We start from the raw sequence: 54,127 nt of genomic DNA, 5'->3' as shown, positions 1-54,127 counted from the left end.
GCACCGCAGGAGCACGGCGGCCACGTGTTCCGCGGCGCACTCTTAGCCGATTTTTGCCGCTCGCGCGCAATGGGGACGGCGTTGCGACGGCAGCGCCCGCGCGTTTCGGCAAATGCTGTCAGATTCCGCCAACGTCCCGCTTGCGGAGCCGACCGGCACCGGCTATAGCCGCGGCCTCGCAGGACGCCGGGGCCACCCGGAAGATCTGCCAGGGCGCGTAGCTCAGCGGGAGAGCACTACCTTGACATGGTAGGGGTCACAGGTTCGATCCCTGTCGCGCCCACCATCTCCGCCAAACGGGATGGACGATGAGACCAAGGCTCCGGAAACGGGGCCTTTTTCTTTGGCCGGATGATCCATCGGTTCGCGGGGCCGCCGCAACGTGTTGTGCCGATGCCGCCACGTGTGCCGCGGAGAGGAATGCTCCGCCGGATGAGGTCTTGTGCCCGAGCGGGCGTCGCCCCTTTTCAAAAAAGGAAAGCCCCGCCGTTTCCGGCGGGGCCCTCTCATTGCCCGGCATCCGATCCCGCAGGATCGGATGCGCCCGATCAGGCGTGGGCCAGCGCCGCGTTCGGCACCGCCGCGTTGTTGGAGAGGTGGTGCTGCTTCAGCATTGGCCGCAGCACGGCGATGGCGAGTGCCGCCGCGATCAGGTCCATCGTCGCCACCGTGTAGAGCACCGTCGACCAGGTGCCCGTCGCCTGCATGATCAGGTTCCCGACCGGCACGAACAGCGCGGCAAAGCCCTTGGCGCAGTAGAGGACGCCGTAGATCTTGCCGATATGCTTCGAGCCGAAGGTGTCGGCGGCCGTGGCGCTGAACAGCGAGTAGACCTCGCCCCAGGCCAGGAACACGATGCCCGACAGGATCACGAAGGCCCAGGGGTTCGAGCCGAAGTAGCCGAGCGCCACGATGCCGATGCCTTCCATCGCGAAGGCGATGAACATCGTCTTCTCACGGCCGATCCGGTCGGAGATGAAGCCGAAGAGCGGACGCGAGATGCCGTTCATGACGCGGTCCAGCATCAGGGCGAACGGCAGCGCTGCCATGGCGAAGAAGTACAGGTTCACCTGGAAGTTCTTCACGCCGAGGTCGGTCGCGATGACGCCGAGCTGAGCCACCGCCATCAGGCCGCCGGTCACCGTGCAGGTGAACATCAGCAGCATGACGTAGAAGACCGGCGTACGCAGCGCCTCACCGAGGGTGTAGTCGCGGCGGGTCTGCAGCACCTTGGTCGAGAACTTGACCTCGTCCTTGGCCGGCGAGCGCATGAAGATGGAGGCCAGGATGATGACGGTGCCCTGGATCAGGCCGAAGGTGAAGAACGCCTGGGCGTAGCTGCCGGCATCGATCATCTTGGCGATCGGGATGATCGTCAGCGCCGAGCCCGCGCCGTAGCCGCCCGCCGTGAGACCGACAGCGAGGCCGCGCTTGTCCGGAAACCACTTCAGGGCGTTGTTGATGCAGGTGGCGTAGACGCAGCCGACGCCGATGCCGCCGAGGATCGAGCCGATGTAGAAGCCGGTCAGCGAGGTCGCGTAGGAGTTCATCACCCAGGCCGCGCCGGTCATCAGGCCGCCGAACATCACGACACGGCTCGGGCCGTACTTGTCGATGAAGTAGCCTTCGATCGGTGTCAGCCAGGTCTGGACGACGACGAAGATCGTGAAGGCGACCTGAATCGCGGCGCGATCCCAGCCGAAGGTCTTCTGGATCTCAGGAACGAACAGGGTCCAGGCGTACTGAATGTTGGCCGCGGCCACCATGCAGATCACACCGAGGACGATTTGAAGCCATCGGTTCGACGATACGACCGGGCGATCCGGGGCAGTGGACGATAGTGCCATGAGCGTGCTCCCTCGTGCCTGCACAGACGTGAAGGCTTGTTGTGTAGAATTGGCGTGGTGCGCTTGAAAAGTCGTCAGTGCAGGGCGTTGCGATTCCTTCCTCTGCCTGTCGGATCCGAGGGCCCGTCTCCTCCAGAGCATTGGTATGCATTATTTGGTATGCCAGGCATGCAGGCAAGCGAAATAATGCGCAATCTGACACGAAAGTGGGAAAGCGGAAGGATGAAAACCCGGAACCCCACGGAAAACCGCCTCATCCGCCGGAGAACGCGTCGGGCTCCGGCATGGACGAAGGTGGGTTCGACACGACCGCGCCGATGAAACGATCGACGCCTCTATCCCAAGGGCGACAGGTCCGGTGGTACGCTCTGCGGCAACGTCTTCGGGCCGTCTTGCGCAGAGCTTTGTGAGTTGAGGAGGTCTCGGCGCCGTTACGCTGGCATCCCGGAAAGATAGCCAGATCTCGGGACGCTCCGCCCTCGCGAGCTTGGTCGCCGTCCCGGCCGGGCGCCGTTCTTGCTTGCGGGCGCGCAGCGGAAGCGGACGCTCGTTCGCCGCACAAGTCCACCTCGCAGGAAATCACCTCGACAGGTCGCTCGATCGTTGCATCCTGTCGGGCGAGGCCAAGGAGCCAATCGATGCCCTACCGCCACACCGTCGGTCCCCGAACCCACGTTTTCGCCGATCTGGCGACGCTGATGGCGAAGGCGACCCCGGTGCGCTCCGGCGACTGCCTCGCGGGGATTGCCGCCGAAACGGCCGAGGAGAACATGGCCGCGCGCTGGTGCCTGGCCGAGGTGCCGCTCAAGGAGATCCTGGCGCGTCCGCTGATCCCGTACGAGGAGGACGACGTCACCCGCCTGATTCTCGACGACCACGACGAGACGGCGTTTGCCGAGATCGCCGCTCTGACGGTCGGGGACTTTCGCGAGTTCCTGCTCACCGCCTCCTCCGAGACGCTGGCGCGAATCGCCCCCGGCGTGACACCGGAGATCGCCGCGGCGGTCAGCAAGATCATGCGCAACCAGGATCTGATTCTGGTCGCTCGGAAATGTCGCGTGGTCACGCGGTTTCGCAACACGATCGGCCTGCCCGGCACGCTCGCGGTGCGGCTCCAGCCCAACCATCCGACCGACGATCCGGCGGGCGTCACCGCCTCGATCCTCGACGGTCTCGCCTATGGCTGCGGCGATGCGGTGATCGGCATCAACCCGGTCTCCGATTCGATCCAGACGATGGGGACGCTGCTGCGCCTGTTCGACGGCATCATCGGCCGGCTCGAGATCCCGACGCAGGCCTGCGTGCTCACCCACGTCACCACCACGCTCGACGCGATGAACCGCGGCCTGCCGGTCGATCTCGTGTTCCAGTCGATCGCGGGGACGCAGCGGGCCAATGCGAGCTTCGGCGTCACGCTGCCGATCCTGCAGGAGGCCCACGAGGCGGCGCTCGCGCTCAAGCGCGGGACGCTCGGCGACAACGTGATGTATTTCGAGACCGGCCAGGGTTCAGCGCTCTCGGCGGATGCCCATCACGGCATCGACCAGCAGACCCTGGAGGCCCGCGCCTACGCCGTCGCCCGGCGCTACCGCCCGCTCCTCGTCAACACCGTTGTCGGCTTCATCGGGCCGGAATACCTCTACGACGGCAAGGAGATCATCCGTGCCGGGCTGGAGGATCATTTCTGCGGCAAGCTGATGGGCGTGCCGCTCGGGGTCGACGTCTGCTACACCAACCATGCCGAGGCCGATCAGGACGACATGGACACGCTGCTGACCCTGCTCGGGGCGGCCGGCTGCACCTACGTGATGGGCATTCCCGGCGCCGACGACGTGATGCTGAACTACCAGTCCACCTCGTTCCACGATCAGCTCTACATCCGCGAGGTGCTGGGCCTGAGGCGAGCGCCCGAATTCGAGGAATGGCTCGCCCGCATCGGCCTCACCGACGCGAGCGGCGCCCTCCTGCCCGGCGGGGCCGAGGCCCGGTTGCTCACCGCCGCGCCGGAGCTCGCCGCATGAGCACCGCGAGAGACGATCTCTGGCAGCGGCTCGCCCGCCTCACCCCCGCCCGGATCGGCCTCGGCCGCGCCGGGGCCGGTTTGCCGACCCGCGAGGTGCTGAAATTCGGCCTTGCCCACGCCCAGGCGCGGGACGCCGTGCATACGCCGATGGATGCCTCCGCGATCGCGGAGGCCATCGGGGCCCTGGACTTGCCGACCGTGACCGTGACCTCCGGTGCGGAGGATCGTGCGACCTATCTGCGCCGCCCCGATTACGGGCGCCGCCTCTCGCCGGAGAGTTTGAAGGCCCTCGCCGATTCCGCAGCCGAGCCCGTTGATCTCGCCCTCGTCGTGGCCGACGGCCTGTCGGCGCGCGCGGTGCACGAGGGCGCCGCCGCCCTGCTCGCCGCCTTCAAGCCCCATGCGGAGCGGGCCGGCTGGCGCCTCGCCCCGGTGGTGATCGCGACCCAAGCCCGGGTCGCGCTGGGGGATGCGGCCGGTGCGGCGCTGAGGGCCCGCGCAGTGGTGGTGGTGATCGGCGAGCGCCCCGGCCTGTCCTCGCCCGACAGCCTCGGCCTCTATGTCACCTTCGATCCCAAGCCCGGGCGCTCGGATGCGGAGCGGAACTGCATCTCGAATGTCCGGCCCGCCGGCCTCAGCTTCGAACTCGCCGCGTTCAAGCTGAACTGGCTCCTGACCCAGGCCTTCGCCCGCGGGCTGACGGGCGTGAACCTGAAGGATGAGAGCGACCGGCTGATCGAGGCGAGCGCACCCGATCTTGCGATCAGCGCGGGCTGAGCCTGTTCGACGAGGCTCGGCAGCGTCATCCCGAAAGGATGCGCCGCCTCGCGCAGCGCTGAAAGCTGGGGCACTTGGCTATCGTTGAGAGGGATCGCTGCGGATACTGATCTGCGGCGGTGCCCATGGCCGTTGGCCGCCAGCACATCTCGCATTTCGGGTGCAAGTACATCCGGAATTCGGACTGAAAAATCCGTCCTCCGCGGGACCGCGTGAGCCTCGATGCACGTTGACCGTGCGAAGTCTTCCCGGACTTGGCGTAAGCTCGGCTGTTGCGGCCCCGACACACCGCGAAAGCAACCAGACTTTGCCTTGAGCTGTGCCTTTGAGCGCCGCAATCCCACCATAAACCGGGACGACTTCCGGGGTCGCGGTAAACGCTGTCGCTCCAACGCTTTACCGCAGAGTTTCGAGGACGTCGAAGGACGTTTTCCCGCGCTGGACCGTAACGGGTCGGGTGGGCCTCGGGGGCGTAACGGGACCGGGGCACGAGAACAGCGATGGACGCGCGTCAGACCGACAAGTCGAAGCTGCCGAGCCGGCACGTGACGGAAGGGCCCGAGCGCGCACCCCACCGCTCGTACCTCTACGCCATGGGCCTGACCACCGAGCAGATCCATCAGCCGCTGGTCGGCGTCGCCTCGTGCTGGAACGAGGCCGCGCCCTGCAACATCTCGCTGATGCGCCAGGCGCAGGCCGTGAAGAAGGGCGTTGCCGCCGCCCGCGGCACCCCGCGCGAGTTCTGCACCATCACCGTCACCGACGGCATCGCCATGGGCCATGGCGGCATGCGCGCCTCGCTGCCGTCCCGCGAGGTCATCGCCGATTCGGTCGAGCTGACGATCCGCGGTCACTCTTACGATGCCCTCGTGGGGCTGGCCGGCTGCGACAAGTCCCTGCCCGGCATGATGATGGCCATGGTGCGCCTCAACGTGCCCTCGATCTTCATCTACGGCGGTTCGATCCTGCCCGGCTCGTTCCGCGGTCGGCCGGTCACCGTGCAGGATCTGTTCGAGGCCGTCGGCAAGGTCGCCGTCGGCGACATGAGCCTCGATGACCTCGACGAGCTGGAGCGGGTGGCCTGTCCCTCGGCCGGCGCCTGCGGCGCGCAGTTCACCGCCAACACCATGGCCACGGTCTCCGAGGCGATCGGCCTCGCGCTGCCCTACTCGGCCGGCGCCCCCGCGCCCTACGAGATCCGCGACCAATTCTGCGCTGCGGCCGGCGAGAAGGTGATGGAACTGATCGCCAAGAACATCCGTCCGCGCGACATCGTCACCCGCAAGGCGCTCGAGAACGCCGCCGCGACCGTGGCAGCCTCCGGCGGCTCGACCAACGCGGCCCTGCACCTGCCGGCGATCGCGCATGAATGCGGCATCGAGTTCACCCTGTTCGACGTCGCCGAGATCTTCCGCAAGACCCCTTACATCGCCGATCTCAAGCCCGGCGGGCGCTACGTGGCCAAGGACATGTTCGAGGTCGGTGGCATCCCGCTGCTGATGAAGACGCTGCTCGACCACGGCTACCTGCACGGCGACTGCCTCACCGTCACCGGCCGGACCATCGCGGAAAACCTCGCCAAGGTCGCTTGGAATCCAGATCAGGACGTGGTGCGCCCCGCCGATCAACCGATCACCGTCACTGGCGGCGTGGTCGGCCTCAAGGGCAACCTCGCCCCCGAGGGCGCCATCGTGAAGGTCGCCGGTATGCCGGCCGAGAAACAGGTGTTCACCGGCCCGGCCCGCGTCTTCGACGGCGAGGAGGCCTGTTTCGAGGCGGTGCAGAACCGCACCTACAAGCCCGGCGAAGTTCTGGTCATCCGCTACGAGGGCCCGAAGGGAGGCCCCGGCATGCGCGAGATGCTCTCGACCACCGCCGCCCTCTACGGTCAGGGCATGGGTGATAAGGTGGCGCTGATCACCGACGGGCGCTTCTCCGGCGCGACCCGCGGCTTCTGCGTCGGCCATGTCGGCCCCGAAGCCGCCATCGGCGGCCCGATCGGCCTGCTGCGCGACGGCGACATCATCACACTGGATGCAATCAAGGGCACGCTCGACGTGGCGCTCTCCGACGAGGAACTGGCCCAGCGCCGGGCCGCGTGGACGCCGCGGGGCAACTCCGCGACCTCCGGTTACCTCTGGAAATATGCGCAGACCGTCGGGCCTGCGGTGAACGGCGCCGTGACCCATCCGGGCGGCGCCAGGGAGACGCAGAGCTATGCCGACATCTAGGACCGTCCCTCTCCGGCCCACGCGGCCGGCCGGGGTCGATCTGGGTCGGCTCCGCGCGGGTCTGCTCGCTGGATTTCTGGGATTCTCGCTGGCGATCGCTGCCGTCGATCCCGGCACGGCGCTCGACGCCACCGCCCGCACGCCGGTGCCCGAGAAGGGGTACCGTTCGGGCCGCGACGCCCTGCGCTCGGGCGTGCGCGACTACAACGCGGGCGACAAGCAGGGCGCCGTGCGGGCGCTCGAATACGCCGCCGACCAGGGCCAGACCCTGGCGCTGTGGAAGCTCGGCCGCATGTACGCGGACGGCGACGGCGTGCCCCATGACGACCTCAAGGCGTTCGAGTACTTTTCGCGGATTGCCGACGACAACACCGACGACTCGCCCGACACGCCGAATTCCGGCGTGGTGGCGAGCGCCTTCAACGCGCTGGGCACCTACTTCCTGGAGGGGATCAAGGGCACCTACGTGCGCCCGAACGCCGAGCGTGCCTACGACATGTTCAACTACGCGGCGTCGTATTTCGGCGACCCCAACGCGCAGTACAACCTCGCCCGGCTCTATCTCGACGGCACCGGCGTCGAGCAGGATCCGCGCAAGGCCGCGCGCTGGTTCAACCTCGCCGCCGAGAAGGGGCATCGCCCGGCCCAGGCGCTGCTCGGCGACATGCTCGTCAACGGCACCGGCGTGCAGCGCCAGACCGTCAAGGGGCTGACCTGGCTCGCCATCGCCCGCACCGGCGCGCAGGGCGCGGCGGATGCCTGGATTGTCAGTCTCTACGACAAGGCCTGGGACTCGGCGAGCGAGGCCGACCGGGCCGACGCGATGGCACAGGCGCAATCGCTGTCCACGGGCTCGACCCGGCGGCGGCGGTGACGGAGCGCGTACTGTCGCAATCCGGGGTTCGTGCCAGAGACATGCCCGCACCCTGCGGACCCCGCCGAAGCCTCCTCCAGAGCCGTATCCGACCTGATGCAATCAGGTCGGATTTTGACGCGCTTTCTTCGACGAACCGGCATCCACTTCGTCGGAAAGCGCTCTAGCCAAAGTATTCGTAGGGATCCGTCGCAGCGCTTGCCGTTGCGAAAGATCTGTTCACGTTTTCGCGCGCGGGTCCCACAGCAGGATCTCCGCTCCAGCTTCGTAAGCCATGCCTTCAGGGTAGCTTATGATTTCTAGTTGCAGACCCCATGGTGTGCTAAAATAGAGTATGGCCTGCCCGGCTATCGGACCCTCGTTGATGACGATAGGTCCCATACGGGTCGCCACGCCCTGCGCATCGAGGAAGGCTTTCGCTGCTTCGATATCTCGGACGTAAAGCCCGAGATGGAATGCGCCGATATCGCTGTTGCGCGGCTTAAGATGTTCCTGATCCGGCGCGGAATATTCGAACAGTTCGATATTCGAGCCATGACCTGTGCGGATCATCGCAACGCGCTCGATGCGGGCTCTTGGATGCACGCCGAGAGCATCGGTCATAAAGGTTCCCTGATCGTCGGCAATCGGTCCAAACGCCAGGATCTTGGGGCAGCTGAGAACTTTAGCGAAAAAGTCGACGGCTTCGTCAAGATCGGGGACCGTCAATCCGATGTGATTGAGACCGACTAGACTTGGCAGGGTGGTGTCGGCCGTTCCACTCAACTTATTTCTCCTTCGACGCGGGACAGGTCCGTCTGCTTGCAGCCTGTGAGGACCGTTATCGGGCAGAGGACCAGCGTCAAGAAGAAGCCTTTTTCACGCGTGCGGCGCACGCGTTTTGCGGCACTGTGATGTCTGGTAAAGTCGATCTCAAACCAAGCCGCTATGGCGCCCTGGTTTGATCGAGATTTGGATAACGGTCGTAGAGCCAAGAGAAACGCTGCCAATTCAGGCGGTTAGATTTGATCTTGACTCGGTAGAGTTACAATCGGATGTTGTAATTGCTTTGCCCCGATCGGAGCATGAGAGAAAGGGCATCGTGAAAGACGTTATTCGTCGCTCAGCTCCACCGTCACCGGCACGTGGTCCGACGGCTTCTCCAGCCCGCGCAGGTGGCGCTGCACCGAAGCCGAGACGAGGCGGTCCGCGGCCTGGGGCGAGAGCAGCAGATGGTCGATGCGGATGCCCTGATTCCGTGGCCAGCAACCGGCCTGATAGTCCCAGAAGGTGTAGAGCCCGGCGCTCGGCTCGCAGGCCCGCAGGCCGTCGGTGAAACCCTCGGCCAGGAGCGCGCGGAAGGCGCGGCGGGTCTCGGGGAGGAACAGCGCGTCCTGCGTCCAGGCGGCCGGGTCGGCGGCGTCCTCGGGCTCCGGGATGACGTTGAAATCGCCCGCCAGGACCACCGCCTCCTCACTCGCCATCAGCCCGCGGGCATGGGTCCGCAGGCGGGCCATGAAGGCGAGCTTGTAGGCATATTTCGGCCCCGGCGCCGGGTTGCCGTTCGGCAGGTAGATCGAGGCGATCCGCACCGGCGCCACGCCCTCGCCGTGCACCAGCGCCTCGATGTAGCGCGCCTGCTCGTCCTCGGCGTCGCCCGGCAGGCCGCGCAGCAGCTGCGTGTACTGGAGCGGCGCGCGCACCAGCAGGGCGACGCCGTTATACGCCTTCTGCCCCAGCGTCTCGACCGCGTAGCCCGCCGCCTCGATCTCAGGCCGCGGGAAGGACGCGTCCTGGCATTTCAGCTCCTGCAGGCAGACGACGTCGGGCTTGGCCTCGTCGAGGAAGCTCAGCAGGTGGCCAACCCGCTGCTTGATCGAATTGACGTTCCAGGTGGTGATCCGCATGGGGCGCTGGGCTCGGCCGGAAGGGGGGTTCGTCATCGGGCCTTCGCGCGGTCCTGGCAAGGCGACCGCGGGGAGAGATCATCATGGACGCGTCGTGGTTCGAGCCGGTGCGGGCCTATTGCGAGCGCGGCGACGCCGGCTTCTGGGCCGAGCCGGTCAACGCGCTGACGAATGCCGCCTTCCTGATCGCGGCCGGGCTCGCGGCGCGGCGCGCCCGTGGCGACGGGCCGGTCCTGGTTCTGGCTGCCGTGACCTTCGTGGTGGGGATCGGCTCGTTCCTGTTCCATACCCTGGCGAACCGCTGGTCGATGCTGGCCGACGTGATCCCCATCGCCGTCTTCATCTACGGCTACTTCGCCCTTGCCATGGCCCGCTTCTTCGGCCTCCGGCCACCGGCGGCGACCGCCCTCACGCTGGCCTTTGCCGCCCTCAGCTTCGGCCTGACGCCGGCCCTCGATGCGCTGACCGGGCGTTCCGTCTCCGACCTCACCAACGGCTCGATCGATTATGCCCCGGCGATCCTGGCGCTCCTCGGCGTCGGCCTCGTGCTCCTGAAGCGGGCGCCCGGCACGGCCCGCTCCGTGCTCGTGACCGCCGGGCTGTTCCTCGTCTCGCTGACCTTCCGCACCGTCGATGCGGGCGTCTGCGCGCGCCTGCCGCTCGGCACGCATTTCGTCTGGCACGTTCTGAACGCGGCCGTGCTCTACCGCCTGCTGATCGCAGCCACCCGGTTCAGAACCTGAGACTCTCGTCCGGGGATCGCAAAGGGATCATCCCTTTGCCGGGGTGCCGGGGCAGAGCCCCGGCCCGGTTCAGCCGCCGATCCCGCGCGCCTTCAGGCTGTCGCCGATCTCCTCCAGCGCTGCCGGGTCCTCAATGGTCGGCGGCATCGAAAAGTCTTCGCCGTCGGCGATGCGCTTCATCGTGCCGCGCAGGATTTTTCCCGAGCGCGTCTTCGGCAGGCGTCCCACGGTGAGCGCCAGCTTGAAGGCGGCCACCGGGCCGATCTCCTCGCGTACCCGGGCGACCAGCTCGCGCTCAATCGTCTCCGCATCCTTGGCGACGCCCGCTTTCAGCACCACGAAGCCGCAGGGCGCCTCGCCCTTGAGCGAGTCGCGGATGCCGATCACCGCGCACTCGGCGACGTCCGGGTGCGAGGCCAGCACCGCCTCCATGCCGCCGGTGGAGAGACGGTGGCCGGCGACGTTGATGATGTCGTCGGTCCGGCCCAGCACCGTCACGTAGCCGTCCGCGTCCACTACGCCCGCATCCGACGTGTCGTAGGAGCCGGGGAAGGTGGAGAGATAGCTCTGCCGGAAGCGCTCGTCCGAGCCCCACAGCGTCGGCAGGCAGCCGGGCGGCAGCGGGAGCCGGAGGGCGATGGTGCCCATCGTGCCGGGAGGAACCGGCTTGCCGGATTCGTCGAGCACGTGGAGGTCGTAACCCGGCATCGGCTTGGCGGTGGAGCCGTACTTCACCGGTAGCCGCTCGATCCCGATCGGGTTGCCGGCGATCGCCCAGCCCGTCTCGGTCTGCCACCAATGGTCGATCACCGGCCGGTCCAGCGCCCGCTCGGCCCAGGCGACCGAATCCGGGTCGGCCCGCTCGCCGGCCAGGAACAGGGCGCGGAATTGTGAGAGGTCGTAGCCACCGATTCCCTCGGCCCGCGGATCTTCCTTCTTGATTGCCCGCAGGGCCGTCGGCGCGGTGAACAAGGTGCAGACGCCGTGCTCGGCGGTGACCCGCCAGAAGGCGCCGGCATCCGGCGTGCCGACCGGCTTGCCCTCGTAGAGCACCGTGGTGCAGCCGTGCAGCAGCGGCGCGTAGACGATGTAGGAGTGGCCCACCACCCAGCCGATGTCGGAGGCACAGAAATAGACCTCGCCGGGTGCGACGCCGTAGAGATTGGCCATCGACCATGTCAGCGCGACGCAGTAGCCGCCGCTGTCGCGCACCACGCCCTTGGGGCGCCCGGTCGTGCCTGAGGTGTAGAGGATGTAGAGCGGGTCGGTCGCCGCGACCGGCACCGGTTCGGCCCGGCGCCCGGCCGCGCGCCCTCGCGCGACGCTTTCCGCCCAGTCCCGGTCCCGGCCCTCGATCAGGCCGGCCTCGGCCTGCGGCCGCTGCAGGATCAGGCAGGCATCCGGCTTGTGGCTGGAGCGGGCGATGGCCGTATCGAGCAGCGGCTTGTAGGCGACGACGCGGGCGGGCTCGATCCCACAGGAGGCGGCCAGGATTACCTTGGGTGCGGCGTCCTCGATGCGCGCGGCGAGTTCGTTGGCGGCAAACCCCCCGAACACCACGGAGTGGATCGCACCGATCCGGGCGCAGGCCAGCATTCCGAACAGGGCTTCGGGCACCATCGGCATGTAGATCACGACGCGATCGCCCTTGCCCACGCCGAGGTCGGCGAGGAGACCGGCGAGGACGGCCACCTCGTCGCGCAGTTCGCGATAGGTGATCGTGCGCTTGGTGCCGGTGACGGGCGAATCGTGGATGATCGCGGCCTGGTCGGCGCGCCCTCCCTCCGCGTGCCGGTCGACGGCGTTGCGGCAGACATTGAGCCGGGCGTCCGGAAACCAGCGACCGTAGACGCCTTGCTCCGGATCGAAGGCGCGGGTCGGCGCGGCATCCCAATCGATCGCCGCCGCGGCCTCGAGCCAAAAGCCTTCTCTGTCCGAGAGCGAGGCGGCGTGGAGGGCGGCGTAGGCGCCTTCGTGCGGAGCGACGGACATCGGCGTTTCCTCGTGCAGCCGGTTGGTCCGGCCTGTTCGAGGGCAATGATAGCGCGGTTTTCCGTCGGCGCGCGTCGTTTCAAAGCAGAACCGCCGCGCTGGTGTCCCAGGCGGCGGTGACGTCTTGGTCCGAGTCGGGAGAGGAAGAGCAGCCGGCGGCGTCTCCCGGGGCGAGGCCGGCCGGGGCGCCGCTAGTGGAGCGTGTCTCCGCGCAGGCGCTCGATTTCGTCCTTCAGGTGCAGTTTCTTACGCTTGAGTTCGGCGATGCGGAGATCGTCACTGGCGAGGGATTGCATCGCGTCGTGAAGTTCGCGCTCCAGAGCTTCGTGCTTGGCGGCGAGCTGGCTCAAATGCGTCTGCAAGGACATGAGGTGTCGCTCCTGTCACTGTTTCGGACATGGGGAGACTGACACAGGATGGCGGACGTGTCGAAGCCATTCGGCGGCAAAATGGCGATGTCCGTAACAAGGTGATTTCAAATCTTCAGGAGTGACGGCGCGGCCTAAGCTTGACCGTTGCCAGCTCCGACGGGGCGGGAGAACCGGGCCGCGCGCCTTGCCCCAGGGTCGAGCTTGGCGCATGGTCGCCCCCGGTCAAGGCCGGTGATGTGTTTCGAGCAATGATGGCGGACGAGGTTGCCAACGATGCGGTCGCAGATCCGGCCGGGGAACTCAGTCGGTTGCGGGAAGAGCACCGGGATCTCGACGAAGCCATCGAGGCACTGAAGCTCAGCGTCGCCGTCGATCAGCTCCAGTTGCAGCGGCTCAAGAAGCGCAAGCTGGTCCTGCGCGACCGGATCACTCATCTCGAAGATCAGATCACGCCGGACATCATCGCATAGGAAGAGGCCGGGAGAGGATCAAACCCTCCCGGCCTCGTGCCGACGTGCTATCGCCTGCGGACTATATTCCGAAGTTGAGGGCTCGGCGAGAAGGATTACTTGGCGAGATAGGCCGAAACGCTGGACACGCGGGTTCCGACCATCCGGACGGCCTTGCGTAGGCGTTCATCGGAGACCTGAAGCAGGTCGGCCCAGTGCTTGCGGGTCGTGCTGTCGTGGATGTCGATGTGGGTCGTGTTGCGGGCGGGCGTGATCTGGTCCGCGGAGGACATTTGAAGGCTCGCTCAGGTAAGGGGTCCGGCCACCGACGGCCGTTTCCTTCACAACGCGGTCGGTCGATTTCGGCTCCGGGCGATCCGCCGGGAATCGGGAGGATTTTTGCGGGCCTCGAGCGGCGGCCGCCTTCCCGGGCTCGTCGCGCCCGATCACCACTCCAGCCGCTTTTCCCGCGTTTGCTCGGTCGTGCCCAGCCACCTGCCTTGCCGGGGTGCGGCGGCCCCTGTTATTCGGCCCTCTCGTGGGCCGACAGGCCCGCTCCCTCTTAGTGGGCCAGACGACGATGCTGGGATCGCCCCCGGTCGCGATCATCATGGGAAGCCAGTCGGACTGGGCGACCATGCGCAACGCCGCCGAGACGCTGGACGCGCTCGGTATCGCCTACGATGCCCGCATCGTCTCGGCCCACCGCACACCGGACCGGCTCGTGGCCTTTGCCAAGGGCGCTCGGGGGGCCGGCTTCAAGGTCGTGATCGCCGGCGCGGGCGGAGCGGCGCACCTGCCCGGCATGACGGCGGCGATGACGCCGCTGCCGGTCTTCGGCGTGCCGGTCGAGTCGAAGGCGCTCTCGGGGCAGGACAGCCTGCTCTCCATCGTCCAGATGCCCGCCGGTATCCCGGTGGGAACGCTGGCGATCGGCCGGGCCGGGGCCGTCAACGCCGCTCTGCTCGCCGCCGCCGTTCTGGCTCTCACCGATGCCGACCTTGCCGGGCGGCTCGACGCGTGGCGCGCCCGCCAGACCGAGTCCGTGGCCGAGCGTCCGGACCCCTCCCTCGCCTGACAACAATACGAAGCACCATGGCCTCTTCCACGTCCACGCCGCGAGTCCGGCCCGGTGGCACCCTCGGTATCGTCGGCGGCGGCCAGCTCGGCCGCATGATCGCGCTCGCGGCGGCCCAGTACGGCCTCAAAGTGCACATCTACGCCCCCGATGCCGATAGCCCGGCCTTCGACGTGGCTCACGCCCACACGCTGGCGCCCTACGACGACGCGGCGGCGCTCGCCGCATTCGCCGATGCCTGCGATGTCGTCACCTACGAGTTCGAGAACATTCCCCACGCCACTGCCGCGGTGCTGGCCGAGCACGCGACCCTGCATCCGAGCGCGACGGCGCTGCTCACCACGCAGGACCGCCTCTCCGAGAAGGATTTTGTCAGTTCGCTCGGCATCCCGACGGCTCCCTACCGGGCGGTCGATACGGTCGAGGATCTGATCCAAGCCCTGGAGGTGCTGGGTCGCCCCGCCGTGCTGAAGACGCGGCGCTTCGGCTACGACGGCAAGGGCCAGCGCATGATCCGCGAGGGCGACGACCCGGCGACCCTCCTCGCCGCGTTCAAGGGCGTGCCCTGCATCCTCGAAGGGTTCGTGCCGTTCGAGCGCGAGATCTCGGTGGTTGCCGCCCGCGGGCCCGATGGCGCGTTCGCGGCCTACGATCCTTGCGCCAACGAACACCGCGATCACATCCTCGCCTTCACCCGCGTTCCCGCGCCAGGGCTGACCCGGACGACCGGCGACGCGGCGGTCGCCATCGCCCGCGCCATCGCCGAGGCGCTGGACTATGTCGGCGTGCTCGCGGTGGAGATGTTCGAGATTGCCGGTCCCGAGGGAGCCGCCCGCCTCGTCGTCAACGAGATCGCGCCCCGCGTGCACAATTCCGGGCACTGGACGATCGAGGGCGCGCTGACCTCGCAATTCGCGCAGACCGTGCGCGCCGTCTGCGGCTGGCCGCTCGGCGACACCGCTCGCACCGGCGGCATGGCGGTGGAGATGGAAAATCTCATCGGCGCCCAGTCCGATGCCTGGGCCGACCTGCTCGCGGAGCCGGGCGCCCATCTCCATCTTTACGGCAAGGCCGAGGCCCGTCCCGGCCGCAAGATGGGTCACGTCACCCGCCTCAAGCCGCTCGGCTGAAGCTCTCTCCGCCGAGGATGGGGGCCGGTCCGGCGAAAAGAGCGCGAAGAGCGCCCGTCGCGTGGTTCCAAAGCTTAACCATTCGATCTGTCGCCTCTTCGCAACAGAAAACGACAGTCGAACCCGGTTCGAAGCCTCCGGCGAAAGCGTGATGACGGGGGCCACACCTTCGCCACATCCTGAGGTTTCAGCGGAGGGGACGGGGCGTCCGCGGAAGCGCCGTGCGTGGTCTCCGGTCTCGGCCGGACGAGCACGCCCGCTCTTTGCGGATCCGTCTCGGAAAATCTCCGCTCAAGGCGCGGCCCGCGCCGGTGATGCAGATGTTTTGCGAGACCGCTTAAGCGCCCATTCACCGTGTTGCGGCAGCGTGCGCGACGGGATGATCCGGGCCTCAAGGGGCCGCCGCGGAGATCCGGGCAAGCGGGCGCGGGGGAGAACGTGAAAATGATCGGGATGACGCTGGACGGACGCAAGGCGAGGCTGATCGGTGCCCTCGCGCTGACGGCCGCGGCGCTGGCCGGCTGCGAGACCTATGGCAGCGCGACCGCCCCGCGCCAGTTTGCGGTGCTGGAGACCGACACCACGGGCGCCACCAACGTCAACATCGCCTCGCTCAGCGACGTGATCTCCCGCAACCCGTCGGATGCCGGCGCCTACGTCACCCGCGGCGCGGCCTATGCCCGCTCCGGCCAGTTCGGCGAGGCGATCTCCGACTTCACGAAGGCGATCCAGCTCGATCCGAATTCGGCCTCGGCCTACAACAACCGGGCGCTGGCCTACCGCCAGACCGGCCGCAACGACGCGGCGATGCAGGATTTCTCGAAGGCGATCGCCACCGATCCGAATTTCTCCGCCGCCTATATCGGCCGGGCGAACCTGGAGCGCGCCCAGGGCGATCTCAACGGCGCGCTGAACGACCTCAACGTCGCGATCCGCCTCGCGCCCGAATCGGCCGAGGCCTATCATGCCCGCGGGCTCGTCCGGCAGAAGCAGGGCCAGAACCCGGAAGCGATCGGCGACTTCGCGGCGGCCATCGACCGCAACCCCTTCGTCGCCGCGCCCTACGCCGCCCGTGGCCAGAGTCTGATCTCCCTCAACCAGTACGACAAGGCGATCGAGGACTTCAACGCGGCGCTGAACGTCAATTCGAAGGATTCCTCGTCCTGGGCCTATCGCGGGCTCGCCTACGAGAAGACCAATCGCCGCAAAGAGGCGAACGAGAGCTACCAGCAGGCGGCTCGTCTCGACCCCAACAACGCCGTGGCCAAGCAGGGCGTCGGCCGCATGCAGGGTGGCCTGTTCTAGAGCATCGTCCCGAGATGCGGCCGCCGGCTTTCGGACAAGGTCGACGCAAACGCATGGCCAGCGCATCGTCTTGGATCTGAGTTCCAGGACGAAGCGCTGCGGCGCATTTTCATCAGGGAGGATGCCGGTTCGGCGCCAGCGAGGCTTTCGACCCGGCGACCTGAAGTCGTCGCTTGATCTCGCTTGACTGGGCAAGGCTCTCAAGCATCGTCCCGGCGGAAGATCGCCGGTCCGTCTGAGAAGGCGAGCGGAGGCGAGTGGCTTTCTCTTCGATGGCCGGTGCTTCTCTTTGCTTCCGGCGGCGGCCGACGGATCCGGGCCGCTTCAGGTGGGAGCCTGACTTCTGGTTGCGGGCGACTTGAAATCTGTGGGCGGGGCTCCGCGGAATGCGTTTCCCGGTCTATACTCCGGTCCCGACGCGATCCTAATCGGATCGGGGGCGAGTGGAGGGTAGGCCGATGTCGGGTGGATCCGAACTACTCAACGGAAGGCGGGTCCTCGTCGTCGAGGACGAATACTTCATCGCCGACGACATGCGGCGCGTGTTCGAGGAAAACGGGGCGCAGGTGATCGGTCCCGTGGGGAACATCGACGACGCCCTGGCAATGATCGAGGAATCCCCCCGCATCGACGGTGCAGTTCTCGATATCAACCTGCGCGAAGTCATGGTCTTCCCGGTCGCCGACGCGCTCAGGGCCCGCGGCGTACCGTTCGTCTTCGCCACCGGCTACGAGGAGAATGCCGTCCCGAACCGCTTGCGGGACGCGATCCATTGCGAGAAGCCGATCGAGCCGGCTCGTCTGGCCGAGGCGTTGTTCGGTCAGACCATCGTCTGCTGAGCGGGGCGCCGCCAAGGAGACGGGGTGATCTTGTCCCGCCCTTCGCGCACGATCGCATCCGGTGCTTGCGTCTCAAGGCGCGATCAGCCCGGCGCGTTCTCCAGCCGGCGGTGTTCGCAGGCAATACGGCGGACCGTACCGGTGTTCGAGCGGTAGACCACCGTTTCCGTCTCGATGAGACCGGGACTGAACCGCACGCCCGCGAGCAGGGCCCCCGTGGTCACGCCGGTAGCCGCGACGATGACGTCGCCCCGGGCCATGTCGTGCATGTCGTATTTCCGGTTCGGGTCTGTGATGCCCATCTCGACCGCCCGTGCCCGCTTGTCGGCGGAATCGAGGATCAGCCGACCCTGCATCTGGCCGCCGATGCAGCGCAGCGCGCTGGCGGCGATCACCCCTTCCGGCGCGGCGCCGGTTCCCATGTAGATGTCGACGCCCGTCTCGTCGGGCTTGGTGCAGTGGATGATCGCGGCGATGTCGCCGTCCGAGATCAGGCGGATGCCGGCGCCGGTGTCGCGCACGGCGGCGATCAGATCCATGTGGCGGGGCCGGTCCAGGATGATCGCGGTGATGCCGGAGGGCTCGACTCCCTTGGCGCGGGCGAGCGAGGCGATGTTCCGGGCGGGGCTCCAGTCGAGATCGACCGTGCCGGGCGGGTAGCCGGGGCCGATGGCGATCTTCTGCATGTACACGTCGGGGGCGGCGAGCAGCGAGCCGCGCTCGGCGAGCGCCATGACGGCGATGGCGCCCGGCATGTCCTTGGCGCAGAGCGTGGTGCCCTCCAGCGGATCGACGGCGATATCCACGGACGGCCCGTGGCCGGTGCCGACGGCCTCGCCGATGAACAGCATCGGCGCCTCGTCGCGCTCGCCCTCGCCGATCACCACGCGGCCCTCGATCGGCAGCACCATGAGTTCGGAGCGCATGGCATCGACGGCGGCTTGGTCGGCCTCCTTCTCGCGACCATGACCCCGCAGGCGGGCGGCGGCGATGGCGGCAGCCTCCGTCACTCGCACCAGTTCGAGAGTCAGGCCCCGCGCCGTGGGATCGCTGAAGATCCCGGTATTGGCCACCGACATCGCGCTCCGTTCCTTATCCCCAGGGCCCGGCCTGTTTTCGGCCGGTGCCGATTGCCGTCCATCGTCCCGGTCGCCTTCGAGAGCGGGCAGGACGCGTCGCGATGTCATGACATCCCGTTTCCAGACAGGATGTTGTCTTTGGCACGAACTTGGGCACGATCTTGCCGGAAATGGCGGCGGGCGTCTCGCCTATTCGCGCTCGATGCGGATCAGCTGCGGCGCCTCGGCGAGCAGGCCGTCGCGATCGATGGCGGCCAGCGCCTCGCGGACATTCCCCTCGGTGGCGGCGTAGGTGATCAGCACCAGCGGCACCGGCTGGCCGGACAGGCCCTGCGGGTCGCTGGAGGCGGCTTTGGCGGAGCGGCGCTGGACGATGCTCTCGATGGAGATGTTGGCCTCAGCCATCCGCGTGGCGACGCCGGCCGCGACGCCGGTGCGGTCGTGCACGGTGAGTCGGATGTAATAGCCGCCCTCGTGGCGCTGCATCTCGACCCGGCGGGGCGGCGCGAGGCGTGCGACCGGCTGCCCGAAGGTCGGGCGCGCGAGGCCGAGGGCAACATCGGCGATGTCGGCGACGACCGCGGAGGCCGTGGCCGCTCCGCCCGCGCCGGGGCCGATCAGGGTCAATTCGCCGACCGCGTCCGCATCGACGGTGACCGCGTTGGTGACGCCCATCACCTGGGCGATGGCCGAAGCCTTGGGCACCATGGTGGGATGCACCCGCTGCTCGATGCCCTCCGCGGTCGCCTGGGCGACGCCGAGCAGCTTGATGCGGTAGCCGAGTTCGTCGGCCATGGTGAGGTCGAGGGGCTGGATCGCCGAGATGCCCTCCACCGAGACGCCCTCGGCGTCGATCTCCACGCCGAAGGCGAGGCTCGTGAGGATGGCGAGCTTGTGCGCGGTGTCGAAGCCCTCGACGTCGAAGGTCGGGTCGGCCTCGGCGTAGCCCAGCGCCTGCGCGTCCTTGAGGCAGGCCTCGAAGGTCAGCCCCTCCGCCTCCATGCGACTGAGGATGTAGTTGCAGGTGCCGTTGAGGATTCCGTAGACGCGGCTGATCTCGTTGCCGGAGAGCCCCTCGCGGATCGCCTTGATCACCGGGATGCCACCGGCCACCGACGCCTCGTAGGCGAGCGCGACGCCGCGCTCCTCGGCCCTGCGGGCGAGCGCCGCGCCATGATGGGCCAAGAGCGCCTTGTTGGCGGTCACGACATGCTTGCCGGCCCCGAGCGCCGCCTCGACCGCCGCCTTGGCCGTCCCTTCCGAGCCGCCGACGAGTTCGACGAACACGTCGATCTCAGGCGAGCGCGCCAGTTCCACCGGGTCGTCGATCCACTGCAGGCCCGAGAGGTCGACGCCGCGGTCGCGGCTCCGGTCGCGGGCGGAGACGGCGGTGACGGTGATCGTGCGGCCGGTCGCGGCTTTGAGCGCCTCGGCGCGGCGGGCGACCATGCGCAGCACGGAGGCACCGACCGTGCCGAGCCCCGCGATACCGAGGCGAAGGGTCTGCGTCATGGGAGTTCGCACCGTGATGGACGTTGGCACCGGACCTGTTCCGGATGGCTGCCCGGTGGCCGCCGTCGCTCGAAAACCGCTTCGAGAGCGGTGTGGCGAGGGGCGCAGGGACACATCCGGAACGGCGCGCACTTCTGCAACGATTTGGGGGCGGTGTGCAAGGAAACGGGGTGGGACGGCTGCGGTCGCCTCGGTGCCTCGACGCACGCCTGAGCCTCGTCGAGCGCGCGACGCGGCGCGCGGGAGCGGGCATGCCGAAGATTGGCCTCAAACCGGGCGCTCTTCTGCTCGCATGGCACCGCCACGCTTGAGCCGCGGGCTCGGCTGTGGTGCCGATGACGATGAGGCGGCGCCGCTGGGCGCCATTCTGAGGGGTTTCGACGATGAAGAACATCCTTCTCGGCGGTGTGGCGGCAAGTGTGATCGCCGGCGCTCTGATGCTCGGTGCGGCGCCCGCCGCCCAGGCACGGGACGGCATCGGTCCGGGTGGGGCGGCGGCGCTCGGCGTGCTCGGCGGCCTCGCCGTCGGCGGCGCCATCGCGGCGGCCAACGACCCCTATTATCCGGGCAAGCCGGTCTACCGGGCGCCCCCGCCGCCGGTCTATGTCGAGGGCCCGATCTGCCACTTCGAGCGCCGCGAGACGATCGATCCCTACGGCGACATCTACGTCCGGCGCGTGCGCGTCTGCGAGTGAGTCAGCCCCTCTCCTCCCTGACAGGGGGGAGAGGGTTTCAGCGCAGCTGCAGGCTGTCCACCACCTGGCGGAACAGGGGCAGCATCTGTTCGCGCTGGTCGGCGCGGGTGACGCCGACGGCGCGGATATAGCCGTCCGGATTGAAGCGGATCGTCTGCGAGACCACCACCGGCTGGCCCGAGGGGATGTCGGTAGCGCGGGCCACGATCTCGTGCCAGTCGACGCCGTTCTGGCGGTAGCTCTGCGAGCGCTCGACGACGAACTCCTTCATCGTCTGGTTCGCGTAGAGCGAGGCGCGGGCGAAGCCGTCGCGCTGCTCCTGAGGCGTCGGCTGCTGCACCGCCTGGGCGATCACGAGGATCGGCTGTTCCAGGTTGGTGACCTGATCGCGCGGGCCGAGCGTCAGCAGCACGGAGTTGCCGGCCAACGCCCTCACGGGGCGGAAGCCCGCGAGGTCGCCGATGCGGAAGGGCAGGGCGGCGACCTGATCGTCGAGGCTGAGCGCTCCACGGATCCGCACGCCGGTGAGCATGCCGCGCATGGTCTCGTCGGTCTCGGCATCGACCGCGGCCTGGGCGATGATGATGCCGGTCACCTCCTGGGCGCCGACGATCAGGAGCCACTTGCGGGCGGCGGGCATGCCCTGGCCATCGGCGGGCGTCTGCTCGCCGGTGAACAGCATGCCCTCGGCGCCGCCATCGAGGGTCACCGGCTCGCGGCTCTGGACGACAAGCCCTTGTGTCCTGAGGTTCTCGTCGGTGAAGCTCTGCTTGAGTTCCGGATAGGCGCCGGCCGGCAGCTCGACCACGGAGAGCATCGCGCCGCCGCCGACCCGCTCGAAGCCGGTGAAGCGCTTTGAGGGCACCATGTCCGACGGGGGCTTGAAGCCGAAGCGGGAGCTTGGCGGGAAGACCGCATCCTCGGCATGCGCCGACGACGCGGGGAGGGACACGACCCCCGCCAGCATCACCGCCGCGAGGAGGGCGGCCGCGAGCCCGCGGGAGAACAGACGCAACGGCATCACAGGTTGTCTCCGGAGAGCCCTTCTCGGCTGAGGCTCATGCGCGATGGGTCGTCCGGCGCGGATATCCTGTCAAGCGCGGCAGCGCGCCGAAGAACACCGAGGGCGGAGCGGGATTACCGCCCACGCCAGCGCCGCCATTGCCGCTCGATCCAGCGGGCAGTCCGTTCCATCGGCACCTTGAGACCGGGCACGTCCTGGGCCAGCAGCGCGAGGCCGAGCGGCAGCATCCAAAGACCCAGCACGGGCAGGATCGAGAAGATGCCGCCGAGGATCAGCAGGATCGCGGCCAGCAGCCGCACGGGAAAGCGCGCCGGTTCGCGCAGCCACGCCACCATGCGCTGCGCCCGCTCGGGGAGTTTTCGGCTGGCGCGATCGACCCGCTCGTCCCAGTCGCGCGCGGACACCTGTGCCGGGTCCTGTGTGGCTCGAGCCTGTTCCATGTCGTGCGCGTTCTCCATCCCCTCAGAATGGCGGTGCGGGCCGAAAGGTTCGCCGGGTATCGTTCACCCAGCGCTTTATCCGGGGCATTACCCGGCGATGAACAGTCCGGCGATGGCCGCACTGGTCAGGTTCGACAGCGTGCCCGCCAGGATCGCCCGCAGGCCGAACCGGGCGATCTCGGGCCGGCGCTCGGGGGCGAGGCTGGTGAAGCTCGCGAGCTGGATCGCCACCGAGGTGAGATTGGCGAAGCCGCACAGAGCGAAGCACAGGATCGCGCTCGTGCGCGGGTCGAGGGTACCGGCCTTCAGTGTCGGTGCCAGGCTGGCATAGGCCAGGAACTCATTGAACGCGATCTTCTGGCCGATCGAACCGCCGACGAGCGTCGCCTGCTCCCACGGCACGCCCAGCAGCCAGGCCAGCGGCGCCAGCACGACGCCGAGAATGCTCTCGATCGAGAGGCCGGCAAACCCGAACAGGCCGCCGGACCAGCCGATGGCGGCGTTTACGAGCGCGATCAACCCGACGAAGGCGATCAGCATCGCGCCAACCGCGACCGCAACCCCGAGGCCCTTCTGCGTGCCGTCGGCGGCGGCCTCGATCAGGTTGGCCGCACGCGCCTCGCCGAATTCGACTCGCGTGGTGAGGATGCGCGTCGGCTCGGTCGTGGGCATGAGGATCTTGGCGTAGAGAAGCCCGCCGGGAATCGCCATGAACGAGGCGGCGAGGAGATACGGCATCGGCACGCCGAGCGCGGCGTAGCCGGCGAGGATCGAGCCGGCGGTGGAGGCCGCCCCGCTCGTCATCACGGCGAAGAGTTCAGCCCCGGTCAGCGTCGCGAGGAAGGGGCGCAGGGCGACAGCGATCTCGCTCTGCCCGATGAAGATGGTGACGACCGCCGAGAACGACTCGATCGGCGAGGTGCCGAGCACTCTTTGCAGGGCGGCACCGAGGAACCGGGCCAGCGCCTGCATCACGCCCAGATGGTAGAGCACGCCGATCAGCGCCGAGACGTAGAGGATCTGCGGCAGGACCCGCAGGGCCAGGATGAAGCCTGAGCCGCCGAACAGCTCGAACATCCGCGGCTCGACGAGGCCGCCGAACAGGAAGGCGGTGCCCCTGTCGCCGAAGGAGAGCACGGTGGTGACGAGGTCCGCCACCGCGCCGAGTGCCCGCTGCCCGGCGGGCACGAACAGCATCAGCGCGCCGATCCCGACCTGAAGCGCCAGGGCGGCGAGGACCACGCGCGGCCGGATCGCCCGTCGGTTCACCGAGAACAGCCACGCCACGGTGAGCAGCAGCGCAAGGCTGGCCCCGGCATGAAACAACCTGTCGAGCATCGTTTTCCGCCGCGCATCCGCCGAGCCGTTGTCCGGCGGATGCGCGATCCGGGCCAAGCCCGCAAGGGAGCCGGCCTTCGTCGCCGGCTCTGCCGGTCACGCCGGCGCCGGCCTCAATGGCAGGGATGTCCGGGGTGGCAGCCGCCATGCGGATGCGGCGCTCCGGGAGGAAGACCTGCGGGGTGCGGCGGCGGCGGCCGCTGGGCCTTGGCTGCCTGCCGGACCTGGGCTTGGGCTTGCTGCTGTCGCTGCTCGACCTGCCGCGCCTGCATCTGCCGACGCTGCGCCGCCGCCTGCTGGGTCCCTCCCCAAGGGATTAACGATAGAGCGGCGAGGTCGGGCGGACCGTTGCCGAATGCAGGTTTTGGCAATCTCTGGATTGGCCGGCGCGAATTCAGATGAAGCGCCAGACGCTCGATCGCTTGATCTCTGCATCCTCAAGGTCACGCGTGACTGGGACTTCGTAGGTCGCCACCGGGGTCAGCCGCTCGCGGGGGAGGTAGCTGCGGCCGGGATCGCCGATCAGCACCGTGCGCCCGCGCCGGTGCAGGTCGCCGAGCCAGCCGCCGACCGCGGCGCCGAGGTCGCGCTCGTAGAAGATGTCGGCAGCCAGTACGCACGCCGCATCCGTGCCGATCAGGTCGCTGCCGTCCGTGGTGATGCGCTCCGCCACGCCGTTGGCCGCGGCGTTGAGCGGAATCGCCTGGAGCGCGAACGGATCGAGATCGCTCGCGGTGACGTGGGCCGCCCCGGCTTTTGCCGCAGCGATGGCGACGAGCCCCGAGCCCGAGGCGAAATCGACCACCCGCCGCCCCGCCACCGTCTCGGGATGATCGAGGATGTAGCGGGCGAGCGCCTGTCCCCCGGCCCAGGCGAAGGCCCAGAACGGCGGCGGCAGGCCGATCGCTTCCAACTCGTCCTCGGTCTTCTGCCAGAGCGCGGTGGCCTCGTCGGCGACGTGCAGGACGATCTCGGGGGCGTGCGGCACCGGGCGCAAAGCCGTGTGCTCGCGGATGAAGCGGACGGGATCGCGGATGGGCGTCACGAGACCAGAAGCTCCGCGTAGAGCCCGGCGACCGCCTCGGCGACGGCGGCTTCCGTATAGCCGCCCTCAAGAATCCGCGCCCGCGCCGCCGCGCCCATCCGCGCGACGAGCGCCGGATCGGCGGCGAGCCGGGTCAGCGCGACGGCGAGCGCGGCGGCGTCGCCCGGCGGCACGAGCAGGCCCTCGACGCCGTCGCGCACGAGGTCGCGGCAGCCCGGCACGTCGCTGGTGAGGATGGCCCGGCCGCAGGAGGCCGCCTCCAGCAGTGTACGCGGAAGGCCCTCGCCGCCGCGGGAGGGCAGGCAGCCGACATGGTGGGCGGCGAAGACACCGGCGACGTCCCCGGTCGGGCCGTGCCACGTCACGCCGTCGCGTGACCAGTCCCGCAGGGTCGCCTCGGGGATCGCCCGGCGGTTCGAGGGATCGGGCGCGCCGTAGAGCGACAGCTCCACCGCCGCACCCCCGGCGCGCGCCTGCCGCACCGCCTCGACCGCGACGTCGATGCCCTTCGACCACAGCATTCGCGCGACGATGGCGACCTTCAGCGAGGCCGGGGGCGGCAACGGGCGCGGCGCGAAGGTGTCGGGATCGACGCCTGCGCCGCCGACCAGGGTCACGGCGGTGTCGGACGGGTCGAGGCCGAGCGCGCGGGCATCGTCCGGGTTCTCGAACAGGAAGCGGGTCTGCCGGCTCGCAAGCGGGCCGCGGATCAATCCTTTCAGCGCCAGCCGCGACAGCCGCCCGGTCGCGTCCTCGCGGGCGCCCAGCAGTCCAAGGCCCGTCAGGGCGAAGACGCGGCGCGGGATGCCGGCCATCGCCGCCGCGGTGCCGCCGACGAGGATGCCGCGCAGCGCGACGCAGTGGACGATGTCGGCGCTCAAGGCCTTCAGGATGCCCGAGAGCTGGCCCGCGGCGTAGCCCGCCGCCATCGGGTTGAGGCTGGAACGCTCCGTTTCCAGCGGCACGACGCGGATGCCGGCCGCCTCGATCACGGCGCGGTGCGCGCGCACCCGCGTCACCACCGCGACCGAGAGGCCCATGTCGAGAGCGGCGCGCGCCATCGGCAGGAAGTGCGAGGCGAAGAACCAATCCTCGGTGACGACGAAGACGAGGCTCTTGCCGGCGTAAGAGGCTGTGGAGGCATTCATCGTGCGTGGCCATAGCACGGGGCCCGTTCCGGAACAGCGCCGGCTCCCGCCCGGTTGTCGCCCCACGGATCAGGGAGGGCGTCATGCTGTCGGACGAGGTCGGAGCCGGCGTGGTCGATCCCCGCGAGGCCGCGCGGGAGGCGGGCCTGCGCTACGTGGACGATTCCAAGCCCGGCCTGCGGCGCAAGCGCAACGGCAAGGGTTTCCGGTACATCGATCCGAAGGGGGCTCCAGTCCGCGACGCGGAGGAGATCGGCCGCCTCAAAAGCCTCGCGATTCCGCCGGCCTACACCGATGTGTGGATCTGCCCGCATCCCAACGGCCACATCCAGGCGACCGGTCGCGACGAGAAAGGGCGCAAGCAGTACCGCTACCATCCCCGCTTCCGCGAGGCGCGGGAGGCCTCGAAGTTCCACCGCATCATGGCCTTCGCCGAGGCGCTGCCGGGCATCCGCGCGCGGATCGACGCCGACATGGGCAAGCGCGGGTTGCCCCGGGAAAAGGTGCTCGCCACCGTGGTCCACCTGTTGGAGACCACGCTGATCCGCGTCGGCAACGACGATTACGCTCGCTCCAACAAGAGCTACGGCCTCACCACCCTGCGCGATCCGCACGTGAAGATCGCCGGATCCGAGATGCGCTTCCGCTTCAAGGGCAAGAGCGGCAAGGAATGGTCGGTCTCGGTGCGCGACCGCCGCGTGGCCAAGATCGTCAAGGCCTGCCAGGACCTGCCCGGCCAGGAGCTGTTCCAGTATCTCGACGAGGAGGGCGAGCGGCGCGACGTCACCTCCTCCGACGTGAACGCTTACCTGCGTGAGATCACGGGCGAGGATTTCACCGCCAAGGATTTCCGCACCTGGGCCGGCACGGTGCTCGCCGCCCTGGCGCTGCGGGAGTTCGAGGCGTTCGACAACGCGGCCAAGGCCAAGAAGAACCTTCGCGCGGCGATCGAGTCGGTGGCCGGGCGGCTCGGCAACACGCCGACCATCTGCCGGAAGTGCTACATCCACCCGCAAATTCTCGACTGCTATCTCGAAGGCGGGATGCTCCTGCAGGTGAAGGAGGCGGTCGAGGGCGAGCTCAAGAGCGCCCTCGATGAACTGCGCCCGGAGGAGGCGGCGGTGCTGAGCCTGCTGCGGGGACGGTTGGAGCGGGCGACGAAGGCTGCCGACGAGGGAGGCGGTACGGACGGCACGGCGACGATCGAGCCGTCGCGTCAGACCGGAGGCCGCAAAGCGAGGCCGAACGGCACGAAGCGCGCCTCAGGAGGCCGCCGGGCGGCGTGAGGCGGTTTTGGAGCCGATCACGCCCCACTCCGGACGATGGCGCCGTACCAGCCCAGCCCGCGATAGGTCTCGTAGCCCGGCGTCCGGTGAAAGGCCGTCATGGTGCCGGAGCGAGGATCGCGGACGAGACCGCTCTCCTGTTCGTTCAGGTTCACGGCGAGCGTCTCGGTGAGGGCACCCTTGCCATCGGAGGCGGCGAGGATGCGGCGCTGCGCATCCACGAGGACGACGCGGGTCCGCGCCCGGTCCTCCCGAGCGATCCGCACGCCCTCGACGATGGCCTTCGCCTGAGCCTCCCAATCGAAATGGATGGCGAGAACGCCACAGGCCGGTCCGCCCTCCGTCTCGTAGATCCCGGCGGCATAGGTCGCGACCTGCGCGCCGCCGAGCTGCGCCTCGCGGCGGACCTCGCCGGGCACGTAATCGTCGCCGGTTCGAAGCCGGATCGCATCCCGGAACCAGGTCTCTCCCGCGACGCTGCGCCCGCCCACGCCCGGGTAGCGGTCGGGCCGGCCATTGGCGAGCACGGTCCCGTCGCGGCCGCACAGCCAGAGATCGAGGTAGACGGTGTAGGCCGAGAGGATCACGCCGAGCCGCTGCGATGCGTAGTCGGCCGCCCCGATCGCGCCGTCCCCGTTCGGCCGGGCGGCGCAGGCAATTACGGCAGCGTCGGTGGCCCACCAGCGCACGTCGCAGGTCCGCTCGTAGAGGTTGCGGTCGATCAGCTCGATGGCGTTGAGGGAGAGATCGACCAAGCGCTCGCCTTCCGCCTTCGCCGACATCGCATCGACGCGTTGCTGCAACTCGGCGATCCGCGTCGTCAGTCCCGTCTCCAGTTCCTGCGCCAGAGCCTCGATCTCGGCGCCGATGCCGCGCACCTCCTGCGCCACCACCGAGAAGCCGCGCCCGTGCTCCCCGGCACGGGCCGCCTCGATCAGGGCGTTGAGGGCCAGCATCTTCGCCTGGGCGGTGATCTGCCGGATGCGCCCGACCCGGTCCTGGGCGATGCGGCCGACTTCCCGGGTCAGCTCCGTGACGGTCGTCGGCCTGCTATCCGGCTGCGGCGCGGCCGCGCCCTGGTATCGGGAGGGAACTGATGCTGGTGCCGCCATCGCGATGACCCGGTCTACGTGTGGGCCATGTTCCGGTTATGAGATTAACATAAATGTAAAATGCGACATACTTCGACGTGGAAGGCGTGACAATTGAGAAACCACGGTGATCGATAAAGCCGCCGGCCGCGAAGGCCGCCACTCTGCGATGGCTCATCTCAATCGCCCGGCGCCGCGAACCACGGCACGGAAAGCCAGTTGAGGGAAGAGATCGCTGCGGCACGCCATACCGCACGACGCCTGCTGCCGCGCTCGGACCGCGGCCGCTTTACGGTCAGGAAGGTGAAGCGATGGAACTCGACGCCCTGATGCTCTCGCGCATCCAGTTCGGCTTCACGATGGCCTTCCACATCATTTTCCCGGCCTTCACCATCGGCCTCGCCGCCTTCCTCGTACGGTTGGAGGCGCAGTGGCTGTGGACGAGGAACCCGATGTACCGGGTGCTCTACCGCTTCTGGGTGAAGGCCTTCGCGGTCTCCTTCGGCCTCGGCGTCGTCTCGGGCATCGTGATGAGCTACCAGCTCGGCACGAACTGGTCGCGCTACTCCGACTTCACCGGCAACGTGCTCGGCCCGCTGATCCAGTACGAGGTCATCACCGCCTTCTTCCTGGAGGCGGGCTTCCTCGGGATCATGCTGTTCGGCTGGGACCGGGTCGGAGATCGGCTGCACTTCCTGGCGACCTGCATGGTCTCGCTCGGCACCCTGATCTCGGCCTTCTGGATTCTGTCCGCCAATTCCTGGATGCAGACGCCCGCGGGCTTCACGATCGAGAACGGCCGGGCGATCGCCACCGACTGGTGGCAGGTGATCTTCAATCCGAGCTTCCCGATCCGCTACGCGCACATGGTGCTCGGCTGCTTTCTCACCACCGCCTTCGCGGTGGCCGGGATGGCCGCCTGGATGATCCTGCGTGCCCGCAAGGAGCCGCCGGAGAAGGTGCAGGGCGCGCGGGTCTCGCTGTCCATGGCCCTGTGGTTCGCGCTGATCTTCACGCCGATCCAGATCTTCGTCGGCGACACCCACGGTCTCGGGGTGCTCAAGCACCAGCCGACCAAGCTCGCGGCGATCGAGGCGAACTGGGACACCCAGGCCAACATGCCGCTGCTGCTGTTCGCGATCCCGAACATGGAGGCCGAGCGCAACGACTTCGAGATCGGCATCCCGAAGCTCGGCTCCTTCATCCTCACCCACGACTTCTCCGGCGTGGTACCGGGCCTCAAGGACGTGACCCCGGACAAGCGTCCGCCGGTCTGGCCGGTGTTCTATTCCTTCCGCGCCATGGTCGCGATTGGGATGGCCATGCTGCTTTTGAGCCTGTGGAGCCTGTATCTGCGCTGGAAGGGCACGCTGTTCACGAACCGCGTCTTTCTCACCTGCGCCATGCTGATGACGCCCTCGGGCTTCGGCGCGGTGATCTTCGGCTGGTTCACCGCCGAGATCGGGCGACAGCCCTACATCGTCTATGGCCAGCTCAAGACGGCGGATGCCCATTCCCCGCTCACCGCCCAGGCCGTGACGGCCTCGCTCATCGCCTTCATCATCGCCTACGCGATCATCTTCGGCTTCGGCAGCTACTACCTTGCCAAGCTCCTGCGCAAAGGACCGGAGCCGTTCGAGCCCTCGGTGCCGGGCGAGGATGTCGGCCGCAAGCCCAAGCGGCCGCTCTCGGCGGTGGATGAGCGGCTGGATGCGCGGACGATCTGACGGGTCCCGGACGGCCTGAGAGCGCATTCCGGCGAAGTGGCCACTGATTCACCGAAAGAATGTGCGTCAGAACAACGACCGAGAGACACCGGCCTGATGCCATCAGGTCGGACACGGCTCTCGTCGCGCCCGTCCCACGCGGCGGATCCCGGTCAAGGTGTCAAGCCCGTGCGGCGAGGGAAGCGTGGCGGGCCGGGCTGCGCGGCGCCTCGGTGTCGATCACCGGAGCGAGGCCGAGCTGGCGGGCGAGCGTGACGAGATCCTTCAAGCGGCCGGTCTGCGTCTTGCGGCGCAGGTTCAGCCGGTGGGTCTCGACTGTCCGCACGCTCAGCGAGAGCCGGCGAGCGACCTCCTTGTTGCTGAAGCCGGCGCTGAGGAACCGCAGAACCTCCGCCTCGCGGGGCGTGAGGCCGATGACCGGGTCCTCGGCCGAGGAACGGGCAGAGGCCGACGGCACGAGCGACACGCCCTTGGCGAGGGCGAGCACGCTGGCACAGACGTCCTCCGCCGGGGTGCCCGCACCGACGAAGGCGTCGGTGCCAGCCGCGATCAGCCGGTTCATCGTCTGCGCGTCGAGGGTCCGGAACACGGCCAGCACCCGCAGCCAGGGTCGCCCTTCGCGCAAGGTCGCGATCCGGGCACAGTCGGACTCCGTTCGCGCGCCGTCCACGGGGACCAGGGCCACGGCCGACATCGGGCCGCCGCGGGTGAGATCGTCCTCGCCGATGGTGCGCAGGGCCGGCGCGTGCTCCAGCCCGGCCCGCATCCGATCATCCAGCCTGGCCGCCTCGTCGACGATCAACAGCTCGATGGCCCTGCTGGCGATGTGGCCTGCGGTGTGACTGACGACTTGACTCATGCCGCTCCCCCTCTCGTCCCGCCGCAGAACGGTGCGGCTTGTGCGGACGGAGAAGAACAAGAGTCGTTCCAGCGGCTTAGGGCTGATTCAGGCGCCAAAACGTCCCCTCGCGGAGCCGCCTGACAGCGACCGTCCCGCTTCGGGACTGCGGGGAATTGCCCGGAACTGCGGAGACGACCGGAATCGAGCCGTTTTCCGTTGCGGCGCGGGTGAGGGGGAACCGCGGAGCGTTCGCTGGTCAGGCTGTCCGGGCGAGGACGAGGTCCGTCATCGCCGAGACCACACGATTACGTCCCGTGGTCTTCGCCTCATAGAGGGCGATATCCGCCCGCTTCAGAAGGCCGTCGATGGTTTCGCCCTCGGACCACTCACTGACGCCGAAGCTGCAGGTGAGGCGCACCGGCCCCTTGGCCGAGCGGATGCGCAGGTCGGACGCCTTGAGGCGCAGACGGGAGGCCGTAGCCTCGGCATCGGTGAGGCGTTGCCCGGCGAGCGCCAGCGCGAACTCCTCGCCGCCCAGGCGCCCGGCAATACCCTCCGCCTCGATCAGCCCGGCCACCGCCTTGATCGCCGCGTCGCCCACGTCGTGCCCGTGCTCGTCGTTGATGTGCTTGAAGTGGTCGATGTCCAGGAGAACGGCGCAGAGATGTCCGAACGCGCCGGCCTTGTTGGCGGCCTCCTGCGTGCGGTGCAGGAAGGCGCGGCGGTTGAGCAAACCGGTGAGCGGATCGCTCTCGGCGAGCCGGATCAGGTCGCTCTGAAGAGTGGTGAGGCGCTCGGCAGCCCGCATGCGCGCCTGCAATTCCTCGGCCCCTGGCGGCTTGTCGATGAAATCGTCGGCGCCGCTGTCGAGCGCCTCGGCGAGGTTGCGGGCGTTGCGGGCCGAAGACATGGCGATGATCGAGAGCGGGCGGCTCGACTCGGAGAGCAGGCGGGCAGACCAGCACAGCTCCAGCCCGCTCAGAGGCCGGACTTCCAGGCTGGTGATCAGGGCGCGGACCTTCGGATGGTCGGTGACATAGGCCAGGGCCTCGGCGGAATCGGTGAACTGCGTCACCACATGTCCCCGCGGTTCGAGCATGCCGGCCACGATCCGCAGGTCGACGCGGCTCGAATCCACGATGACGATGTGCACGGCGCTGGGCCCCCCCGCTGATCGAGGGAGATTGTGCGCAAGACAAGTTAAGGGGCCGTCTAGAGATGCGCCTGTGGCGGGAGGGCGAGGGCGCCCTGAATCGCCGCATGCTCGGGACTATCGGGCGCGGGCCGGTACCCGGACCGAGACCACCTGCGCGCCGCCTCTCTCACCTTCGGAGCGGGGTCCCGGATCGGTCCAGCCTCCCTTGGGATCCTTCGTGAGGACGCGAGCACTGGGCCGCCGGACCGGGAGGCGGCTTCCGACGGCGCCCTGTCGCTCGATCACGGTGAGCGTGGGGCGCGCGACGGGAGTGTCGCGGATGCCGGCGACGGTGGGAACGCCGTAGGTGCCGTAACCCCAGGCCGGCGGTACGATCCGGCTCGTGCTGGGAAGCCGCGTGAACGGCGCGCCGAGATAGGCGCCCTCGACCACCGGGCCGGCAAAGCGGTACCCGCTCTCGCCGTACCCATATGCATACCCGTACGGATCGGCGGCGGCGCCCGAGGCGGTGCCGAGCAGGAGCAGGGTGGCGAGGGCGGGGCGCATGGCAGGGCGCATGGATCGAGGCTTCTCCGGTGGCGCATTCCGAGGCGCGCGATTCATGACATGAAAGCGGCCGCACCCATGCTCGTTCCCCATGCCATCGTCCCGCCAGCCGATGCAGAGTACTGAGACGGGTGCCGGTTCGGTCGGCGCGAGTACGCTCAGCGGCAGATCGTGACGCGACGGACGATCCAGCCTTCCCCCTCGATCCACAGGCGACGGCGCTGCTTGTTGCAGTTGGCGCTGTCCTCCTCGGTCTCCGAGGCCGTGGCGGCCTGGGACACCTGCGTGGCCTCCGCAACCTGCGTGGTGCTGCGGCCGGCGGTCGGGGCGGCAAGGGCCGGCGCTGCAGTCAAGCCGATCAGGACGAGGCCGGCGAAGGCGGCCGCGGCGGTGGGGTGCGCGATCATGGTATCCTGCCCGCGCGCCGTATCGGGCGCGCTTCAACGGTTCAGCTGGAGCGGCCGGTGGCCCGCCTTGCAGGCGCCGCCGCATAGTGCATGAACAATCCCCAACGTGGCCGTTGGGTTTCGCGCGACGTTCCGGAAAACGGCGAAAATTTGTCTCCGACTCGTTGCGTTGTTCGCTGCGTTGCCTGCGGCGCTAGAGCGCGATTGCACCTGCCCAGTGCGATGCTTGCGAGAACGGTGCAAAGAGTTGTACTGGCACGCAAAGCGAGACATCGACCTTCGTCGCCGCGACCGGGTCGTTCATCTTGTTAGGAACGTTTCTAAGCTGCGATTTTCCTTAGACCATTATTGTATCACGACAAGTATTCGTGGTGCCGCAAGAGGCTGCGCCACCTTCGAAGCAGACAATTCGCCGGGACGCGCGTCCCTCGGATCGAAACGGGAGCATTCGGATGACGGACGGATCGACGTTCGTGCAGGCTTTCATCATCCTGTTCCGCGAGGGACTGGAAGCTCTGCTGGTGATTGCGGCACTCGCCGCCTTCCTTCGCCGCGCGAATGCGGCGGAGCGGATCGCCCCGGTCTACATGGGTGCGCTCGCCGCTGTCTTCGCCAGCGTGGTCATGGCGTGGGTGTTCGCGACCTTCTACGACGGCAACCACAGCGACCTGTTCGAGGCCGGCGTGATGCTCGCGGCCGCGGTGCTGCTGTTCTACATGAGCGGCTGGATGTTCGTCCGCCAGGACCCGAAGGCGTGGCAGGCCGATCTCAATCGGCTCGCCGAACGGGCACTCGGCGCGGGCACCGTGCTGTCGCTGGCCGGCATCGCCTTCCTCGCGGTGTTCCGTGAGGGCGCCGAGACGATCCTGTTCGTCCACGCCCTGGCCAAGACCGGCAACGGCTTCGACGTCTCGCTCCTCAGCGGCCTCGCCGCGGCGGCCGTCGCGCTGGTGGCGATGTTCGTGGCGATGCAGTGGCTGGCGCTGCGCCTGCCGCTGCGTCCGATGTTCATCGTGACCTCGGCCTTCCTGTTCTTCATGGGTCTGCGGATGGTCGGCGAGGCCTTCCAGGAGCTTCAGGAGCAGGCGCTGATCCCCTTCACCACTGAGGGCGTGCCGGCCTTTGTCTCCGACTGGGGCCTCAGCAACGGAAGCTGGGAGGCGCTCGGCACCCAGCTCGTGATCCTGGCCGTGGCCGTGACAGCCGCCCTCGTCAGTCTCATGCGCAAGGGAAGCGGCAAGGCGGCCAGTGAAGGTCGGCCAGCATCGGCCGCATCCTAATCGCAGGTGATCGGCGCCCTCTTGTCCGGGCGCCGTTCTCGTCTCACGCCGCCGTCATCGGCGGCGTTTTCCTGTCGGCGACTCTTCGCGGTCCGGGCGAGGCCCGGCCCCTCAGGTCTTCAGCCGGGACTTGATCCGGTAGGTCAACCCGTCGCGCACGTCGCGGTAGCCGTCGAGGCGCTGCTCGCGGGTGCCGTCCTGCACCAGGGTCGGGTCCGGTGTCGGCCAGTACTCGACATCCGCCGCGAGGGTGTGGGTCAGTTCGAGCGCTCGGTGGTGAGCCTCCGGCGACAGGGTGATGATCAGATCGAAGTTCAGCCCCTCCCAATCCTCGAGCTGTTCGATGGTCCGCGGCTTGTGGCGGGAAGCGTCGATGCCGATCTCGTCCAGCGCCGCGATCATGAACGGGTCGCTCGGCTCACCCGAGCGCACGCCGGCCGACTGCACGTAGGTGGATTTGCCGAAGTAGTGGCGCGCGATCGCCTCCGCCGCCAAAGAGCGCACCGCGTTGAAATTGCACATGAACAGCACGGACTGGACCCGCCGCTTCTTCGGCCCGGTCCCCGGAATCACGTCGTCCGTCATGCCCTGCCCGAGCGATTCTCAAGCAAGTCCCGCGGCTTCGTCACGGCCGGCAGAGAACGGTCGGAGACCGGGCGTTTCGTGAGGCACTCTGAGAGCATCGTCCCGAGAGGTGGGCGCCGGCCGGTCGGAAAAGTCGATGCAGACACCGTGACCTCTCGCGAAACGCCCGCCCCCTCGCGCCGATGCACCACGGACCGGGCGTTTCGTGAGGTGCTCGTGCACACCCTGATATAGGACCGCTCCGGACATCCCGAAAGCGCATCGTTTTGCCGGGCGCAGCACCCCTCGGCAGGATGCTGCCTTGCCCGTCGGCTCGTCCTCAGCCCCGCCAGTGCAGGGCGAAGATCAGGGTGAACAGGCGCCGCGCCGTGTCGTGGTCGAGATCGACTTTGCCCTCGAGGCGCTGCCGCAGGAGTTCGGACGCTTCGTTGTGCAGGCCGCGCCGGCCCATGTCGATCGCCTCGATCTGCGTCGGCGAGGCGGTGCGGATCGCGCTGTAGTAGCTCTCGCAGATCATCTCGTAGTCGCGGATGACCCGGCGGAACGGCGTGAGCGAGAGCAGGTGGGTCATCACCGGCTCGCCGGCCTCCGTCGCAATCGCGAAGGACAGCTTGTTCTCGACGAGGCCGAGAACCAACGCGTAGGGCCCTTCGTCGCGGTCGGGCAGGCTGAAGACGTTCTCCTCCAGGATGTCGTAGATCGCGATGGCGCGCTCGTGCTCCTGGTCGGGGTTGCCCCGGCCGATCGAGGCCTCGTCGAGACGCACCGCCGCGAGCCGGTTCCTCGGCTTCTCCGGCGCCCCGTCTTCCCCCTGATTCGGTTCGGCCTTCATCGCCGCCTTCTCGCGTCGCTGCCCGAATCCGGGCGCCCTCTTGCCGTCACATGAGCCGCAAGCTCGCCGCACAGGCAAGCTTTCCCGACGCGGTGGCCCGAAAAGTGATCATCCGCCCCTGAAAGTGATCATCCGCCCCTGGGAGAGGCCGATGTCAGAGATTGAGCCGGATCGCCACGGAGCGCGCGTGTCCGTCGAGCCCCTCCGATTTACCGAGCGCGATCGCGGCGGGGCCGAGCGCCCGTAGGGCGGCCGGATCACAGCGCAGGATCGAGGTGCGCTTCATGAAGTCGAGCACGCCGAGACCCGAGGAGAACCGCGCCGAGCGGGCGGTCGGCAGCACGTGGTTCGGGCCGCCGACATAGTCGCCGATGGCTTCCGGTGTGTGCGAGCCGAGGAAGATTGCCCCCGCATTCCGGATTTTTTGCGAGAGCGCCTCGGCGTCCTCGGTCTCGATCTCGAGATGCTCGGGTGCGATGGCATCGACCAACGGCACCGCTTCGTCGAAGTTTTGGACGCGGATGATCGCGCCGTAATCGCGCCAACTGGCGCGGGCGATTCTTTCGCGCGGCAGGGTCGCCAGGGCGCGTTCCACCGCGGCTTCCGTCGCCTCGGCCAGTTCGTCCGAATCGGTGACGAGCACGGACTGAGCCGCCTCGTCGTGCTCGGCCTGAGCCAGGAGGTCGGCGGCGATCCAATCGGGATTGGCATGGCGGTCGGCCAGGATCAGCACCTCGGAGGGGCCGGCGATCATGTCGATGCCGACCTGCCCGAACACCCGGCGCTTGGCCGCCGCCACCCAGGCATTGCCGGGGCCGACGATCTTGGCCACCGGCGCGATGGTCTGCGTGCCGTAGGCGAGCGCGGCCACTGCCTGTGCTCCGCCGACGCGGTAAATCTCCGTGATGCCCGAGAGTTGTGCCGCTGCGAGCACCAGGGGGTTGAGCTGCCCCTCCGGAGTCGGAACCACCATCACGATGCGCGGCACGCCCGCGACGCGCGCCGGCACGGCGTTCATCAGCACCGAGGAGGGATAGCTCGCGGTGCCGCCGGGCACGTAGAGCCCGACCGATTCGAGCGCGGTCCAGCGCCAGCCGGCGGTGACGCCGAGGTCGTCGGTCGACAGGTGATCCTCGGGGATCTGCCGGCGGTGATAGGCTTCGATCCGCTCGGCGGCGAGTGCCAGGGCGGCGCGGGCTTCGGCCGGGCAGGCGGCGACGGCCACCTCCACCTCCTCGGCGGTGATGCGCAGGTTCGCGGGCGAGAAATCCTGGCCGAGCCGGTCGAAGCGGCGGGTGTAGTCCACCAGTGCCGCGTCGCCGCCGGAGACGACGCCCGCGATGATGCCGCGCACGGTCTCGTCCACGTCCTCGGAGATCTCGCGCTTGAGGCTGAGCAGGCGCTTGAACGCCTCCCGGAAATCGGGGGAGCGGCTGTCGAGGCGAATCATCGGACGATATCGGCGGTTCGGGGAAAGGGGGTCACGGGCGGTTCTCGACGAGGTTGCGCACGGCCTCATGATCGGGGCGACCGTCGGCCTCCCAGACAGGGCCGAGATCCTTCAGGCGCACCTCGATGCATTCGAGTTCGAGCCGGATCGCGGCCCCACCGGAAAAAACCAGGGTGGCGATGCCGGAGGGGGCCTCGGTTTCCTCGAACGTGATCGCCAGGAGGCTCAGGGGATCGCCCGAGGTCGCTCCCGGCGTGATACCCTTAGCCTTCACGGACAGCACGCGCTCGAAATGCAGGCCCGCGAGCCGGCGCCGGGGCGGCTGGCCCGGGGGCACGGACCAGTCGAAGCGTCGGGCCGCCAGGGCGAAACGGTGCTCGCCCGGCAGCCACGCGAGATCCTCCGCCCGCAGGATCGCGTCCTGCAGATGGGCGGAGATGACGGCAAGATCCTCGGTGTCGAGGGCGGCGAGCTTGAGAAGCTCCATGCTTACGCTCCAGGCTCCCCGACCGAACGTGCGGAGAACGGATTTCGAGGCGTAGGTAGCGAGGCGACCCGCCTGCTGCAACCGGCAGCCCGGCTGGCCGGAGCGCTCTTCCGCGCTGTTCCGCGCTCTTCGCCCGTGCAAGTTCGCCCACGAGGTGCCGGTTCGGCGCCGAAGAACGCGTCACAACGATCGAGGTAACGATCGAGTGGCGTGATCCGATTCATCGTCGGGCAGGGCTGCGTGAAGGGCTGCGTGACGCAGCGGCTCTTTTGGGCTCATCGCGCGTTCATGAGCGCACGGCTAAGGCCAAGCATGACGTTCATGAGTCAGCCTGAGGGGACGAGGACGATGAAAAGCGGAGTTCTGGCCATAGCGCGCACCTTGGGGGTCGTCCTGGCCCTGGGGTTCGTGGCGAGTCCGGCAAGCGCCCAGTACTATCGCGACGGCTACGACGGTTCGCGCCGCTACGACGACGGGTACAGCCGTCGCACCCGCGATGACGATGACGGGTACGGCCGGCGCCGCTACGGTGAGGATTACGGCCGCCGCCGCTACAACGATGACGACGATGGCCCGCGCTTCCGGGGTCCGCCGCGCGGCGGCCGTGGTGGCGGCAGCATCTGCGTGACCGCCCGCGGCAACTGCCCGACCGGATTTGCACCGGTGAACTCGCCCTGCGCCTGCGACATTCCCGGCTTCGGCATCAAGCGCGGCGCCGTCGCGCGCTAGAGCATCGTCCTGAAAGGTGGCCACCGGCTTTCGGAAAAAGACGATGCAAAACAGGAGTCTAGAGCATCGTCCTGGATACGATATCCAGGACGATGCTCTAACGCCACGGAGAGTGCCGAACATCGCGGCCTGCACGATCCCGTGCAGGCCGTTATCGCGCTGAGCGAGGGCGCCTTCCAGCCGCTGTCCTTGTCGAACGCCTCAGGCGCGCACGCGCTCGATCTGCGCGCCGCAGCGGGCGAGCTTGGCCTCCAGTGCCTCGAAGCCGCGGTCGAGGTGGTAGACGCGGTTGATCTGCGTCTCACCCTCCGCGGCGAGGGCGCCGATCACCAGCGAGACCGAGGCACGCAGGTCGGTGGCCATCACCGGTGCACCCTTCAGTCGCTCCACGCCCTCGACCACGGCGAGGTCGCCGTCGAGGCGGATCTTGGCGCCCAGCCGCGCCAGCTCCTGCACGTGCATGAAGCGGTTCTCGAAGATCGTCTCGCGGATCCGCGACTGACCCTTGGCCAGCGTCATCAGCGCCATGAATTGCGCCTGGAGGTCGGTCGGGAAGCCGGGGAACGGGTCCGTCGTCACATCGGCCGGGCTGATCCCGCCGCCATTGCGGCGCACGCGGATGCCGTCGGGCAGGGCCGTGACCTCGGTCCCGGTCGAAGCCAGCGTCTCAAGGGCGCTCGCGAGCAGGTCGGTCCGGGTATTGACGAGAGAGACGTCGCCCCCGGTCATCGCCACCGCCATGGCATAGGTGCCGGTCTCGATCCGGTCGGGCAGCACCTCGTGGCGGGCACCACCGAGGCGCGCCACGCCCTCCACGACGATGCGAGAGGTGCCGGCGCCCTCGATCCGCGCGCCCATCTTGGAGAGGCACTCGGCGAGATCGACGACTTCCGGCTCGCGGGCGGCGTTGTCGATCACGGTGGTGCCGTAGGCCAGCGCCGCCGCCATCAGGGCGACGTGGGTGCCGCCGACGGTGACGCTGGGGAAGGTGATCTCGGCGCCGCGCAGCCCGTTCTTCGTCTTCGCGACCACGTAGCCGCCGTCGATTTCGATTTCGGCGCCGAGTTTTTCCAGCGCCATGATCAGCAGGTTGACCGGCCGCGTGCCGATGGCGCAGCCGCCGGGCAGCGACACCTTGGCCTCGCCGAACCGGGCGAGCAGCGGCGCGATCACCCAGAAGCTCGCCCGCATGGTCGAGACGAGGTCGTAGGGCGCGGTCGTGTCGATGACGTTCGAGGCGGTGAGCCGGACGGTCTGGCCGGTCTCCGCCGTCTGGCCCGGGCGCTTGCCAACGACCATGTGATCGACGCCGTGATTGCCGAGGATGCGCGTCAGCGCCGCGATATCGGCGAGCCGCGGCACGTTGATGAGCTCCAGCGTCTCCCCGGTCAGAAGACTTGCGATCATCAGCGGCAGCGCCGCGTTCTTGGCGCCCGAAATCGGGATCGTGCCGTTGAGCGGCGTGCCGCCAGTGATGTGGATGCGGTCCATCGGGGTCCTCGGAGCACCTCCGTGCCGTCGCGGAGGTCGCCTTGCGTGCCGGGCGCGCGGGCGCCCCTCGTTCAGGGTGGAGGTATAGGAGGTATCCGGCAAAAAGAAGAAGCGTGGCCGTTCGGTTCCATTCTGCGCCCGACGCATCGCGCCAGCGATGCAGGGGAGAGGGCGATCGGCGCTAGTCCTTCTCGGCCGATTGCATCTTCGGCACGGGCTCGGAGCCGACGCCGGGCGTATCATCGGCCCGTCCCCGGGCCTGTGCCTTGCGGCGGCGCAGGTTGTCGCGCAGGGCTGCCTTCAGCCGCGCCGCGCGCTCGTCATCCTTCGTCGCCATCGCTCGCGTCCCGAAACGATCCTGCCCAGGAGCCGCCGGACCCGCCGATGCGGGCACGGCCAGCACGGGAGGGCCGTATCCCGGTTTCACGCCCTTCGCCAGCACCCCGGTCGCCATCTGCATTGCCGCGCCGGCTGCACGGCCCGAACTTTGATCCGTGCCGCGACGCATCGTCACCGGCGACGCGATTCCGAGCGCGCCCGGACGGCTGCGGCTCGCGCGCGATGTCCTGAAGAGGCCCGACGAGGTCCGCGGCGGCGTCGCGCGTCGGACGTTCCAGGGTCGGACGCGGATACGGACAAGATTGTGAGGGTGTTCAAGCCGGTGCAAAGCCGGCGCAAAGCAGGAATGTCTCGAACTCACCTTGAACCAGTTCGAAATTACCTCCTATCTTGCGACCACAGCGGCGCCGGCGAGGGACTCGTCCCAGGAGAAAGCGGGAGCCGCCGGTTGGACGATGTCACGCGGCAGGCCGCGCCGCTCCCCGGGGGCTGAACCTTGGGAGATCACCGTCCGGCCGCGAACGGTTCGGCAACGCTCTCCGGAGCAGCGCCAGAGCCCGAATTCTTTACCCGAGGCGTCCCAAGAAGAACGCCCGACTAGCCGAAAGCGTCGAGGACGGATGCCCGTGAACCTGATGCCCGTGAACGCTGCCGACAGCGCCACCCTGCCCGACGAGTCGATCGTGGGCGGTGATGGCGGCGTGGACGACACCGGTGCAAGCAACGGTCGGGCCAGATTCGAGCGGCCGCCGGTCCGCCCTGCCGGTCCGCGCACGGACTACGACGGTCATTTTCGAGCGGCCCTCGACCGGCTGCACAGCGAGCGCCGCTACCGCGTCTTCGCCGATATCGAGCGCATCTCGGGCCGTTTCCCCCAGGCCACATGGCGGCGTCCGGAAGGCGGTAGCCGCGAGATCACCGTATGGTGCTCCAACGACTATCTCGGCATGGGCCAGCACCCGGAGGTGGTCGGCGCCCTGACCCAGACTGCCGCCCGCTGCGGCGTCGGCGCGGGTGGCACCCGCAACATCGCCGGCAACAACTCGCCGCTGGTCGATCTGGAGCGCGAACTCGCCGATCTGCACGGCAAGGAGGCAGGCCTCGTCTTCACCTCGGGCTACGTCTCGAACCAGGCCGGCATCTCGACGATCGCCAAGCTGATCCCGAACTGCCTGATCCTGTCGGACGCCTTCAACCACAACTCGATGATCGAGGGCGTGCGCCATTCCGGCTGTGAGAAGCGCGTCTTCCGCCACAACGACCTTGAGCATCTCGAGCAACTGCTCGCCGAGGCCGGTGACCGGCCCAAGCTGATCGCCTTCGAGTCGGTCTATTCGATGGACGGCGACGTGGCGCCGATCGCGGCGATCTGCGACCTCGCCGACGCCTACGGTGCGATGACCTATCTCGACGAGGTTCACGCCGTCGGCCTCTACGGTGAGCGCGGTGCCGGCATCGCCGAGCGCGACGGGGTGATGCACCGGGTCGACGTGATCGAGGGCACGCTCGCCAAGGGTTTCGGCTGCGTCGGCGGCTACATCACCGGCACGTCGACCCTGTGCGACGCAGTCCGCAGCCACGCGGCCGGCTTCATCTTCACCACCGCCCTGCCGCCGGCCGTCGCCGCGGCGGCGCGCGCCTCGGTGCGCTACCTCAAGCGCTCGAAGATCGAGCGCGAGGCGCATCAGCGGCAGGCCGCCCGCACCAAGGCGGCGCTGGAGGCCGCCGGTCTGCCGGTGCTGCACACCGAGACCCACATCGTGCCGCTGATGGTGGGCGACGCCGAACTCTGCAAGGCGGCGGCCGACCACCTGCTGGAGCACCACGGCATCTACATCCAGCCGATCAACTACCCCACCGTCCCGCGCGGCACCGAACGCCTGCGGATCACGCCCTCGCCCTTCCACGACGACGAGCGCATCGGTGCGCTGACCGCGGCGCTGGTCGAGACCTGGGATACGCTGGACCTGCCGCGGGCCGGGACGGTGTTCGCCGCCGCCGCGGAGTAGCCTTTTCGCGAGGGCCGCGGCACCGCTACACTGCCTTAATGGCCCTGGCCCTCGACCGCACCCGCCTCCTCCACGCCCTCGAACGGCTCGGCGCGGATCTGTCCGCGCGCGGGCTGTTCGTGGAAGTAGCGATCTACGGCGGCGGAGCGCTGATGCTGCAATTCGCGTGGCGGCGCGGCACTGACGACGTCGATGCCGTGGTGCGCGAAGGCTCCGATGAGGCGACGCTGGCGCCCTCGGTCGGCCGTGTGGCGGAGGAACTCGGGTTGCAGCCCGATTGGCTCAACAACGCGGTCGGCATGTTCACGCCGCTGGAAGAGGACGACGCCTGGTTCACGGCGGCCGGCCTCTACCCGGCGGATGGGACGCCGGGCCTGCGCACCTTCCTCGCCACGCCGCGCTACCTCCTCGCGATGAAGCTGCACGCCCTGCAGAACCTTGACCGCGGCGGCCGTGATCTGCGGGATGCCCGCCAGCTTGCCGCTCATCTCGACCTTCGCGACGAGGCGGCGCTGCACGCGCTATACGTCTCCGTCTACGACGAGGCGCCCCCGGACGAGGCGAGCCTGCGTTTCCGGTCGGTCCTTCAGGAGCGCCCGCGATGAGGCCTGCTTCCCTGGGCGAGGTGGTCGAGCGGGCGCGCGATGACGGCGATTGGGATCACCACCTGCAGAACTTCCTCGACGCCTTCTACGCGCTCGACGGTCACACGGCGGCGCAGGGCGCGATGATCGCCGAGGATCCGGGCTTTCTCGGAGAAGCGCGGCCCGACGCCTTCCTCGGCGGCGTCGGCGAGCACCTCGCCCGGCGCTGGCGGCTGCCGCTCATCCCATCCTGGGTGCGGCACGAGGCCCGTTACCTGGACAAGGCGATGTTCGTGCCCGACGAGCGCAACCTGCGCAACTATCTGCTCTGCGTCAGCCCGGTCTCGTTCCGCCCGCGCCTGATCTTCACGGGGCCGGACCCGCTCCAGCGGGCCCGCTTCCCCTATCATCGCGGCGTGATCCGGATGCCTCTGACCTTCCCGCAGGGACCCGAAGCCGTGGCCTTGTTCGATCCGGAGAGGTGAGGGGCCTCAGCGCCGCTTGACCTCGTTCGGCCAACCATGCGCCGCGGCCGCCTTCTCGACCTTCTCCTTGAGCTGCGGCATCAGCGTGCCCATCCATTGCTGCATGCCCGTCAGCATGGCTTGGCTCAGCTGCGGCTGCGCCTTGACGAGATTCTTGCCCGCCGGCGTGGCGTAGAAGGCCGCAACCGCCTTCAGATCCTCCTTCGAGAGGACGGAGGCGAAGCTGAGGGCCTGGATCGCGAGCAGGTCGTCGAAATTCTCCGAGAGCGTGGGCAGGACGACCTCGTCCACCATGACCTGGGCCTTCTTCGGGTCCGTCAGACCCATCTGCTGCATCACCCCGGCCATCGGCGCCTTCATTGCCGCGAGCACCGCAGCCCGGTCTCCCTGTGCCGCGGCGACGACCTCGCGGGCGGCAGCCAGGCGCTCCGGATCGGCGGTGACGGCCGGGGCGGCAGGTTTGACGGGCGCCTGCGCCGAGGCGGGAACGGTGCCCGCGACAAGCGCCGGCGCGCAGAGCAGGCCGAGGCCGAGCAGTCCGGCGAGCATTTCCTGGCGCATGGTCGGTGTTTCTCCGGTCGAAAGCATGGGTTCGGGCTGTTTACCCGAGCGGGATGACGCGCAGGCAACGGTGATCCTTGGGTGGTCCTTGGAACACCCGGCGCCGGCTCCCGTAACGGTAGTCGTTTCGGAGCCATGCCCGCAACGCGCTTGCCCACCTGCCCTAGGCACCGCTATGGCCGCGCTCACGGCGGCGTGACCGCCAGGAGCCAGACGATGCCGGATACGGACGACACGTACATCTACGACGAAGCGCTCGGCGAATGGCGCCCCGCTGGCGCGGCGGCCGAGACGCCGGCCGAGGCGCCGGCTGCGAGGGCGCCTGTCCGCGACGCCGCGGGCAACATCCTGGCCGACGGCGATGCGGTCACCCTGATCAAGGATCTCAAGGTCAAGGGCGCGAACCAGACCCTGAAGCAGGGCACTGTCATCCGGTCGATCCGCCTCACGGACGATCCGGAAGAGATCGATTGCCGCCACGACAGCATCAAGGGCCTCGTCCTGCGCACGGAATTCGTGCGCAAGCGCTGATCGCGAGCCGTGAGAGGGTGTGTCGAGCGGGGTCAAAGCGCGACGACGAGCCCGTCCTCCGCCGCGATGTAGCCGTCCGGCGGGTGGGCGATCATCTCCGGGCTCATATGCGTGAGCATCAGCCGCTTCGGACCGATCTCGGGCAGACGCCGCTTCAGCGTCGCCCAATCGAGGTGGAACTTCACCGGACGCTCCACGGTGTAGCCCTCGGCGATCATCAGGTCCGCCCCGCGCCCCGCCGCGACGATCTCCTCCACCCACTGGGTGTCGCCGGTATAGCTGATGACCTTGCCCGCAGCCTCGATCCGCAGGGCGTGGGCGGGCGCGCCGGAGGGATGGCGCATGGTGAAGGCGGTGGCACTCACACCCCCGGTCTCGACCGGGCGCCCGGCCTCCATCTCCACGATCTCGACCCGGAACCGGCGATCGACCGTGCTGGATCCGGGAAACAGCACTTCCATCGCCGCGGGAAGGCGCTCGGCCGTGCCCGGCGGTCCGACCACGGTCAGAGGATCGGTGCGTCCGCTGACAAGCTGCCCGTCGAGGATCAGCCAGGGCAGGCCGCCGAAATGGTCGCCGTGGAGATGGGTGAGGAACACCGTGCGGATACGGTTCGGCTCGACGCCGAAGCGCCGGATCGCGATGAGCGAGGAGGCGCCGCAATCGATGAGGAAGGCGTTGCCGGGCGCGCCCTCCGATGCATCGACGTGGAAGCACGTGTTGAAGCGTCCGCCCGAGCCGAACGCGTCGCCGCAGCCGAGAACCTGGAGATGCATGGATTTCTCCTGTGCCGTGTGCGGGGTGATTTCGGTCACCGGAAGGCCGCGACAATTCTCGGTCCGGCATTGTCCGCCTGACCAATGAAACGCGCGGCACGGCCGCCTTCCGCGTCTCGGCGATTGGCAAGCGGGTCGTTTCGAAAGGTCGCTTTCGTCACAACTGAGAAGCCATTGTAAAAGCGGGAATTCGGTGCACGGTGTTGAGTCTCGTGGATCGAGTGGAGCGCTGGGATCTGAACGTACGCGACCTCGATCTGGTTTGGTGGCAGAAGGGGCTGAAGAAAATCCTGTCCCGTCGGGCCTGATACGGAATCCGGCGGTCTACAATGGCGCCGACCTCCGGGCCCATGGCCGCGGACATCCCACTCTTCGCTCTCGGTCCATGACGATTCATTCTCGCTCCCTTCCCTCCGTCATCCGCTCGGCCTCGATCGAGCCGGCCGTCGCCCTGTCGGCGGAGGGCGCGGCCCTGATCGACCGGATCTACGAGGCGGCTGCGGTGCCCGAGCTGTGGCGCGAGGTGCTGATCGAACTCGCCCGCTTCGCCGGAGCGCCGCAGGCGGTGATGATCGTCTCGACCGGGACGCACTTTCGCGACTTCGTGACGTCATCCCCTGAGTTCGACGCGCTGGTGATCGACCATTTCGAGCGTTTCCCCGACAACGTCCGCACGGGACGCCTGCTGGAACTGCGCCATCCCGGCTTTCTCAACGACCTCGACGTCGTGACGGAGGAGGAGATCGCGACGTTGCCGCTCTATCAGGACTTCCTGATCCCCCAGGGGTACGGCGCAGGCACCGCGACGGCCGTCCTGGTGCCGAGCGGCGACAGCGTCATCGTCCATTGCGAGCGCGCCCGCGCCGAGGGCGATTTCGATCCGCAGACCCTGGCCGCTCTCAACGGTCTGCGTCCCCATCTCGCCCGGGCCGCCCTGCTTTCCGCGCGCCTGGAGATGGAGCGGGTCGCCACCACCACCCGGACGCTCGAAGCGCTCGGCCTCCCCGCCGCGGTGCTAGGGCAGGGCGGGCGGGTCATCGGCGCCAATCCGTCCCTGGTGGCGATGATGCCCCACACCCTGAGCGACCAGCCCTCGCGGCTCGCCGTGGTCGATCCGGCCGCCGACAGGCTGTTACGCGAGGCCGTGGCACGGTCCGACCAGAGCGGGGCGATGCCGGTACGCTCGATTCCGATCGCCGCCATCGGCGAGCGCCCGCCGGTGATTCTTCACCTCGTGCCGATCCGTGGCGCAGCTCACGACGTGTTCGCCAGCGCGCGTTTCGTTCTGATCGCCACGCCAGTCGTGGCTCAGGAGGTGCCGAGCGCGGATGTCGTCCAGGGTCTGTTCGACCTGACCCCGGCGGAGGCCCGGCTCGCGGCCCTGATCGCGGCGGGCGATGCGCCGGTCCCGGCCGCAGCCAAGCTCGGGATCACCCCCAACACCGCCCGCTCGGTGCTGAAGCGCATCTTCCAGAAGACCGGTGTGTCGCGCCAGGCCGAACTTGTCGGCCTGCTCGCCGGCCGGGGAGTGCGCGAATAGCGGCGGATGCACGGGCCGATACTCAGCTATCGAGTCGGCAACCTCGCCACTGACAAAAAACCGCTCTATAAGCCCGGCTTCGCGCGAGGCGGGAGGGCCCGCGCGCATCACCCGATCGGGTGAGCGGAGAGAAGATCATGGCCGAGCGGTGGACCCCGAAAACCTGGCGCAACCTGCCGATCCAGCAGGTCCCGTCCTATCCGGACGCGGGCGCTCTCCAGGCCGTCGAGGCGCAGCTCGCGAGCTTTCCGCCGCTGGTTTTTGCCGGTGAGGCGCGCAAGCTGAAGGCCGCTTTGGCGCGTGTCTCGACGGGCGAAGCCTTCCTGCTCCAGGGCGGCGACTGCGCCGAGAGCTTCGACGAGCACTCGGCCGACAACATCCGCGACTTCTTCCGCGTCTTCCTGCAGATGGCGATGGTGCTCACCTTCGCGGGCGGCTCGCCCGTGGTGAAGGTCGGCCGCATCGCCGGGCAGTTCGCCAAGCCGCGCTCCTCGCCGACCGAGACGCTCGACGGCGTGTCGCTGCCGAGCTACCGCGGCGACATCATCAACGGCCTGACCTTCACGGAAGAGGCCCGGATCCCCGATCCGAAGCGCCAGCTCGAGGCTTACCGTCAGTCGGCGGCGACGCTGAACCTGCTGCGCGCCTTCGCCACCGGCGGCTACGCCAATCTCGAGAACGCGCATCGCTGGATGCTCGGCTTCGTGAAGGACTCGCCCCAGTCCTCGCGCTACCGGGACGTCGCCGAGCGGATGTCGGACGCGCTCGACTTCATGCGCGCCATCGGCATCAACCCGGAGACGCACCAGGAGGTCCGCACCACGGACTTCTACACCAGCCACGAGGCGCTGCTGCTCGGCTACGAGGAGGCGCTGACCCGCGTCGATTCGACGAGCGGCGACTGGTACGCCACGTCCGGCCACATGCTCTGGATCGGCGACCGCACCCGCCAGCCGGACCACGCCCACGTCGAATACGCCCGCGGCATCAAGAACCCGATCGGCCTCAAATGCGGGCCCTCGACCACGGCTGAGGGGCTGATCCGTCTGATCGACCTCCTCAATCCGGAGAACGAGGCCGGGCGCCTCAGCCTGATCTGCCGCTTCGGCGCGGACAAGGTTGGCGACCACCTGCCGAACTTGATCCGCACCGTGCAGCGCGAGGGCCGCAACGTCGTGTGGGTCTGCGATCCGATGCACGGCAACACCATCGCCGCCGGCCGCTACAAGACCCGCCCGTTCGAGCGGGTGATGCAGGAGATCGAGGGCTTCTTCGGCGTGCACCGCGCCGAGGGCACGATCGCCGGCGGCATCCATCTGGAGATGACCGGCAAGGACGTCACCGAATGCACCGGCGGTGCCCGTGCGCTGACGGCCGACGACCTTCAGGACCGCTACCACACCTATTGCGACCCGCGCCTCAACGCGGAGCAGGCGCTCGAAGTGGCGTTCCTCACCGCCGAGTTGGTGAAGCGCGAGCGCGCCGAGATCGAGCGTCCGCGCCTCGACGCGGCGGAGTAGCCTCGGTCGGATCGGCTCGGAGTATGATGGGGCGGGTGCGATCGTTCAGGATCGCGCCCGCCCTTTTTCATGGGTGCGCATCCTTCTGCATCGAAGGAGCCCGCCCGGCGCGACTCACAGCCGACAAAAGAATCGGCGAAGCACCACATCGGTGCGCGTCAAGAATGTTTCTCGCACCCGAGCTTGGTTATCATCCTCTTAAGCGATCGGCTTCGGAGGCGGCATGGCGGTATCGGCGACCAGGAAGAGTTCTCGCATTCGCAGCCTCTGGCCCAGCTGGAATCCGGGAGTGCCCTCCGCTATCCCGTCTCCGCTGGACCGGCGAACGGTCGAGCTGCAGCCCATCGAGTCCGAGACACGCCTGCCGCCGCGCGGCCTCACCGCCAACGAACTCATCGCCATGGCCCGCGCCGCCCGCGCCCGCCGCCTCGATCCGTGAGCGAGGGTCAGTTCCGGCGCGGCTCGGTGACGGTGAAGAGGGCGGTGAAATCCGGGTTCTCGACGACCCGGTCCTGGTCCGCGAGCGGGTAGAGACCCGGCTCCCCTACCTCGATCGCGTCGAGCAGGGGGGCGACCGTGAAGGGCTCGTCCCCGTCGCTGGTCCGAATGACGATGCCCGCCTCGGCATCCACGGTCTCGACGATCCCGAAGACCTGACGCCGACCGAGCAAGGCTCCCTCGGGATCGACATAGGTCAGTCCGACGAGAAGACTCGATCCGATCAGATCGTCGGCGAGGTCCTGGTCCCAGTCCTCGTCGCGCTCCCCGCTATCGATGGAGTCTATCGCCCCCAGCCGTGCTCGAATCATCGCCTTTTCGCCGGAGATTCCGTCGATGATTGCGCAGCCCTTGGCTGCCGGCAAGGGCGCCGCTCCATCTGCGGTGCGGTGAGGCTCCTCGCGAAAGCCTACTGAACCAGCGCCAGGCGGCCGCGCGCCTCTGAGGTTCCGGTGCGGATCGGCGGCTCGCTATGGCCCGCGAAGAAATCCTCGACCATCTCCCGCATGATCTCCGCAAGATCGCCACCGCGATCCGCCTCGACATGCACGTCGTTGCCGACCGAGCGGCCCAGCGTCGGCGCGGCATTGCTGGCCAGGGTGAGGAGCCGCTCGTTGTACTCCGCCCCGAGACCCGTCACCGCGATGAAGTTGCGGCCGCCCAGCACGGGGCCGTACTTCACGGTGATCCGTTGCTCCTGATCGGCGCTGTTGTGCAGAGTGGCGGTGAAGCCGACGAAGTCGTCGCGATCCACCTCCGGCGCGGGGCAGACGATCCGACCATGCTCGATGCCGTCCTCCTCCAGCACCTCCGCCATCAGGTTCAGGGCTTCGGTGATCGGAGCCAGCGCGCGCGTGCCGTCCGCGAGAAGCTTGGCGCGGATGCGATGCTTCTGCGCGTCCGCCGCGCGCAGCCGTGCGCGGAAGCGATTCTTGATGTCGAAGGGATTCGTCATGGATGGGTCCCCGCTCGGATGTTCGGCACCCTTTTGATCGACTCTGAAGTTAGAAAGACGACTAGTAAGCGTCAAGCTGATGCACAGTATTCGTGCTTGCTTCGACCCTGAGCTATTGCATCATTGTGTTGCTTGCACACTTTCTGTGCAGAATACGGTGCGATGGTATTTGCTGCACCGCACGCACCGGTTCAGGCCTGTACGGTGGCAGGATCGAAGAGAGGCAGGCGCATTGCACTGGCTCGCCGAAAGCGCGTATCCGACCAACCAGCCTTTACGCCCATCGTTCCGCGATGGGCCGCCGAGCGCATCAGGGAAACGGCGGGGAGCGGCGCGTCTTGGACGAGACAACGACGAGCAGGATGACCGCGGGCAAGACCTTCGCGAGCATGACGGGCTTCGCCCGCTCAGCCGGCACGACCGGCGCGGTGCAGTGGTTGTGGGAGATCCGCACTGTGAACGGGCGCGGGCTCGACATCCGCGTGCGCGTGCCGAACGGCTTCGACGCGGCGGGGGAGGCGGCCCGCGCCACTCTGTCCAAGGCACTCTCCCGCGGACAGTGCCAGCTCAACCTGACGCTGACGCGGCCCGAGGCGGCCGCAAGGGTACGTATCGACGAGAGTCTGCTGGCGAGCCTCGCCGCGGCGGTCGCCCGCGTGCCGCGCCCCGCCGGCGTCGGCCCGGCAACGCTCGACGGGCTGCTCGCCGTGCGCGGCATCGTGGAGACGGAGAACGAGGCCGGGGCCGACCCGGAGGCGCTCAACCGCGACCTCGTCGCCGGGATCGACAGCCTCGTGGCCGATCTCGTTTCCGCCCGTCGGGCCGAGGGCGCGCGGCTGCACGCGATCGTCAGCGACCAGATCGCGGACATCGCCCGCCTGACCCAGGCCGCCGAGGATTGTCCCGCCCGCCGGCCCGAGGTGGTGCGCGCCCGGCTCGCGGCGTCGGTGGCGGCGCTCGTCGGTGCCGGGGGGCTCGACCCCGACCGCCTGCATCAGGAGGCGGTGCTGCTCGCCGCCAAGGCGGATGTGCGCGAGGAGCTCGATCGCCTGCGCGCCCACCTCGCCGCCGTGGGCGAGTTGCTGGCGCAGGGCGGCGCGATCGGACGCCGGCTCGATTTCCTGGCGCAGGAACTCGGCCGTGAGGCCAACACGCTGTGTGCCAAGGCCGGCGACATCAGCCTGTCGCGGATCGGACTCGACTTGAAGGCCGTGGTGGAGCAATTCCGCGAGCAGGTGCAGAACGTCGAATGAGAGCGAGAGACATGCGCAGCGGAGTTCCCGGCCGATGACGCAGGACGCCACGCAAGGCAGGCCGGACATCGCCCGGCGCGGGCTGATCCTGATCCTGTCCTCGCCCTCGGGCGCGGGCAAGACGACGCTGACCCGTGCCATCGCCCAGGACGGCGGCTGGGGCCTCGATCTGTCGATCTCGGTCACCACCCGGGCGCGCCGCCCCTCCGAGATCGACGGGCGCCACTACCGCTTCATCGACCGCGAGGCGTTCGAGGATCTGCGCACCCGCGACGACCTGCTCGAATGGGCCGAGGTCCACGGCAATTTCTACGGCACGCCGCGCCGCCCGGTGGAGAAGACGCTCGGCCAGGGCCGGGATATGATCTTCGACATCGATTACCAGGGCACCCGCCAGGTGCGGCAGCGGCTGCAGGACGACGTGGTGACGGTGTTCATCCTGCCGCCGAGCTTTTCCGAGCTTCGGAACCGGCTGGAACGCCGGGCGGAGGACTCGCCCGAGACCATCGAGCGGCGGCTGGCCAATGCCCGCAACGAGATGCAGCGCTGGAGCGAGTACGACTACGTCATCGTCAACGACGACCTCGACGAGTCCTTCCGCGCGCTCCAGGCAATCCTGACCGCCGAGCGCCTGAAGCGCACCCGCCGCACCGGCCTGCCGGGCTTCGTCGACGGACTTTTGGCCGAGGCCGAGCGGGGGTGATCGGGTCTTCCCTCCCACAAAGGGGAGGGGAGTTTCTGTGCTTCACTCCGCCGCCGTACGCGGCCGATCCGAAACAGGATCCTCCACCTGCGCGGCGTGCAGGCGGCGGTAGTAGCCGTCACCGGCCAGCAGCGCGTCGTGGCGGCCCTGCTCGGCGATGCCGTTCTCGGCCACCACCACGATGCGGTCGGCGTGGCGGATCGTGGCGAGCCGGTGCGCGATCACCAGCGTCGTGCGCCCCTCCGCGAGCTCGAACAGCGAGGCCTGGATTTCCCGCTCGGTCTGCGTGTCGAGCGCCGAGGTCGCCTCGTCGAGGATCAGGATCGGCGGGTTCTTGAGGAAGGCGCGGGCGATGGCCAGCCGCTGCTTCTGGCCGCCCGACAGCTTGACCCCGCGCTCGCCGATCACCGTGTCGAGCCCCTCCGGCAGAGACGCGATCAGCCCGTCGAGCCGGGCGCGGGTGGCGGCGTCCATGATCTCGGCCTCGCTCGCGCCGAGGCGGCCATAGGCGATGTTCTCGCGGATCGTGCCGGCGAACAGGAACACGTCCTGCTGCACGATGCCGATCTGGCCGCGCAGCGAGGCGAGGGTCAGATCGCGGATGTCGTGGCCGTCGATGGTGATGCGTCCGGCCTCCGCCTCGTAGAAGCGCGGGATCAGCGAGAGGAGCGTCGTCTTGCCCGCGCCCGAGGGGCCGACGAAGGCCACCGTCTCGCCCGCGCGGATCGTCAGGTCGACGCCGTCCAGCACCGGCCGGTCCGGGCTGTAGCCGAAGCGCACGCCCTCGAATCGGATCTCGCCCTTGAGCGGTGGGGTAGGAACGGCGCCCGGCCGGTCGGCGATATCGGGCTCGGTGGCGAGCAGGGCTTGGTAGCGGCGGAAGCCGGCGATGCCCTTGGGATAGGTCTCGATCACCGCGCCGATCTTTTCCAGCGGCCGGTAGAACACGCCGACGAGGAGCAGGAAGCCGACGAAGCCGCCTGCGCTCAGGTCGCCGCGCACCACGAAAGCGGCGCCCCCTAGAAGCACCACGATCTGCACGAGGCGCAGGCCCAGATAGTTGATCGACAGGGCGCCTGCCATGAGGCGGTAGGCTTCGAGCTTGGTCTTGCGATATTTCTGGTTGTCGGAGGCGAACAGCGCCCGCTCGTGTGCCTCGTTGGCGAACGCCTTCACCACGCGGATGCCGCCGACATTCTCCTCGATGCGGGCGTTGAAGGCGCCGACGCGCCCGTACTGCGCCTGCCAGTTGCGCGTCATGCGCCCGCCGTAGCGGATGGTGACGAAGGCGATGACCGGCAGGATCGCCAGGGTCATCAGCGCCAGCGGCGGGTGGACGAGGAACATCAGCGCGAAGGCGCCGAACAGCGTCATCACCGCGATGAACACGTCCTCGGGGCCGTGATGGGCGACCTCGCCGATCTCCTCCAGATCCTTGGTGACTCGGGCGACGAGATGGCCGGTCTTCTGCCCGTCGAAGAAGCGGAACGAGAGCTTCTGCAGATGGTCGAAGGCGCGGGCGCGCATCTCGGTTTCGATGTTGATCCCGAGCACGTGGCCCCAATAGGTCACCACCACCATCAGGCCGGCATTGGCGACGTAGAGCAGCATCAGGCTCGCGGCCGCGAGCAGGATCAGGCTCCAATCCTGCTGCGGCAGCAAGCGGTCGACGAAGGCTTTGACCGCGAGCGGAAAGCCGAGTTCGAGCAGGCCCGAGAGCACGGCGCAGCCGAAATCCACCAGGAACAGCGTCCGGTGCGGCCGGTAATAGGCGAGGAAAGCCTTCAGCATGGCGCGGCTGTGACGGGTCTTCTGGCCCGGAAGAGGGCGGCTCCCCGGCGCATAGGCGAGGGCGCACCGTCGCGCCAGCACCCGCGACGCGGGGCGGACCTCATGAAGCCGCGCGGTCGGCGGCCAGGGTCCGTGCGATCGCACCGCGCAGGAGCAGCACGGCGAGGCCGTAGAGCGGCACTGCGAGGGCGAAGTAGACCGGCCAGCCGACCGCTCCGGCGAGCGCTGGCGCCCCGACGCGCAGCGGCATGGCGGCAAAGAAAGCGGCGCCGAACAGGAGCGCATAGTCGGTGGCGGGCTGCGGCCCCTGGGCCCAGCGATAGATCATGTTGAAGACCGGCACGCCGAGCCCGCCGCCGCCCAGGATGCCGAGGATCGCCGCCGCGAGGCCGAGGTTCGGCGCGGCGGTCGCGCTCGCCCACAGCATGAGCAAGCCCGAAGCCGCGACGCCGAGAGCGGATACGGAGATGAGCGGCAGCGTGCCGACGCGCCGTACGAGGAGGCCGGAGACCAGCGCCATGACGAGGTTGATGCCCGACGAGAGGCCGCCGGTGACAAGCCCGACTTCGCTGAGAGGAACGCCGAGGTCGAGCAGGGCGAGGTTGTTCGAGCCGGTGAGGGCGAACATCGCCGCGAAGTAGAGGCCGAGCACCAGCACGCGCCCCCCGAGCAGCCGCAGGCGCCCGAGCGCGAGGGCGCCACGCTGTGCCTCCGCCGAGACCCGCCGCAGGGCGCGCTCGGGATAGCGCAGCATCGGCAGGAGGCAGAGACCGTTCAGCGCCGCCACGGCGAGCACGGCGTTCTGCCAGCCGAGCCGGTCGTACTCGGCGATCAGCACCCCGGCGCCG

At 68.5% G+C, this 54,127-nt stretch carries 55 protein-coding genes, 1 tRNA gene and 1 riboswitch (1 of these 57 running past the window's edge); of the genes, 26 read left to right on the top strand and 30 right to left on the bottom strand.

Annotated features, from left to right (window positions below; translation table 11 throughout):
- Window positions 1–211: 211 nt before the first annotated feature.
- Window positions 212–286 (top strand) — tRNA-Val (locus FHU13_RS13560).
- A 178-nt stretch (window positions 287–464) separates the two neighbouring features.
- A riboswitch (molybdenum cofactor riboswitch) is annotated at window positions 465–542 on the bottom strand.
- Window positions 543–548: 6 nt separating this feature from the next.
- Here FHU13_RS13560 and oxlT read toward each other — a convergent pair.
- Window positions 549–1,847 (bottom strand): oxalate/formate MFS antiporter, encoded by a 1,299-nt coding sequence (gene oxlT / locus FHU13_RS13555; RefSeq protein ID WP_183436400.1) that lies wholly within the window; start codon window positions 1,845–1,847, stop codon window positions 549–551.
- A 638-nt stretch (window positions 1,848–2,485) separates the two neighbouring features.
- Between oxlT and FHU13_RS13550 the strand changes: the two genes are divergently transcribed.
- The 4 genes from FHU13_RS13550 (at window position 2,486) to FHU13_RS13535 (ending at window position 7,752) form a co-directional block, all read left to right on the top strand.
- Window positions 2,486–3,868: an ethanolamine ammonia-lyase subunit EutB gene (locus tag FHU13_RS13550; RefSeq protein ID WP_183436399.1), complete on the top strand. Its 1,383-nt coding sequence runs from the start codon at window positions 2,486–2,488 to the stop codon at window positions 3,866–3,868.
- Complete coding sequence (gene eutC / locus FHU13_RS13545) at window positions 3,865–4,647, top strand: ethanolamine ammonia-lyase subunit EutC (RefSeq protein WP_183436398.1); 783 nt, start codon at window positions 3,865–3,867, stop codon at window positions 4,645–4,647. The genes FHU13_RS13550 and eutC overlap by 4 nt, the downstream gene beginning before the upstream one ends.
- A 500-nt stretch (window positions 4,648–5,147) precedes the next feature.
- Entirely contained in the window at window positions 5,148–6,878 is a 1,731-nt protein-coding gene (gene ilvD / locus FHU13_RS13540) for a dihydroxy-acid dehydratase (RefSeq protein ID WP_183436397.1), read from the top strand.
- Window positions 6,865–7,752: a tetratricopeptide repeat protein gene (locus FHU13_RS13535; RefSeq protein WP_183436396.1), complete on the top strand. Its 888-nt coding sequence runs from the start codon at window positions 6,865–6,867 to the stop codon at window positions 7,750–7,752. The genes ilvD and FHU13_RS13535 overlap by 14 nt, the downstream gene beginning before the upstream one ends.
- A gap of 219 nt (window positions 7,753–7,971) precedes the next feature.
- On the opposite strand, the gene FHU13_RS13530 is transcribed toward FHU13_RS13535, so the two are convergent.
- Both FHU13_RS13530 and xth read right to left on the bottom strand, forming a co-directional pair.
- Window positions 7,972–8,517 (bottom strand): VOC family protein, encoded by a 546-nt coding sequence (locus FHU13_RS13530; RefSeq protein ID WP_246714649.1) that lies wholly within the window; start codon window positions 8,515–8,517, stop codon window positions 7,972–7,974.
- A gap of 326 nt (window positions 8,518–8,843) precedes the next feature.
- Complete coding sequence (gene xth / locus FHU13_RS13525) at window positions 8,844–9,638, bottom strand: exodeoxyribonuclease III (RefSeq protein ID WP_183436422.1); 795 nt, start codon at window positions 9,636–9,638, stop codon at window positions 8,844–8,846.
- A gap of 83 nt (window positions 9,639–9,721) precedes the next feature.
- On the opposite strand from xth, the gene FHU13_RS13520 reads away from it, so the two are divergent.
- Window positions 9,722–10,381, top strand: a complete 660-nt coding sequence (locus FHU13_RS13520) for a ceramidase domain-containing protein (protein WP_183436395.1) — start codon at window positions 9,722–9,724, stop codon at window positions 10,379–10,381.
- Between the two features lie 69 nt (window positions 10,382–10,450).
- Here FHU13_RS13520 and FHU13_RS13515 read toward each other — a convergent pair whose 3' ends face one another.
- Both FHU13_RS13515 and FHU13_RS13510 read right to left on the bottom strand, forming a co-directional pair.
- The gene (locus FHU13_RS13515; RefSeq protein ID WP_183436394.1) at window positions 10,451–12,373 is read right to left on the bottom strand and encodes a propionyl-CoA synthetase; all 1,923 of its coding nucleotides are present in this window, start codon (window positions 12,371–12,373) and stop codon (window positions 10,451–10,453) included.
- A gap of 191 nt (window positions 12,374–12,564) precedes the next feature.
- Window positions 12,565–12,741: a YdcH family protein gene (locus FHU13_RS13510; protein ID WP_017485312.1), complete on the bottom strand. Its 177-nt coding sequence runs from the start codon at window positions 12,739–12,741 to the stop codon at window positions 12,565–12,567.
- 251 nt (window positions 12,742–12,992) lie between these two features.
- On the opposite strand from FHU13_RS13510, the gene FHU13_RS13505 reads away from it, so the two are divergent.
- Window positions 12,993–13,214, top strand: coding sequence for a YdcH family protein (locus tag FHU13_RS13505; RefSeq protein WP_017485313.1), 222 nt, complete (start codon window positions 12,993–12,995; stop codon window positions 13,212–13,214).
- A 95-nt stretch (window positions 13,215–13,309) separates the two neighbouring features.
- Here FHU13_RS13505 and FHU13_RS13500 read toward each other — a convergent pair whose 3' ends face one another.
- Entirely contained in the window at window positions 13,310–13,486 is a 177-nt protein-coding gene (locus FHU13_RS13500; RefSeq protein ID WP_183436393.1) for a DUF3606 domain-containing protein, read from the bottom strand.
- 287 nt (window positions 13,487–13,773) lie between these two features.
- Here FHU13_RS13500 and purE point away from each other — a divergent pair, with 287 nt between their 5' ends.
- From purE to FHU13_RS13480, 4 genes are all read left to right on the top strand, one after another.
- Complete coding sequence (gene purE / locus FHU13_RS13495) at window positions 13,774–14,271, top strand: 5-(carboxyamino)imidazole ribonucleotide mutase (protein WP_183436392.1); 498 nt, start codon at window positions 13,774–13,776, stop codon at window positions 14,269–14,271.
- Between the two features lie 17 nt (window positions 14,272–14,288).
- Window positions 14,289–15,401, top strand: a complete 1,113-nt coding sequence (locus tag FHU13_RS13490) for a 5-(carboxyamino)imidazole ribonucleotide synthase (protein ID WP_183436391.1) — start codon at window positions 14,289–14,291, stop codon at window positions 15,399–15,401.
- 444 nt (window positions 15,402–15,845) lie between these two features.
- Window positions 15,846–16,706, top strand: coding sequence for a tetratricopeptide repeat protein (locus tag FHU13_RS13485; protein ID WP_183436390.1), 861 nt, complete (start codon window positions 15,846–15,848; stop codon window positions 16,704–16,706).
- Between the two features lie 458 nt (window positions 16,707–17,164).
- Window positions 17,165–17,545, top strand: coding sequence for a response regulator (locus tag FHU13_RS13480; RefSeq protein WP_183436389.1), 381 nt, complete (start codon window positions 17,165–17,167; stop codon window positions 17,543–17,545).
- Window positions 17,546–17,628: 83 nt separating this feature from the next.
- On the opposite strand, the gene glpX is transcribed toward FHU13_RS13480, so the two are convergent.
- Together glpX and FHU13_RS13470 are read right to left on the bottom strand one after the other, a co-directional pair.
- Complete coding sequence (gene glpX, locus FHU13_RS13475) at window positions 17,629–18,624, bottom strand: class II fructose-bisphosphatase (RefSeq protein WP_183436388.1); 996 nt, start codon at window positions 18,622–18,624, stop codon at window positions 17,629–17,631.
- Window positions 18,625–18,813: 189 nt separating this feature from the next.
- Window positions 18,814–20,136 (bottom strand): homoserine dehydrogenase, encoded by a 1,323-nt coding sequence (locus tag FHU13_RS13470; RefSeq protein WP_183436387.1) that lies wholly within the window; start codon window positions 20,134–20,136, stop codon window positions 18,814–18,816.
- 383 nt (window positions 20,137–20,519) lie between these two features.
- On the opposite strand from FHU13_RS13470, the gene FHU13_RS13465 reads away from it, so the two are divergent.
- Window positions 20,520–20,831 (top strand): hypothetical protein, encoded by a 312-nt coding sequence (locus tag FHU13_RS13465; protein ID WP_183436386.1) that lies wholly within the window; start codon window positions 20,520–20,522, stop codon window positions 20,829–20,831.
- 37 nt (window positions 20,832–20,868) lie between these two features.
- On the opposite strand, the gene FHU13_RS13460 is transcribed toward FHU13_RS13465, so the two are convergent.
- The 3 genes from FHU13_RS13460 to FHU13_RS13450 form a co-directional block, all read right to left on the bottom strand.
- A complete protein-coding gene (locus tag FHU13_RS13460; RefSeq protein WP_183436385.1) occupies window positions 20,869–21,852 on the bottom strand; it encodes a hypothetical protein in 984 nt (327 codons plus the stop codon).
- Window positions 21,853–21,968: 116 nt separating this feature from the next.
- Entirely contained in the window at window positions 21,969–22,295 is a 327-nt protein-coding gene (locus FHU13_RS13455) for a hypothetical protein (RefSeq protein ID WP_246714647.1), read from the bottom strand.
- An 87-nt stretch (window positions 22,296–22,382) separates the two neighbouring features.
- Complete coding sequence (locus tag FHU13_RS13450) at window positions 22,383–23,633, bottom strand: NupC/NupG family nucleoside CNT transporter (protein ID WP_183436383.1); 1,251 nt, start codon at window positions 23,631–23,633, stop codon at window positions 22,383–22,385.
- A 134-nt stretch (window positions 23,634–23,767) separates the two neighbouring features.
- Here FHU13_RS13450 and FHU13_RS13445 point away from each other — a divergent pair, with 134 nt between their 5' ends.
- Complete coding sequence (locus tag FHU13_RS13445) at window positions 23,768–23,953, top strand: hypothetical protein (protein WP_183436382.1); 186 nt, start codon at window positions 23,768–23,770, stop codon at window positions 23,951–23,953.
- Window positions 23,954–24,027: 74 nt separating this feature from the next.
- Here the strand turns inward: FHU13_RS13445 and FHU13_RS13440 are convergent, their stop codons facing one another.
- Together FHU13_RS13440 and FHU13_RS13435 are read right to left on the bottom strand one after the other, a co-directional pair.
- Window positions 24,028–24,678 carry a methyltransferase gene (locus FHU13_RS13440; RefSeq protein ID WP_183436381.1) on the bottom strand — a complete coding sequence of 217 codons (651 nt, stop codon included), beginning with the start codon at window positions 24,676–24,678 and terminating at the stop codon, window positions 24,028–24,030.
- Window positions 24,675–25,826 carry a glycosyltransferase family 4 protein gene (locus tag FHU13_RS13435; RefSeq protein WP_183436380.1) on the bottom strand — a complete coding sequence of 384 codons (1,152 nt, stop codon included), beginning with the start codon at window positions 25,824–25,826 and terminating at the stop codon, window positions 24,675–24,677. The genes FHU13_RS13440 and FHU13_RS13435 overlap by 4 nt, the downstream gene beginning before the upstream one ends.
- An 83-nt stretch (window positions 25,827–25,909) precedes the next feature.
- Between FHU13_RS13435 and FHU13_RS13430 the strand changes: the two genes are divergently transcribed.
- The gene (locus tag FHU13_RS13430) at window positions 25,910–27,112 is read left to right on the top strand and encodes a DNA topoisomerase IB (protein ID WP_183436379.1); all 1,203 of its coding nucleotides are present in this window, start codon (window positions 25,910–25,912) and stop codon (window positions 27,110–27,112) included.
- 17 nt (window positions 27,113–27,129) lie between these two features.
- On the opposite strand, the gene FHU13_RS13425 is transcribed toward FHU13_RS13430, so the two are convergent.
- A complete protein-coding gene (locus FHU13_RS13425) occupies window positions 27,130–28,224 on the bottom strand; it encodes a methyl-accepting chemotaxis protein (protein ID WP_183436378.1) in 1,095 nt (364 codons plus the stop codon).
- 290 nt (window positions 28,225–28,514) lie between these two features.
- Between FHU13_RS13425 and FHU13_RS13420 the strand changes: the two genes are divergently transcribed.
- Window positions 28,515–29,930, top strand: coding sequence for a cytochrome ubiquinol oxidase subunit I (locus FHU13_RS13420; protein ID WP_183436377.1), 1,416 nt, complete (start codon window positions 28,515–28,517; stop codon window positions 29,928–29,930).
- Window positions 29,931–30,090: 160 nt separating this feature from the next.
- On the opposite strand, the gene FHU13_RS13415 is transcribed toward FHU13_RS13420, so the two are convergent.
- The 4 genes from FHU13_RS13415 to FHU13_RS13400 all read right to left on the bottom strand — a co-directional run bounded on the left by FHU13_RS13415 (window position 30,091) and on the right by FHU13_RS13400 (window position 32,880).
- Window positions 30,091–30,789: a LuxR C-terminal-related transcriptional regulator gene (locus tag FHU13_RS13415; protein WP_183436376.1), complete on the bottom strand. Its 699-nt coding sequence runs from the start codon at window positions 30,787–30,789 to the stop codon at window positions 30,091–30,093.
- A 238-nt stretch (window positions 30,790–31,027) separates the two neighbouring features.
- Window positions 31,028–31,924 carry a diguanylate cyclase gene (locus tag FHU13_RS13410; RefSeq protein WP_183436375.1) on the bottom strand — a complete coding sequence of 299 codons (897 nt, stop codon included), beginning with the start codon at window positions 31,922–31,924 and terminating at the stop codon, window positions 31,028–31,030.
- A gap of 117 nt (window positions 31,925–32,041) precedes the next feature.
- Window positions 32,042–32,485, bottom strand: a complete 444-nt coding sequence (locus FHU13_RS13405; RefSeq protein WP_183436374.1) for a hypothetical protein — start codon at window positions 32,483–32,485, stop codon at window positions 32,042–32,044.
- A gap of 146 nt (window positions 32,486–32,631) precedes the next feature.
- Window positions 32,632–32,880, bottom strand: coding sequence for a hypothetical protein (locus tag FHU13_RS13400; RefSeq protein WP_183436373.1), 249 nt, complete (start codon window positions 32,878–32,880; stop codon window positions 32,632–32,634).
- A gap of 452 nt (window positions 32,881–33,332) precedes the next feature.
- On the opposite strand from FHU13_RS13400, the gene FHU13_RS13395 reads away from it, so the two are divergent.
- Window positions 33,333–34,160, top strand: a complete 828-nt coding sequence (locus FHU13_RS13395; protein ID WP_183436372.1) for an FTR1 family protein — start codon at window positions 33,333–33,335, stop codon at window positions 34,158–34,160.
- 111 nt (window positions 34,161–34,271) lie between these two features.
- Here the strand turns inward: FHU13_RS13395 and FHU13_RS13390 are convergent, their stop codons facing one another.
- The 4 genes from FHU13_RS13390 to FHU13_RS13375 all read right to left on the bottom strand — a co-directional run bounded on the left by FHU13_RS13390 (window position 34,272) and on the right by FHU13_RS13375 (window position 37,514).
- A complete protein-coding gene (locus FHU13_RS13390) occupies window positions 34,272–34,745 on the bottom strand; it encodes a low molecular weight phosphatase family protein (RefSeq protein ID WP_183436371.1) in 474 nt (157 codons plus the stop codon).
- Between the two features lie 319 nt (window positions 34,746–35,064).
- Complete coding sequence (locus FHU13_RS13385) at window positions 35,065–35,577, bottom strand: UPF0262 family protein (RefSeq protein ID WP_183436370.1); 513 nt, start codon at window positions 35,575–35,577, stop codon at window positions 35,065–35,067.
- A gap of 154 nt (window positions 35,578–35,731) precedes the next feature.
- A complete protein-coding gene (gene hisD, locus FHU13_RS13380; RefSeq protein ID WP_183436369.1) occupies window positions 35,732–37,027 on the bottom strand; it encodes a histidinol dehydrogenase in 1,296 nt (431 codons plus the stop codon).
- 31 nt (window positions 37,028–37,058) lie between these two features.
- Entirely contained in the window at window positions 37,059–37,514 is a 456-nt protein-coding gene (locus FHU13_RS13375) for a DUF2948 family protein (protein ID WP_183436368.1), read from the bottom strand.
- Between the two features lie 348 nt (window positions 37,515–37,862).
- Between FHU13_RS13375 and FHU13_RS13370 the strand changes: the two genes are divergently transcribed.
- Window positions 37,863–38,243: a hypothetical protein gene (locus FHU13_RS13370; RefSeq protein WP_183436367.1), complete on the top strand. Its 381-nt coding sequence runs from the start codon at window positions 37,863–37,865 to the stop codon at window positions 38,241–38,243.
- A gap of 201 nt (window positions 38,244–38,444) precedes the next feature.
- On the opposite strand, the gene murA is transcribed toward FHU13_RS13370, so the two are convergent.
- Both murA and FHU13_RS13360 read right to left on the bottom strand, forming a co-directional pair.
- On the bottom strand, window positions 38,445–39,734 hold the full coding sequence (gene murA, locus FHU13_RS13365) for a UDP-N-acetylglucosamine 1-carboxyvinyltransferase (RefSeq protein WP_183436366.1): 1,290 nt from the start codon (window positions 39,732–39,734) through the stop codon (window positions 38,445–38,447).
- Between the two features lie 181 nt (window positions 39,735–39,915).
- Window positions 39,916–40,071, bottom strand: coding sequence for a hypothetical protein (locus FHU13_RS13360; protein WP_183436365.1), 156 nt, complete (start codon window positions 40,069–40,071; stop codon window positions 39,916–39,918).
- 622 nt (window positions 40,072–40,693) lie between these two features.
- Here FHU13_RS13360 and hemA point away from each other — a divergent pair.
- Genes hemA through FHU13_RS13345 form a run of 3 tightly spaced genes read left to right on the top strand, consistent with a single transcriptional unit; the run spans window position 40,694 to window position 43,151 of the window.
- Entirely contained in the window at window positions 40,694–42,082 is a 1,389-nt protein-coding gene (gene hemA, locus FHU13_RS13355; RefSeq protein WP_183436364.1) for a 5-aminolevulinate synthase, read from the top strand.
- 38 nt (window positions 42,083–42,120) lie between these two features.
- Window positions 42,121–42,687: a hypothetical protein gene (locus tag FHU13_RS13350; RefSeq protein ID WP_183436363.1), complete on the top strand. Its 567-nt coding sequence runs from the start codon at window positions 42,121–42,123 to the stop codon at window positions 42,685–42,687.
- On the top strand, window positions 42,684–43,151 hold the full coding sequence (locus FHU13_RS13345) for a hypothetical protein (protein WP_183436362.1): 468 nt from the start codon (window positions 42,684–42,686) through the stop codon (window positions 43,149–43,151). The genes FHU13_RS13350 and FHU13_RS13345 overlap by 4 nt, the downstream gene beginning before the upstream one ends.
- A 6-nt stretch (window positions 43,152–43,157) precedes the next feature.
- Here the strand turns inward: FHU13_RS13345 and FHU13_RS13340 are convergent, their stop codons facing one another.
- Window positions 43,158–43,712 (bottom strand): DUF2059 domain-containing protein, encoded by a 555-nt coding sequence (locus tag FHU13_RS13340; RefSeq protein ID WP_183436361.1) that lies wholly within the window; start codon window positions 43,710–43,712, stop codon window positions 43,158–43,160.
- Between the two features lie 216 nt (window positions 43,713–43,928).
- Between FHU13_RS13340 and FHU13_RS13335 the strand changes: the two genes are divergently transcribed.
- Window positions 43,929–44,243: an alkylphosphonate utilization protein gene (locus tag FHU13_RS13335; protein WP_183436360.1), complete on the top strand. Its 315-nt coding sequence runs from the start codon at window positions 43,929–43,931 to the stop codon at window positions 44,241–44,243.
- 32 nt (window positions 44,244–44,275) lie between these two features.
- On the opposite strand, the gene FHU13_RS13330 is transcribed toward FHU13_RS13335, so the two are convergent.
- Entirely contained in the window at window positions 44,276–45,019 is a 744-nt protein-coding gene (locus FHU13_RS13330; RefSeq protein WP_183436359.1) for an MBL fold metallo-hydrolase, read from the bottom strand.
- 385 nt (window positions 45,020–45,404) lie between these two features.
- On the opposite strand from FHU13_RS13330, the gene FHU13_RS13325 reads away from it, so the two are divergent.
- From FHU13_RS13325 to FHU13_RS13315, 3 genes are all read left to right on the top strand, one after another.
- On the top strand, window positions 45,405–46,559 hold the full coding sequence (locus tag FHU13_RS13325) for a helix-turn-helix transcriptional regulator (RefSeq protein ID WP_183436358.1): 1,155 nt from the start codon (window positions 45,405–45,407) through the stop codon (window positions 46,557–46,559).
- Between the two features lie 137 nt (window positions 46,560–46,696).
- Complete coding sequence (locus tag FHU13_RS13320; protein ID WP_183436357.1) at window positions 46,697–48,079, top strand: class II 3-deoxy-7-phosphoheptulonate synthase; 1,383 nt, start codon at window positions 46,697–46,699, stop codon at window positions 48,077–48,079.
- Window positions 48,080–48,368: 289 nt separating this feature from the next.
- Entirely contained in the window at window positions 48,369–48,518 is a 150-nt protein-coding gene (locus FHU13_RS13315) for a hypothetical protein (protein WP_246714646.1), read from the top strand.
- 7 nt (window positions 48,519–48,525) lie between these two features.
- Here FHU13_RS13315 and FHU13_RS13310 read toward each other — a convergent pair whose 3' ends face one another.
- Together FHU13_RS13310 and FHU13_RS13305 are read right to left on the bottom strand one after the other, a co-directional pair.
- Complete coding sequence (locus FHU13_RS13310; RefSeq protein WP_183436355.1) at window positions 48,526–48,942, bottom strand: hypothetical protein; 417 nt, start codon at window positions 48,940–48,942, stop codon at window positions 48,526–48,528.
- A 44-nt stretch (window positions 48,943–48,986) separates the two neighbouring features.
- Entirely contained in the window at window positions 48,987–49,532 is a 546-nt protein-coding gene (locus tag FHU13_RS13305; RefSeq protein WP_183436354.1) for a hypothetical protein, read from the bottom strand.
- A gap of 362 nt (window positions 49,533–49,894) precedes the next feature.
- On the opposite strand from FHU13_RS13305, the gene FHU13_RS13300 reads away from it, so the two are divergent.
- Together FHU13_RS13300 and gmk are read left to right on the top strand one after the other, a co-directional pair.
- Complete coding sequence (locus FHU13_RS13300; protein WP_246714644.1) at window positions 49,895–50,785, top strand: YicC/YloC family endoribonuclease; 891 nt, start codon at window positions 49,895–49,897, stop codon at window positions 50,783–50,785.
- A gap of 34 nt (window positions 50,786–50,819) precedes the next feature.
- Window positions 50,820–51,488 (top strand): guanylate kinase, encoded by a 669-nt coding sequence (gmk, locus tag FHU13_RS13295; protein WP_183436352.1) that lies wholly within the window; start codon window positions 50,820–50,822, stop codon window positions 51,486–51,488.
- A gap of 42 nt (window positions 51,489–51,530) precedes the next feature.
- Here gmk and FHU13_RS13290 read toward each other — a convergent pair whose 3' ends face one another.
- Entirely contained in the window at window positions 51,531–53,279 is a 1,749-nt protein-coding gene (locus FHU13_RS13290) for an ABC transporter ATP-binding protein (protein ID WP_183436351.1), read from the bottom strand.
- Window positions 53,280–53,379: 100 nt separating this feature from the next.
- Window positions 53,380–54,127, bottom strand: partial view of an MFS transporter gene (locus FHU13_RS13285; protein WP_183436350.1) — the 3' portion only. Its footprint extends 503 nt past the window's final position; only the last 748 of its 1,251 coding nucleotides appear in the window; its start codon lies beyond the right edge, outside the window; the stop codon is at window positions 53,380–53,382.

It is taken from the genome of Methylobacterium sp. R2-1 (assembly GCF_014191355.1).
Lineage (GTDB): Bacteria > Pseudomonadota > Alphaproteobacteria > Rhizobiales > Beijerinckiaceae > Methylobacterium.
Note: the sequence above shows the minus strand (reverse complement) of the source record. Positions and strands in the feature narration are given on the sequence as shown.

What these genes read in the sequence shown, in the direction of transcription:
- FHU13_RS13305 (WP_183436354.1), bottom strand. Translation starts at nt 49,532, where the DNA reads ATGACGAATCCCTTCGACATCAAGAATCGCTTCCGCGCACGGCTGCGC.
- FHU13_RS13350 (WP_183436363.1), top strand. Translation starts at nt 42,121, where the DNA reads ATGGCCCTGGCCCTCGACCGCACCCGCCTCCTCCACGCCCTCGAACGG.
- FHU13_RS13490 (WP_183436391.1), top strand. Translation starts at nt 14,289, where the DNA reads ATGGCCTCTTCCACGTCCACGCCGCGAGTCCGGCCCGGTGGCACCCTC.
- FHU13_RS13320 (WP_183436357.1), top strand. Translation starts at nt 46,697, where the DNA reads ATGGCCGAGCGGTGGACCCCGAAAACCTGGCGCAACCTGCCGATCCAG.
- gmk (WP_183436352.1), top strand. Translation starts at nt 50,820, where the DNA reads ATGACGCAGGACGCCACGCAAGGCAGGCCGGACATCGCCCGGCGCGGG.
- FHU13_RS13520 (WP_183436395.1), top strand. Translation starts at nt 9,722, where the DNA reads ATGGACGCGTCGTGGTTCGAGCCGGTGCGGGCCTATTGCGAGCGCGGC.
- xth (WP_183436422.1), bottom strand. Translation starts at nt 9,638, where the DNA reads ATGCGGATCACCACCTGGAACGTCAATTCGATCAAGCAGCGGGTTGGC.
- FHU13_RS13535 (WP_183436396.1), top strand. Translation starts at nt 6,865, where the DNA reads ATGCCGACATCTAGGACCGTCCCTCTCCGGCCCACGCGGCCGGCCGGG.
- FHU13_RS13505 (WP_017485313.1), top strand. Translation starts at nt 12,993, where the DNA reads ATGATGGCGGACGAGGTTGCCAACGATGCGGTCGCAGATCCGGCCGGG.
- FHU13_RS13470 (WP_183436387.1), bottom strand. Translation starts at nt 20,136, where the DNA reads ATGACGCAGACCCTTCGCCTCGGTATCGCGGGGCTCGGCACGGTCGGT.
- FHU13_RS13405 (WP_183436374.1), bottom strand. Translation starts at nt 32,485, where the DNA reads ATGCGCCCTGCCATGCGCCCCGCCCTCGCCACCCTGCTCCTGCTCGGC.
- FHU13_RS13510 (WP_017485312.1), bottom strand. Translation starts at nt 12,741, where the DNA reads ATGTCCTTGCAGACGCATTTGAGCCAGCTCGCCGCCAAGCACGAAGCT.
- FHU13_RS13360 (WP_183436365.1), bottom strand. Translation starts at nt 40,071, where the DNA reads ATGGCGACGAAGGATGACGAGCGCGCGGCGCGGCTGAAGGCAGCCCTG.
- FHU13_RS13500 (WP_183436393.1), bottom strand. Translation starts at nt 13,486, where the DNA reads ATGTCCTCCGCGGACCAGATCACGCCCGCCCGCAACACGACCCACATC.
- FHU13_RS13435 (WP_183436380.1), bottom strand. Translation starts at nt 25,826, where the DNA reads ATGAATGCCTCCACAGCCTCTTACGCCGGCAAGAGCCTCGTCTTCGTC.
- FHU13_RS13335 (WP_183436360.1), top strand. Translation starts at nt 43,929, where the DNA reads ATGCCGGATACGGACGACACGTACATCTACGACGAAGCGCTCGGCGAA.
- ilvD (WP_183436397.1), top strand. Translation starts at nt 5,148, where the DNA reads ATGGACGCGCGTCAGACCGACAAGTCGAAGCTGCCGAGCCGGCACGTG.
- FHU13_RS13450 (WP_183436383.1), bottom strand. Translation starts at nt 23,633, where the DNA reads ATGCTCGACAGGTTGTTTCATGCCGGGGCCAGCCTTGCGCTGCTGCTC.
- FHU13_RS13460 (WP_183436385.1), bottom strand. Translation starts at nt 21,852, where the DNA reads ATGCCGTTGCGTCTGTTCTCCCGCGGGCTCGCGGCCGCCCTCCTCGCG.
- FHU13_RS13400 (WP_183436373.1), bottom strand. Translation starts at nt 32,880, where the DNA reads ATGATCGCGCACCCCACCGCCGCGGCCGCCTTCGCCGGCCTCGTCCTG.
- purE (WP_183436392.1), top strand. Translation starts at nt 13,774, where the DNA reads ATGCTGGGATCGCCCCCGGTCGCGATCATCATGGGAAGCCAGTCGGAC.
- FHU13_RS13325 (WP_183436358.1), top strand. Translation starts at nt 45,405, where the DNA reads ATGACGATTCATTCTCGCTCCCTTCCCTCCGTCATCCGCTCGGCCTCG.
- murA (WP_183436366.1), bottom strand. Translation starts at nt 39,734, where the DNA reads ATGGACCGCATCCACATCACTGGCGGCACGCCGCTCAACGGCACGATC.
- FHU13_RS13390 (WP_183436371.1), bottom strand. Translation starts at nt 34,745, where the DNA reads ATGACGGACGACGTGATTCCGGGGACCGGGCCGAAGAAGCGGCGGGTC.
- FHU13_RS13290 (WP_183436351.1), bottom strand. Translation starts at nt 53,279, where the DNA reads ATGCTGAAGGCTTTCCTCGCCTATTACCGGCCGCACCGGACGCTGTTC.
- FHU13_RS13425 (WP_183436378.1), bottom strand. Translation starts at nt 28,224, where the DNA reads ATGGCGGCACCAGCATCAGTTCCCTCCCGATACCAGGGCGCGGCCGCG.
- FHU13_RS13395 (WP_183436372.1), top strand. Translation starts at nt 33,333, where the DNA reads ATGACGGACGGATCGACGTTCGTGCAGGCTTTCATCATCCTGTTCCGC.
- FHU13_RS13340 (WP_183436361.1), bottom strand. Translation starts at nt 43,712, where the DNA reads ATGCGCCAGGAAATGCTCGCCGGACTGCTCGGCCTCGGCCTGCTCTGC.
- FHU13_RS13465 (WP_183436386.1), top strand. Translation starts at nt 20,520, where the DNA reads ATGAAGAACATCCTTCTCGGCGGTGTGGCGGCAAGTGTGATCGCCGGC.
- eutC (WP_183436398.1), top strand. Translation starts at nt 3,865, where the DNA reads ATGAGCACCGCGAGAGACGATCTCTGGCAGCGGCTCGCCCGCCTCACC.
- hisD (WP_183436369.1), bottom strand. Translation starts at nt 37,027, where the DNA reads ATGATTCGCCTCGACAGCCGCTCCCCCGATTTCCGGGAGGCGTTCAAG.
- FHU13_RS13300 (WP_246714644.1), top strand. Translation starts at nt 49,895, where the DNA reads ATGACCGCGGGCAAGACCTTCGCGAGCATGACGGGCTTCGCCCGCTCA.
- FHU13_RS13515 (WP_183436394.1), bottom strand. Translation starts at nt 12,373, where the DNA reads ATGTCCGTCGCTCCGCACGAAGGCGCCTACGCCGCCCTCCACGCCGCC.
- FHU13_RS13330 (WP_183436359.1), bottom strand. Translation starts at nt 45,019, where the DNA reads ATGCATCTCCAGGTTCTCGGCTGCGGCGACGCGTTCGGCTCGGGCGGA.
- glpX (WP_183436388.1), bottom strand. Translation starts at nt 18,624, where the DNA reads ATGTCGGTGGCCAATACCGGGATCTTCAGCGATCCCACGGCGCGGGGC.
- hemA (WP_183436364.1), top strand. Translation starts at nt 40,694, where the DNA reads ATGCCCGTGAACCTGATGCCCGTGAACGCTGCCGACAGCGCCACCCTG.
- FHU13_RS13480 (WP_183436389.1), top strand. Translation starts at nt 17,165, where the DNA reads ATGTCGGGTGGATCCGAACTACTCAACGGAAGGCGGGTCCTCGTCGTC.
- FHU13_RS13420 (WP_183436377.1), top strand. Translation starts at nt 28,515, where the DNA reads ATGGAACTCGACGCCCTGATGCTCTCGCGCATCCAGTTCGGCTTCACG.
- FHU13_RS13485 (WP_183436390.1), top strand. Translation starts at nt 15,846, where the DNA reads ATGATCGGGATGACGCTGGACGGACGCAAGGCGAGGCTGATCGGTGCC.
- oxlT (WP_183436400.1), bottom strand. Translation starts at nt 1,847, where the DNA reads ATGGCACTATCGTCCACTGCCCCGGATCGCCCGGTCGTATCGTCGAAC.
- FHU13_RS13345 (WP_183436362.1), top strand. Translation starts at nt 42,684, where the DNA reads ATGAGGCCTGCTTCCCTGGGCGAGGTGGTCGAGCGGGCGCGCGATGAC.
- FHU13_RS13370 (WP_183436367.1), top strand. Translation starts at nt 37,863, where the DNA reads ATGAAAAGCGGAGTTCTGGCCATAGCGCGCACCTTGGGGGTCGTCCTG.
- FHU13_RS13385 (WP_183436370.1), bottom strand. Translation starts at nt 35,577, where the DNA reads ATGAAGGCCGAACCGAATCAGGGGGAAGACGGGGCGCCGGAGAAGCCG.
- FHU13_RS13550 (WP_183436399.1), top strand. Translation starts at nt 2,486, where the DNA reads ATGCCCTACCGCCACACCGTCGGTCCCCGAACCCACGTTTTCGCCGAT.
- FHU13_RS13375 (WP_183436368.1), bottom strand. Translation starts at nt 37,514, where the DNA reads ATGGAGCTTCTCAAGCTCGCCGCCCTCGACACCGAGGATCTTGCCGTC.
- FHU13_RS13415 (WP_183436376.1), bottom strand. Translation starts at nt 30,789, where the DNA reads ATGAGTCAAGTCGTCAGTCACACCGCAGGCCACATCGCCAGCAGGGCC.
- FHU13_RS13455 (WP_246714647.1), bottom strand. Translation starts at nt 22,295, where the DNA reads ATGGAACAGGCTCGAGCCACACAGGACCCGGCACAGGTGTCCGCGCGC.
- FHU13_RS13430 (WP_183436379.1), top strand. Translation starts at nt 25,910, where the DNA reads ATGCTGTCGGACGAGGTCGGAGCCGGCGTGGTCGATCCCCGCGAGGCC.